We start from the raw sequence: 57,671 nt of genomic DNA on the forward strand, positions 1-57,671 counted from the left end.
CCGGATGAAGGCTACCACTTTGTCAAGTGGAGTGACGGCTTAACCACTGCAACCAGGACGGATGAGAATGTAACAGGTAACATTACAGTAACTGCCGAGTTTGCAATCAACACTTACACAGTAACCTTCAGGAACTGGGACGGAAGTGAACTTAAGACAGAGGCAGTAGAGCATGGCGACTCAGCGACAGCACCGTCAGAACCGGCAAGAGAAGGATATCACTTCACAGGCTGGGATGCTGACTTTAGTAATATAACTTCCGACCTGACGGTGACTGCAATTTTTACGATAAATGAATACACACTGACCTATACAGCAGGAGAACACGGAAGCATTGAAGGAAGTGCAACCCAGACTGTAAGCCATGGAAGTAACGGAACTGCTGTAACTGCCGTGCCGGATGAAGGCTACCACTTTGTCAAGTGGAGTGACGGCTTAACCACCGCTACCAGGACAGATAAGGATGTCACAGGTAACATTACAGTAACAGCTATCTTTGAAATAAACGAATACGAATTTACACCGCCGTCCATAACAGCACAGCCGGTCAGTCAGACAGTAACTGCGGGACAGACAGTCACCTTCACTGTAACAGCGGCAGGAGATGCACCTTTAAGTTACCAATGGAAGAAGAATGGCAATAGTTTGATCGACGAAGGTAATATCAGCGGAGCTGCCACATCCACATTGACCATTAACAGTGCACAAGCTTACGACGCAGGCAGCTATACCTGCTATGTGAGCAATGCGGCAGGCAGCGAGACCAGCGACGCCGCCACCCTGACGGTGAATGCGGCGCCTCCTGTAAATAACCCGCCCACGGCGAAAAGTCCGGTACCGACTCAAAATGTGACCGCAGGCGATACAGCCACATTCACCGCTGCCGAAATTGCGGAGGATGCGGACAGCGATCCGCTGACCATCACGGCCATTGTGACAGGCCCGGACACAGCAAAGGCAACGGCAAGCCTTAATAGCGGCACTGTTACCCTCACCGGCGTGGCGGCGGGCGACACATCGGTTGTGGTCACGGTCTACGACGGGACGGATACAGCAGATGTAACCGTACCGGTTTCGGTAACGGCGGCGCCGCCCACCCTGGTAACCTCCATCACCGTAAGAGGGGCAGGCGACGCGACAACAGTAGTGAACGGCGGTACCCTGCAAATGACAGCGGAAGTATTGCCTTCTGATGCCACGGATAAGAGCGTGACCTGGAGCGTGTATTCCGGAACGGGCACAGCCGGCATAAACGCTTCCACCGGATTGCTCACGGGCACCGGAGAAGGCACGGTGACGGTAAGGGCGACGGCCAACGACGGCTCCGGGGTGTACGGCGAGGCAACCATCACCGTCACGGCGGCGCCGCTGCCGGTCATGGGCGGCAGTGTAACCATCAGCGGCAATGCCAAATACGGCGAAACACTGACAGCGGATACATCAGGCATCACCTATACCCCGGACACCAGCGATGACGTGCCAACCTACCAGTGGAAACGCGGCGGAGCGGATATCCCGGGGGCCACAGCCTCAACCTACACATTGGCGCAGGCCGACATCGGCCAGACCATCACCGTGACTGTCACCGCCGATGGCATCCACGCTACGAGCAGCGTCACCAGTGCTCCGACGGCTGTTGTGGACAAAGCCGACGGGCCGGCGGCCCCGGGAGCACCTTCGCTGGCAAGCAAAACCCACAACAGCGTCACCCTGGAAGCCAACGCAGCCTACGAATTCAGGGTAAACGGAGGCCTGTGGCAGGACAGCAATATATTCACGGGTCTATCACCGGAAACCTCATACACCTTTACCGCCAGGGTCAAAGAAACCGCCACCCACAAGGCATCGTCCGAGAGCGCGGGGCTGACCGTATCGACAGATGCAGCGCCGGCCCAGCCTGACACCACTCCGCCGGCCGTGGCGGACGGAACCATCACTGCCGGCGGCCTCACCCACAACGGAGTCACCTTGAGCTGGAGCAAGGCGACGGACGATGTGAGCCCCCAGGGCGCTCTGCGGTATCGGGTCTATTATTCGGATTCAGACAATATAGCATCAGTAACAGACGCGGTATATAACGGCACAGCAGCAGGAGATTACGCAACAGATATCGGCACAAAAGAAATTACCGGCTTGAATAGCAATACCACCTACTACTTTAACGTCATCGTTATGGACGAAGCCGGGAACAAAACCGCTTACACCATGACATCAGTAACCACCGCGGCCGCGCCGCCCGTGAACACCGCGCCGAAGCGCAAATCCGGCGTACCGGCAACAGCGACGGCCGTCGTGACCGTGAACAACGTCTACACCCTTGATCTGTCAACCATATTCGAGGATGCCGACGGCGACGACCTGACCTACAAGGTATCGGTGAACGGCGCCGCGTATGCTGCTGCAGACGAAAATTACTCCTACACGCCAAATGCTGTAGGCACAACCATCCTTATATTCACAGCCAATGACGGGAAAACGGATTCCACCGTCACCTATACTGTAACCCTGACGGCCAGTGCCGCTGTAACCTGCACCGTTTCCTTTGATTCCCAGGGCGGCAGCTCAGTAGCAAGCATTACCGGCGTTGCGCCGGGCTCCATCATAACCGCGCCGTCCGTGCCGACACGGTCGGGCTATACCTTCGGCGGCTGGTATAAGGAAGCGTCCTGCGTTAACGCCTGGAACTTCGGTACTGACACGGTAACGGCGAATATAACCCTCTATGCCAGATGGACATATAACGGCGGAGGCAGCAGCAGTAGCACCGGCACTCCTGCCACGCCAACATACAAAGCTGAGGTTTCAGGCATCAGCACAACAGAAACCAGCCTGCCCGTCAGTGTCAATACAAATACGGACAGTGCGGCAACAGACCTTGGTACACTGGCCAAAGATATCTTTGCCGGCGCGGGGACGGCAGTCCTCACAGTACCCTCCATTCCCGGCGTGAACTCCTATACCGTAGGAATACCCGCCGCTTCCCTGTCAGGATCACAAGGGGAAGGCGTACTGACCTTCTCCACCGGCGCGGGCAGCGTCACCCTCCCGTCCGGCATGCTGGCGGGAATTCCGGGAACGGAAGAATCGAGCGCAGGTATCACCATCGGCCAGGGTGACAAGTCCGGCCTGCCGGAGGAAGTAAAAGCAGCCGTCGGCGACCGGCCTATTGTCCAGCTCACCCTGACCCTGGACGGCAAGCAGACCGAATGGAACAACCCAAGCGCGCCGGTGACGGTAAGCATCCCCTATACGCCGACGGCGGCGGAGCTGGAAAACCCCGAGCATATCGTGGTCTGGTACATCGACGGCAGCGGCAGCGTGGTTTCGGTGCCCAACGGGCGCTACGACCCGGCCACCGGAACCGTGACCTTAACCACCACCCATTTCGGCTATTACGCCGTAGTCTACAAGCAGGTGAGCTTCAAGGACGTGGCAAAAGGCGCGTGGTACTCAAAAGCGGTTTCCTTCATCTCCGCCAGGGAGATCACCACCGGCACGGGAGGCGGCAATTTCAGCCCGGATGCGAAGCTGACCAGGGGGCAGTTCATCGTCATGCTGCTGAAGGCGTACGGCATCGCCCCCGATGCAAACCCGCAGGACAATTTCGCGGACGCGGGCAATACCTGGTATACCGGCTACCTGGCCGCGGCCAGGAGGCTTAAAATATCCGCGGGCGTGGGCGGCAACGTGTTCGCACCCGAAAAGGAAATCACCCGCCAGGAGATGTTCACTTTGCTGTACAACGCGCTGAAGGTAATAGGACGGCTGCCTGAAGGCGATTCCGGCAAAAGGCTTTCCGATTTCAGTGACACAGGCGAAATCGCCCCCTGGGCGAAAGAGGCTATGAAGCTGCTGGTGGAAACCGGCACCATCGTCGGCAGCGGCGGCAAACTTTTGCCTCAGGACACCACCACCAGGGCGCAGATGGCCCAGGTACTGTATAACTTGCTCTCAAAATAAAAGGACACATGCAGCAAGGAACTAAAGCTTGGCAATATGCAGATCCGGCACTCATATGCCGGATCTGCGGCAAAGGCAAATACTGAGGATAAGGTTAAGGAACGGCCTGAAACAGAGCTTTATCAACATGAGGCCGCGGCAGCCATCCGCAGGCTGGAGGCCGGGAAAAACAGGCATACCCCCATTATCGCCGTCACCGCCGGCGATACCCCTGAGGAAAAGGAAATGAGCCTTGCCGCCGGCATGGACGATTACATAAAAAAGCCCGTCCTGCTGGACGCCCTGTCCGGGACGCTGGTGCGCTGGCTGCCGGGCGCCGTGAAAAACGGGCGGCAGGTTTTGGGGGGCGCTTTCGCCGAAACCGCCGCAAGCCGGGTTATTCTCCCCTCCTTTGTGCCGGAGGGGAAAAAGGCGGAGCTGCTGCAAACGGTGGGCGCGGACCCGGCGCTTTTGTCCCGGGTGCTGGCCGCCTTCCTGCGGGATATGCCGGAAAAGCTTGCCGCGCTGGAAGCCGCCCTGAAGGAAAAAGACGCCCCCCGTGCCCGGCTGCTCTCCCACGGGATGAAATCAAGCGGGCAGTTTGTTGGAGCCGCCTCCTTCGCCGCCCTATGCGGGGAGATGGAGGAAAAGGCCGTCGCCGGCGCCCTCGAGGGGGCCGATGAGCTGGCGGAAAAGATCCGCCGGGAACTTGTAAAAATTCAAAAAGAACTGGCACAGTAGCAGAGGCCAGAATTCAGTAGTCAGAATTCAGAATTTAGGAGTCGGAATTCTATATTCGATATATATCATTAGAAAAACACTCTATTATTCTGCCCTGAAAATAGATCGTCGCCATTTTCCTCCCGCTGCTGGTGCCGCTTTGGCGGCGTGGGGGTCTGACTCCTGACTTCCGACTCCTGATCCCTGTCTCCTGAAAAAATCTACCTTCCCTAAAGGTAAAAAGGGATAGAGCCTAAAGGTTGACCTGCTATAATATTCCGGACGCAAAATGAATTGTTTGAAAAAGGCATTGTGACGATTGCCTTTGCAAATTAAGAAGGGAGGAATAATATATGAATTGCAGACGACACAGGAAAAGAAGGACCAGTTCTTTTCTTGTCCTATTTCTTGTCCTGTTGCTGACGGTGAATCCAGTTATGCCTGCCAAGGCATACGCGCTTCCGTCAGTAGAGGATCTGGTCAACGAAGCTCTTGAACAAACGGGCATGAAGGATTTGGCGGACGATGTGGCCGAGACTCTGGAAGACGCCGTGAACGGCACTTTGCCGGTGTTGGAGAAAGTACCGGAAATGGTCATGGACGACACCAAGGCAAAAGCGGAAGATGCGGCAGCGCAGCTCTCCGTGATCATGCCGGTGCTGCGGGAAATTGCGGAAACCGGAAACGTTGTCACTGAAATTCTGGGCGCCGTACCCATTGACTTCGACATTGATGTTGCCGTGCCCATGCCGGGAGACTTGGGCAGCGACATAGGAGCGAAAGCCTGGGCGAAGAAGCAGGGGGATTACCTTTCACTGTGCATATGGGTGGACGGCCCCGGCCGCAGCCAGGCCATTTTCGGCATCGCCAACGACGACCCTCTGGGCGGGGGGAACGCGCCTCATTTTGAGAACCCCGGGCACATAACCACTGCTTTCTATGACATAACCCCCAATGGGCGTGACTATGTCCATGCCCGGCTTCCTTTAGGGATGGATATGCCCACGGTATATGCGCGCGGCTATATCCCCTGGGGGTCTAGGGATGAGCAGTACATTAAGGTTGAAATCGGCGGCATGACCGACACCCAGGTAAACCTCAACTTTGAAGTAAGCCTAAAGGGGACGGCGGACGCGGAGGTCTCCATCGAGGGCGAGGCCAAAGCCAGCTTCTCGGTGGGCGTATCGCCCCAGGAGGCGCAGAAGGTCGCCAACCGGACCATGATCACCATGAATAAGGCCCTGATCGCCGAGACGGAAAAGGGTGAACTCGGCCCCGAGGCGGCGGCCAGGGTCATCAAGGCGGCCATTGGCCAGTTGAAAGCCTGCTCCGCTGAAAACCCCGGGGCCATCGGTTCGGTTACCCTGGGCGTGGATATCGCCGGGCTGGTGGGGCTGGGAGTGGCGGATTCCGTCTGGCCGGGCATCAGCGCTTCCGGCGGGCTGTATCTGGAATTGCCCCTGGACGCGGCGGCAAACATCGGGCTCGACGCTTTGGAAGGTTTACTGGAAAATGCGGAGCTGATGACCAACGATATCCACCGGATTGCCTCCTGTGTGTTAAGCGGCGATCTCAGCAGCGAAACCCTGAATGAAGTGACCGCGAGGCTCCAGAATTCCTGGGAAAACGGCGCAAAACCGGTATTTGAAAATATAGTCAATGATACTGTAGGGGCCGTTGCCCAAACCAGCGTCGGCATTTCCTTATCCCTTGACCTGGCGGGAGAAGGCAGCACCTCTGGCGGCGGCGACGGCGGCACTGAAAGCTCCTTCAACCTCTTTGCCGCCGATGCTTCAATTCCCGGGGGAGAGGCTTTGGTGGCGGCTGCCAACGGAGAATTCATCAGCGATACTGTCGAAGGCCTGGCCCTTTTCCTGGGCAACATGCTGAGCGGCAATGTGGACCGGGATGTGCCGGACCAGCTTGACAGGCTGGACGAAGTGGTTGACAACCTTGCGGAGGGAACGGTGCTGAGACTCGACATCTGCACGCCCCTCTATGTCCAGCTTACCGCGGAGCTTTCGGCCAAACCGCTGGTCGAGGCGTCCAAAACCAGTATCGAATACCTCAGGGGACTAAGCCGCGCCATGCTTCAAGCCGCCAGGGAAGGCAGCCTGGAACCGTTGCGGAACATCGAAAATTACATCCAAGGCGGCACGGAACACCTGCTTGATTTCATCAAGAGCATCAGCGGGTCCATGTTCGGCCTTGACCTCGGTATTGGCGCCAGCGCCGACCTGGGAGCCGAAGCGATGGTGACGGTGGACGGCGGGGCCTCCGTGTACATGGAAGCCAACCCCGAAATGATCTTCTTCGTGACCTCCCTGGGCGAGCTGCAGTTTGACGACGTGACGGGCCTGGCGCAGGCGGGCATTGACATCTCGGTGGGCGCCAGCGGCGGCGTCAACCTGGGCGAGGGCGTGGAGCTGGGGGTTCAAGGCGGCGCCAGCGTGGATACCAGCCTGCTCAAGCTGCTCCTGGAGGAGCATCACGGTCCCATTGATGATCTCTATACCGTAAAAAGTTCGTCCAACGCCAACCTGGGCGAGCTGACCGTAACAGTCGGCGGGCAGCAGCGCAACCTGATACCGGAGCTGAACGACACTGATACCAGCTACACCGCGTATGTTCCCTACAACACCAATCTTGTCACCGTTGAGGCAAAACCCCAGAACCCAGGCGCAAAAGTGAGATTTTGGAGCCTGGATACGAATCGGTACACGGAAGACCTCAACGGATACAACATGTTGGTACCGATCACCGTATGGGCGGAAGACGGGACGATGAAGGAATACCAACTGTCGGTGCTGCAGGGTCCTTCCATCAAGCTCAGGTCCCTGAGTTCGCCGAACGATTCCGTATACTTTAGGCCTGACCAGTTTAGTCCTGACCAGAACAATTATGTTATCAACGTACCTTTATATCGCACCGATATTGAGTTCGTTCCGGTACTGGACAACATCAAAGCCACCCTCAAAGTGAACGGCGTGCCATGGTCCAGCGGGCAAACTTTCAAAGCCCCCCTCAATGTGGGAGAAAACATCATTACCTTTGAGGTCGGCGACTACATGGACACCAACACCTACACGGTCAAAGTGAACCGGGCTCCGTCCAGCGACGCCACGCTTGCCTATCTGAGCGTTAACCAGGGCACACTGGATCCGGCCTTTGACATATACACGAGATCCTATACCGTGAGTGTCGATGAAGATGTCGCCAGTATTGCTATCTACGCCGATGTTAACGAGCCCCACGCGACGGCGACCCTGTACAAGGTGGACGGAAATCAGCGTGAAGAACTGCAGTCCCAGCTCTACGGCATTCGCAAAACTGTTGATATCCAGCCGGGAGAGAACAGCTTCGAGATTGTCGTCACCGCCCAGGACGGTACAACCAGGGAAACTTATAGCCTCAAGGTCTTCCGGACAAATGTGCCGCTCAAAAGGCTGGCGGTCAGGATAGGCGATGGGGCAGGCGCTCAAAACATGGAACTAACTCCCTCTAGCTTAGGCCATGGTTTAGATTTAAACAATGACTCCAACGTCTATATAACCGCAGAGCCCATAAGCGAGAACGTAAAAGTCTATATAGGAAATACAGTGGTCACCAAAGAAGATGGGTGGACGGCAAATCTTGGGCAAATCCGCGAAGACCAGCAGGTGTCGATTCCCATCACAGTCAGAACATTAGCCGACCTAAAGCGGACCGATTATGTAATCAGATTTAATTCATCAAACTATGAAGATCGCCTGGAGAGTATCAGGTTTGTATACAAAGACCAATCCGGCAACGATCAAACAGTCGTGCCGTCATCCGGCACGGACGGGTTCCATGCGGAGGTGCCTTCCTACGTAGATCGGATTAAGGTATATGCAACGCCCAAATATACAGGTAACAACCCTGCTTACACTTTCGTAAGTCATATGATTGACTATGCCGGTTCGACTGTCTTTGTCGACCACAGTGTTCCGGGCGTAACCGTTTCCCTTGGATTCGGAATGAACACTATTCCAATAACCGTCGTTGCCGCAAACGGCAATACCTCGACATATAATCTTTACGTTACGCGGCCAACACCTCCGGAAATGATTGCCGATCTTACCAGCATTTCTGCTAACTGCGGAAGTTTTGACCGTGCTTTCGATCCGCAAATTACAAGTTATGTCCTCACCATCCCGTATCAGCCGGACGAAGACGCCAATTCAACCACGTACCCGGGGTGGCCGAGTGAGGTTGAAATTAGGCTTGCATGCGCGTCAAATGGTTCGACATTCCAGGTGCCTACACAATATGTCACGAGGAAATACTCGGTTCACGGTGAGGGCGGCTTCGTAAATCCATTATTATATGAGATCCATGTGGAAAACATATATACATTTGACCCTATCCCTGTGCAGTTTTCCGTTACCTCTCCGAACGGACAGGTGAGCAAGGTCTACAACATTACCATCCAGCGCTCCCCTTCTGCGAACGCCTGGTTGGACCCTAACAGCGGACTGCAGGTAAGCATAGACAAGGACAGCATAGGAGGCTTGAATCCAGATTACTACATTTTCAACCTAGCCTACACCGTCAATGTGGGCAGCGAGGTGGATAAAATCTACCTTCGCGCCAAACCCATGTACCCCGGAGCATCTCTGACCATCAACGGGGCTACAGCGGAATATCAATACGATGATGTCAACTATCCATATCCAGTACAGTACTGCGAATGGCGGGAAGTGCCCCTCAGCGCGGGAGCGAATAAAGTTGAGGTTGCAGTCACCGCGCCGAACGGCAAAAACACCAAGACCTATACCGTCACGGTAAACCGCGCGGCGCCGCCCGACACCGTGCCGCCTTCCATCGGAGTTCCGGGGAACATCACGGTTGAGGCGACTTCTTCCGCCGGGGCGGTCGTCAACTTCAATGCCAGGGCCATCGACGCCGTGGACGGCGAAGTGCCTGTGACCTACAGCAAAGAACCGGGGTCCGTATTCCCGCTGGGTGACACCGCCGTAACCGTCACCGCCCAGGACCAGGCGGGCAACACCGCCACAGCCGGCTTTACTGTCAAGGTGCAGGACACCACTCCGCCGTCCTTTGGGCCCGTGGGGGATGTAGAAGTCGACGCGGCCGGTTCCGGCGGCGCGGCGGTTAATTTCTCCGCTACGGCCACAGACCTGGTGGACGGTCCGGTTGAGGTCATGTATTCAAGGACGCCGGGCTCCGTATTCCCGGTGGGAACTACCAGGGTAACCTGTATGGCGGAGGATTCGAGGGGCAACGCGGTTATTAAAACCTTCAATGTGACCGTTATAGGCCAGACAGTAGAAAATGCCGTTATTTCTTCGGATGCTGCGGATTTTGACAAAAATATCGCCAACCAGGCGGATGTGGAAACCACCATCACCTGGAATAGCGCCACAGCCGTTACCGATGTTAAGAAGGCCGGAGCCTCCATTGGAATGGAAAACTATGCTGTAAACGGAAATATCCTGACTATAAAGAAGGAGTACCTGGCAACTCAGCCCACAGGCGGCCTTGTGCTGACGGTGGAATTCGACAGGGGCAATGCGGCGACGCTGGCTATCAATATACTCGATACGACACCGCAAATCATCAGCGCAACCATCAGCCCGACGACAGTGACTTTCGATCTGGATAGCCCCGGCGACGTAAGCACGACCATATCCTGGGGCAGCGCAGCTACCGTCACTGATGTGGTCTATGGCTCAGTTTATTTGACATCGCCTGCGGATTATAACGTTAGCGGGAACATCCTGACCATAAAGGAAACCTACCTCTCCGGACTAAATCTGACCGAAGGGAATTCCATAGACTTTGAAATCTCGTTTGATGCGGGAGACAGCGCAGTACTGACAGTTAACGCTGTCAGCAGCTACGTGCCGTCCGGTGACGCTGCTTTAAGCGATCTGAAAGTGGGCGGAGAAACCGTTGCGGGCTTTGTATACAAACAGTATGAATACACTGTCCAGCTGCCATACGGCACTCAGCCCGGCAGTCCGGCAGCCTTCGTCAGCGCAACGCCGAATGACTCCAGGGCAAACGTGCGCATCACTCAGGCCGCATCCCTGCCCGGAGCAGCTATGGTGGAGGTCACTGCCGAGGACGGCACTGTGCTGACCTACACCATACACTTTACTGTGGCAGAGCCACCGCTATCCTCCAATGCAAGCCTAAGCGGGCTGACATTGAGCGCCGGGAGCTTGAGCTTCGCGCCGGATACGGTAAGCTATACACTAAGCGTAGCCAATGGAGTAACAAGCACAACGGTTACCCCTGTTACAGCGGACGCAAATGCCAGGGTGCAGGTGAACGGAAAGGATGTTGAAAGCGGTCGGCCCTCCGAACCCATAGCACTTAAAGTCGGTAGCAACACGATTGTTATTGTGGTTACGGCACAGGACGGTGTAACCGCCAGGACATATACAGTCACTGTGAACAGGGCGGCAGCGCCAAGTGGAGATAGGGATGATGACAAAGGCAGTGGCGGAACCCCAACCCTTCAACCCCAGCCTGCGCAACCTCCGGCAGCAACTGTTGGCGGGTTGAAGACCGCCGCAAGTGTGGATGCAGCTACGGGTACCGTAAAAACAGAGCTTGATGCCGATACTCTGAATATGGCCCTGGAAGGCGCACTGACAGGTGATGACGGGAAAAAGACATTGGAAGTTGAACTGTCCAAGTCGGCTACGGGAAGCTACAATGTGGAATTTCCGGCATCGGCCCTTTCCAATCCGCATGCTGATATAAACATTGAAATCAAAACTGATGCAGGCACAGTTACACTTCCGGGCAACATGCTTGCTGGTACAGGATTTGAAAATCAGGGTGATGTAGGCTTGACAATTAAAAATGTTGATAAGTCAACTCTCCCGGAGGAGGTTAGAAACGCCGTAGGCGATAAACCGGTGATACAGCTGGGCCTTACAGTTGATGGCGAGCAAAAGGCTTGGAACAACCCGGACGCTCCGGTGACGGTAAGCATTCCCTATACGCCGACGGCGGCGGAGCTGGCCGATCCCGAGCATATTGTGGTCTGGTACATCGACGGCAGCGGCAACGTGGTCTCGGTGCCCAACGGGCGCTACGACCCGGCCACCGGCACCGTGACCTTCACCACCACCCATTTCAGCCACTACGCCGTGGCATACGTGCACAAGACATTCGGCGACTTAGGCGGCGCGGAATGGGCCAGAAAACCCGTTGAGGTTATGGCCTCCAAGGGAATCATCAAAGGAACAGGAAAGGATACCTTCTCCCCCGCTGCCAATATCACCAAGGCCGATTACCTGGTGCTGCTGATCAAGACCCTGGGACTGACGGCGGAATTCGACGGCAACTTTGACGATGTGGAGCCGGGCGCCTACTATTATGAAGCCGTGGGGATCGCTAAAAAGCTTGGCATTGCCGCGGGCAACGGGAACAACCGGTTCAATCCTAAGGAAAGCATCTCCCGTCAGGACATGATGGTGCTGACAGCCAGGGCACTGGAGAAATTCAGGGGATTGAAGGCTGTGGACGCCAACGGTCTGCTGGATAAATACAGCGACAAGGGAGACATCGCCGGCTATGCGGCCAATAGCCTGGCCACACTGGTTAAAGAAGGCCTGATCAAGGGCTCCGGGGACAGGCTGAACCCCCGCGCAAATGCCACAAGGGCGGAAGCAGCCGTGTTCCTGTACCGGATCTACAATAAATACTAAAGATAAGCTTCACCAATGGAAATAAGCTAATACCTTGAGGCCGCGGTAAAAAAGGACTGCGGCCTCAAGCATTATCTCCGCCTTTTTCTAAAAGAAATGCTTTTGTTCCAAGCGGTCCAGGCTCACCTATAAGCTGGAACTTCTTCGTTAACATCAACATAATATCCGTGACAAGGGCAAACCTGCCTAAAGGCCGGGACGCAAAGCCATAGGGTCTAAGGTGCTAAAAAGCGCTATGACAGCCTGGTTGCCGCAAAGACTGTGTAATTAAACCTGCCCTTTTTAGCGGCGGGTTTTTTGTTTGCCAAGGCGGATAATTTTCGGCAAAATACGACACTCATGTGAATCTTGGCACTGTTTAAAAGCATCGGGAGGGCTGACACATGAAAAAATCTATTGAGAGGTTGGAGTAACTGAATTTGCGTGCTATCAAGGCATCTGCAGCGCAAGAATTATCTCCCTCGGTTGGAATATGCACCTTCCAGCCTTATGGCTTTATGTGCGTTCATTAGATTTTTCATTTGGCAGTCCAGCTCATATTGATCGGAAAACCGCAGTCTGCAACTCGCAGATTGCGGTTTTCTTTTTGACAAAAATCTTATATTTTCGACTGAAAACAACAAATAGACGCCTTGCCCAATCGGCAAGGTGCCGCTCCCCTCCGCTTGTTCTTCATTTTCCGGATTAAAAAATCTCGAAATGGAGGACAAGCTCATGGAAGAACAGGAGAGCAAGTATACATTGCTGGTTAACAAAAAGCGCGTCGCCGTGGGCAAAGAGGTATATAAGGCCTACTACCGGCAGAAGGAGCGCGAAGCGTATCTGGACAAGCTCGCCGGCAAGCACAACATATCCTTTGAGGAATGCGAGGAAAAAGGCATTCAGGTGGATTACCTGTTATCCCGCGCGGAAGAATCCATAGAGGAGGGCGTCATCAAGAAGGAAATGCTTAAAAAGCTGGCGCTGTGCCTGGAAACGCTTTCCGAGCAGGAACGGCTGCTGATTTACGCGCTGTTTTTCCAGGGGAAAAGCGAGCGCCAGTTGTCGGCGGAAACGGGGACGCCGCAAAGAACTATCAACGATAGAAAGCGCAGGATTCTCCTGAAGCTGAAAAAACTTTTGGAAAAATAAAAAATAAATCCGCTCAACCCCCTCATTTTTTTCCTTAAAGAAGTGAGGGGGTTTTTTTATTCCCCCATTGCTCTTTGAAAAAAGCTGGCTTTAAGCCGTCCATATCCAGCGGCTCAAATACGTTAGCCGTTCAGCCGGAAACGGAAAGCGACATTGGCAGGCACGCGAAGACTGCCTGCGGATCAGTCAAGGCGATCCGTAAAAACGATGGCATCAAAGGCGACGAGCGAGAAATGCCTGGACATAAAACAGTCTGTGGTGGACTGTATCGCGTTGACCTGAACGGCCTATAATGATACTCCCGCATAGTCGAGGTTAGGTCCCAGAGTGCGGCCCGGAGGCTCTCGGGGAGGTGGAATTCCTGTGATATCCGCTGACCACGGATAGTTTGCGCCGCTGCCATTGGTGCTTGGGGAGCAGTGTCGAATTAAGCACATCGTCTGAAGCCGTTTATTCAGACCTGAAATGAAGAACAAGCGAAAACGCTTTGATCTTAGAAACTATGCGGCGGGACGGCCACGCCCCGCCGCATCCTTGTAGGATCAAACCATATATTAACGGGAGGCATGAAAAATATGGATGAAAAGAAACGAGCATGGCTTTACTGCCGCATCGACGCTCCGGAGGACGAGCATGGCCGCCTCAAAGGGCAGCAGAAAGAACTCGAGGACTACGCCGAGCAGATGGGGTTTGAAGTGGTCGGAGTCTCCCAGGACACCGGCAGCGGCCTGAATTTTGCCAGAAACGGCCTTGCCGAGGTAATCGAGGCTGCGGCTGAAGGCAAGATGGATGTGCTGCTTATTGTAAATCTCTCCCGCCTGGGCAGGGATACCGTAAAAACAATGGATTTCATCCGGGGATTGAACCAGCTTGGAATCGGACTCTATTCCCCGCTGGAGGGTGAAATCAAGCTGACGCGGCTTGAGGAAACGTATGGCGGCCTTGCCGCCATGAGAATGGAATAAGGAGGAAGCTGGTATGAACGAATCTGCCGAAAGAATCAGCGCCAACGCCGACTATATCGGAATTCTCAATGCTTTGAACTGGCTGGTTTCCACCGGTAAGATCACCGCCGAGGACGGCAGAAAAACCGCCTCGCGTATTGCCGAACAATTGGGAGCCTCCATCTTCATTGTTTACCGCTATTGGGTATAGCTATGACGCCGGTTGTGTGGTAGTGTATGTTGTTGACAAGAAAGGAGGCGAAAAGCCGTGAAAACAATCCAAAATACTGTTGGCGGAGCACTGGCGGGAGAACTTCAACCGGAAGCTCCCAGGGTTATTGTAATCAATCCGACCGTTCAGGCCCAAAAAGACAAGCTGCGCATCGCGGCATACGCCCGTGTCAGCAGCGACTCCGACGACCAGCTGAACTCCTTCGCGGCGCAGGTGAGCCATTACACCACGCTGATCCGGGAAAACGAGAATTGGGAACTCGTCGACATTTATGCCGACGAGGGCGTCACAGGACTGCGGATGGATAAGCGGGAGGATTTTCAGCGCCTTCTCCGCGACTGCCGCAAAGGGAAAATCGACCGAATCCTGACCAAATCCATCTCGCGGTTTTCCCGGAACACAAGGGAGTGTCTGGAAACCATCCGGGAACTCAAATCCCTTGGCGTGACCATTTATTTTGAAAAGGAACACATCGATACCGGAGAAATCAGCAACGAGATGCTGCTGACCTTTTTCTCCGGCAACGCCCAGCAGGAGTCCATGTCCATATCGGGAAACATGCGGTGGAGCTATCAGCACCGCATGAAAAACGGCAAATTCATTACCTGCAAAGCGCCCCTCGGATACCGGCTGCAGAGCGGAACCCTGCAAATCCATGAGCAGGAAGCTGAAATCGTTCGCTATGTTTTCAACAGCTATCTGAACGGAAAAAGCAAGGACGAAATCGCAGATGAACTGACTGCGCAGGGCGTCCCCACAAGGGACGGAAAAGACAGGTGGCACTACAGTACGATAGACTATCTCCTGAAAAATGAACGGTATGCAGGCGACGCCCTGCTGCAAAAACGGTACACCACCGCCGTCCTGCCGTTCCAGAAAAAGCGCAACAAAGGCGAGAAGGACAAATACTATGTCAAATACTCGCATCCCGCAATTATCTCCCGCGATATTTTCGAAAGGGCGCAGGAGTTGAACCAAAGCAGGAATATCCCTACCATGTCGAAACGCTCGATGTATCCGCTGAGCAAAAGGATTCGATGCGGAGAGTGCGGGTCGCTTTTCAAAAGGAAAACCTGCAACGGAAAAACCTACTGGGTATGCCACAACCACAATAAAGGCAAATCTAACTGCACTGTAACCCAAATTCCGGAGCCGGAGATCTACGGAGCATTCCTCCGGCTGTACCACAAGCTAAAGCTGAACTATGATAAAATTTTATCCCCCATGTTGGACCAACTGCAGGCGCTCAAGCGACACCGAAACTTAAGCAATCTGCAGGTGGTCGAGCTGAACCGGCAGATCGCGGAACTCACTGAGCGGAATCATGTGCTGAACGGACTGAAGTCCAAAGGCATCATCGATTCCGCTCTTTTTATATCCCAAACCGACGAGCTGAGCAGAAAAATCCGCGCCTTAAAAGCAGAGAAAAACAAGCTGATGGAAAAGGATGAGGACGACAGCGCCATCACCGAAACCAGGAGCCTGATCGAAATCCTGGAGGACGGACCGGAGCATCTGAGCGGTTTTGACGAAACGCTCTTTGACAGCATAGTGGAGCTGGTTACCGCCGAGTCCGGCGAACGGCTGAAATTCAAGCTGATAAACGGTCTGGAGCTTGCCGAACCCATAGAAAGGACGGTGCGGTAGCATGAAAAACCGATACATCCCATTCGGATACCGGCTTTCTGAAGGAGTCATCGTACCTCATGACAGGGAAGCGGAAATGGTGCGGCTGATCTTCCGGCAATACATATCCGGCGAGTCCTACGGCCGGATCGCCGCCATGCTGGAAAAAGCGGGGCAGCCCTATAGCGAAGGCTCCTCCCGCTGGAACAAGAATATGGTGGGACGCATCCTGCAAAACCGGAAATATACCGGACAGGACGGATATCCCAAACTGGTCACGGAGGACGAGTTCAGACAGTCCGCCCTGCTCCAGCAGGCAAAATATACCCGCAAGGATATACATACGGCTCTGGAGATTACAGCCCTGAAAAGGAAAGTATTTTGCAGAGAATGCGGAAGCCCTTATGAAAGGATTCTGGACAACCGGACCGGGGAGAAATGGAAATGCAAAAATACCGGGTGCCGCCGCACGACAAAAATCACCGACACCCTGCTGACCGGGCAGATCATCTCCCTGCTGAACCTTGCCGTTGAAAATCCGCAGCGCATCGAAATCCCGGCCATTGAAAGCCGATGCCATGACCTCGAAATCACAAGGCTGACCAACGAGATCAACCGGGAACTGGACAAGACGGACTGCGACGAGGAATACGCCAGAATCCTGATCATAGCCCGCGCCGCCGCCCAATACGAGAGCTGCCCGGAAGGTCTCCTGCCGCAAAAGGCGCGGGAAATCAAAGCGGCCTTTGAAAGCCGTAAACTCCTGACACAGTTTGATGCGGAGCTGTTCGAATGCGCCGTGGACGCGGTCGTCGTCCAGCCGGACGGAACGGTCTCCCTGAAGTTAAAAAACGGACAGAGCCTTGAAAACAGGCCGGAAAGGAGAGCAATGCCATGCTGATGGCACAAAGCGATTTACAACCGCAAGAAAAGCAAATTATCATCATCCCCGCCAATCCCCTCGTAGCCCAAAACAGGACATTCCCCCGGCAGCTTCGCGCCGCCGCATACTGCAGGGTCTCCACCGACCAGGAGGAACAGCTCACCAGCTACGAGGCGCAGGTGGCTTACTATACCGACAAGATCATGAGCAACCCAGAATGGACGCTGGCAGGCATATTCGCAGACGAAGGCATCACGGGGACATCGGTAAAAAAGCGCACCAACTTTCTGAGAATGATCCGTCTGTGCAGGAAGGGCAAGATTGATATCATACTGACCAAGTCTATCAGCCGGTTTGCGAGAAACACGGTAGACTGCCTGAACTACATCCGGGAACTCAAGGAGCTGGGGATAGCGGTCATTTTTGAAAACGAAAACATCAACACCATGAAAGCGGACACCGAAATTATTATCACCATGCTGGCAGGCTTCGCCCAGGCGCAGAGCGAGTCCATCAGCCAGAACGTCCGCTGGGGCAAGCGCCAGAGCTTCAAAAGCGGAAAGGTATCCTTCCAGTATTCAAGAATCTACGGATACGAAAGGGGCGAGAATGATAAGCCCAGGGTGGTCCCCGAACAGGCGGCTGTAGTGCGGCGGATATTTCAAAGCTATCTTGCCGGAAGCAGCGTGCCTGATATCAAGCGGATGCTGGAAGCGGAAGGCATCGCCGCGGCGGGAGGAAAGCCCCAATGGTCCGTCGGCGCCCTGCAGTACATGCTCCGGAACGAGAAATACTGCGGCGACGCCCTCCTGCAAAAGACCTTCGTGGAAAACTGCATCAGCAAGAAAACGAGGAAAAATAACGGCGAGCTACCCAAATACCTGGTTCAAAACCACCATGAGGCGATCATCGACCGTACGCTTTTTGAGAAAGTGCAAGCGGAAATCGCCCGCCGTGCCGGAAAGCGGAAGGTATCCGACAAGACCAGCAAAACCGGACAGTCCAAATACAGCGGAAGGTACGCCCTGACCGAGCTTCTTATCTGCGGCAACTGCGGTACTCCCTACAAGCGGGTGACCTGGTCAAAGCGGGGCAAGAAAAAGATCGTGTGGCGGTGCATCAGCCGGTTGGACTACGGCACGAAATACTGCAAAAGCTCCCCCACCGTCGATGAAGAAAGGCTTCAGGCAGCGGTGCTGAAAGCCATCAACGCCATGATGAGCAATCGGGAACGGCTCATCGGTATCCTTAAAACCAATCTGAAAATCACGCTTTCTGAAAAAAGCAGCGGCGCGACCAATCCATACGCAATCGAAAACCGCATCCGCGAGCTGCAGGACAGCATGATGGAGTTGGTGGCGGTCGCGGCAAAGGCGGGAAACGCCGAAAGCTACGAGGACAAGTTCAGAGAAATTTCGGAGGAAATCAAATCCCTGCAGAAAACACTGGAGCAATACCAGGCGGAGCAAAACGGTCCGGATGAACTCGCCAGGCAGATGGATGACATCTGCAAGGCGCTGGAAGACGCCCCCTTTGAAATAACGGAATACAGCAACAACATTGTGCGGCAGTTTATCGACACCATCAAGGTGGTGAATGAAGATAAGCTGCTCTTTATTTTCAAAGGCGGCATTACGATGGAACAACCGCTCACAATATAGGATATCCCGATGTGGAGTGAATAACAAAACCATCTTAGCGGAGCAAAGCAGCTCCGTTATTTCCATTGAAATAAGCTGAATATGAATGATACAAGTTTTTCTGCTTTGTTAAGTTGAGTGCTCCGGAACTATTTATGTAGAATAGATTGGATTGTCAATTACTTGTTCAATTTGTCCGAGTATATAATGAAATAGCAAAACGAAGATCCATACCAACCATTTGATGTTTTTATCAATAATATAGTGACATCTTTTTTTACCTAACTTTCCAAAAATAAAATGTCGAAAACTGTCGTGTCATTGTAGAAGAAGATGACGTGGCAGTTTTTGTATTATGGTGAGACAGATATATTCCCTTGTTGTTGAATCAGGTAGTTCAACGACGTGAATAGGATGGGATTTAAAATTGCAGATAGTATAATCTGCAAGATGTATAAACAACTGCCTTGCGTGACATTATTTAACGTTAACAGAATGGAGACCTTTATATGATACAATCGAAGTCAACATTATATAAAAACAACTTCTGGCTGCTTGCTTTGGAAGGCACTTTTGTTATGGCAGCAATAAGCTTCTTTAGCTCAAGCACAATCATACCAGTATTTATTAATACCATGACTAACAGTAAGCAGCTTGTTGGACTTACCATTACATTAGGCTCGTTTTTTATGTATCTGGGTCGTCTGCTTATAGGACCATTTATACCACACATAAAGAACCATGCAAAGTTTTCTACAACCCTAATGTTTATGACTCGTCCTATACTATTGCTGCCCGCACTTTTTATTTTCATTGGGCTAACTAAGGCATCTGTTATCGCATTGATAGCAGCATATGCGATTTTCTGGCTTTGTGATGGCGCAGTAGTCCCCCCTTGGTCTGAGGTGCTTGCCAATACTGTGGATGAGCAAAGGCAAGGGAGGCTCCTGGGCTGGCAGATGTTATTAGGAGGTCTAGCGGGCATAGGAAACGGTGCTCTCATAAATATACTCCTTGCAAATCCTCAGTTTGATATAAAACTTGCGTTCGGTTGGATTTTTCTAATCGGAGGGATATTTTCCGTCCTTTCCTGTGTAACGATGGCTTTTGTAAAAAACGCACCTCATCCTCACAAAACTGGTAAGATTGATATAATTGGTTATTATAAAGGGCTGCCTAAATGCTTAAAAAGTGAAAAGGATTACGCACGCATGATGGGGATACAATTCATGTTTCTAACAGCTGCTATGTGCACTCCGTTCACAATACTATTTGCCAGTGATCAACTTAAAATGCCACAGAACATGATCGCATTGCTCATTCTCGCTCAGACCTTAGGTGCACCGATTGGAGGTTGGATGTGGGGCCAGATATGCGACCGTATAGGGGCGCACAACGGCATCAAACTGGCAGGTGCAAATATACTGCTGATAGCTTTTCTATCCCTGCTTGCTTTTGTTTTAGAAGCTCTAAATCCAATGATTATTATGCTCCCGGTTTTGTTTTTAGCCGGTATAAGTAGTGGTGTATGGTCATGTTATTATATATACACAGTACAGGTAGTCAGTCCTGAATCACGTCCCTCCTGCCTGGTATTATCATGTGTTATTACGCTTCCAGCCTCATTTGCCAGCTACGTTGCCGGTTACATATTAGAAATGTTTGGCTTTGCTGTGCTATTCTTCATATCTATCATATTGACGCTTGTCGGTATGACTCTTGCATGGAGGCTGAGGCCAAGCAAGACGGTGGTGGCTGAAAAAAATGCTCTCGAAATATAAGTAAGCACGTCTTAAATAATCGATTTGCAATAGAGGACTATTTTCCAAGTAAAAGACGTTATCAATGAAGTTGATCAGTGCCCTTATCGATACGTGAAAGTATGACCAAAGAACGAAAAGTATTATGACCAAAGAACAAGAGGGCAAGCTTTGAAGCTTGCCTCTAGTTTGATTATTATTTACCGGTAAGTGTGTAGTCGTTCGATCAGGCCTTCTCTGAGTACCTGAGAAAAGTTGATACCTTGCTGAACCGCACGGTCATTGAGCCAACTCGGTATCGTCACCGTCTTTTTGACTGATCGTTCGAAATGTGTCCGTGCATATTCATCGACATCGACCGAGACAAGGCTTACAAAAGCCTCAACATAATCATCATATTCGGCTGCCGGATCTATATTGTTAAGCTCAGAAGGAGCAGGGACTTCTTCGCCTTCCTTCTTCGCCGTATAGAGGTACCCAGCCAAGCAGTCGATAGCCATTTCCATCGCCTGTTCTAACGTTTCCCCGTCGGTTGCCAAGTGTCCAAGATCGGGAAATATGACCGAGTAGCCACCGGACTTCTCTTTGTAGAAGCAGGCTGGATAAACGGATAACATAGCAACCACCTTTCTTTCTTTACAAGCCTTTCCATAAGGCTCGCCAGATTATAATTGACAGGCAGGGCAAGGGGCTATTACTTCAACCCTGCCTGCTTGAGAACAGAGTTAACAACCGCCGGTTTTATATCGCCGCGATGGTTAGGTATAGTAACCTTACCGGGCTTTGTTGGATGCTTGTAATGAATGTGAGATCCGACACTCGACTTTCGCACCCAGCCGTCGGCTGTTACTATTTTCTCCAATTCTCGAAATGTCATGCACAACACCCCTTGCATTAATATTATATCTTTTGATACGTACAGTGTCAATACGTATTAAATTGGCCCAGGTACATTTTCTTTCTATGACCCATTATATTCCGGAAAGATGCCACAGGTCTTAAAGAGCCTGTAAATTCACTTCGGGGCAAATCAAACTCACTCCTCGTCGGATTAACAGGCTCTACAAGTCTTTCGCACTATTTCGCTCATTATATGGGTCATGTGCAAAAAATGCGCCCCGCCGCAAGGACCTGGTTGTAATATTATTGAAAATACTATATAATTAAATTGGAAATAGAGCATGGAGAGGAAAGCAATCTAATATGGATAAAGAAATGATTGTAGCGAAAATAAAAGATTACTTTAATAGTACGAAAAACATTAGTGCTGTGTATTTATTTGGTTCAGTTGCAAAAAACAAGAACAGAAAAGATAGCGACATTGACATTGCGGTATTATTCTCCGAAGGTATGGATATGGTTGAAAGATTTGATGAAAAATTGAGGATTGCTTCCGAACTTGAAAGTATATTTCATACAAAAGTAGATGTAATAGACTTGGAAAGCGCTGACCTGTTTTTTGTTCATAAAATTATGGAGGAGAAAATATTGATTGTTGACATGGAAGTAAATAGAAGAGTTAAGTTTGAAGTTGCACAGCGAAGGAATTTTTTCGATAGACAATACTTTTATAAGCTCTACCATGAATGTGCCATGAAGAGATTGGAGGAAATGGAGTAATATGGTGGATGTAAACGTAGTTCAGCGACGTTTGGTAGCATTGGAAGAGTACATAAATGATTTATTGGAAGTGAAAAATGAAATAAATTGGGATGTTTTTTCAACCGATAAAGTAATTAGAAGATATGTAGAACGTACGTTACATATGGCAGTGGAGGCCTGTTTAGATATAACAAATCATATAATTTCATATGAAGGTTATAGAGAACCCAGAGATAATAAAGATAGTTTTGAAATTTTAAAAGAACAGGGCATGATTTCAGAAGAATTAAGTGTACAGTTAAAAAAGATGGCTCAATTTAGAAATGTCATTGTACATGATTACCTTAGAATCCAGCCTGAAATTGTATATGCTATATTAAAAAAGAATGTTCCGGATCTCATAAGATTTGCAAAAAGTATAAAGAGCAGATTTATTGATTAATAAAGAAGCAGCCAGCCTTTGATCTTTTCGGAAATCTTTCAATCCTGGAAAATATTGGGCATCATTGACAAACAATAGATAAGGATGTATAATATTCATAAAGTGGTACAAGGCTTATAAATAAGGCAAAACTTATAGAAAAAAGCTGAATCCTCTTTGAAGAAAGAGGTACGGAGGAACCTTATTTGAGGGGTTAATCTGTTCCGGTACATATCGTGGTTTACACGTGGACTTTCAGGAATGGTAGGGTGCCTATTACCGAACCCGTCAGCTAACTCCGGAAGCTTAAATAGGAGGACAAAAACAAAATGTACAAATTAAGCAAGACCAACAAATTTACCAAAGTAAAAATGCCTTTAAGTGTTTTTACAGTCGTTCTACTTTTTATCCTTTATTCTCCCATTATATATGCAGATACCCTGAAAGAAGGAATAGTTAATGTCGAGTACCTTAATGTAAGGCAAAATCCCAGTACATCAGCCACAATTGTAGGTCAGCTTTTAAAAGATACTGAAGTGAAAATCAATGATAATTCTGGTGACTGGTATAATATTACATTTAACAATCTGACAGGGTGGGTATATGGAGATTACGTTACGGTAAAAGAAGCCTCAACGTCATCTTCCGGTGAATCTCCAAAACCTACAGGTTCTACTGGGGAAGAAGATAAGAAAACCGGGGTGGTAACGGCTACTGTCCTTAATGTAAGGGAAGGAGCCGGGACTTCTACAAAGGTAATAGCTCAACTGAACAATGGTATGGAAGTCAAAATCCTAGAAGAAGATAATACCAAAGACGCATTCTGCTGGTATAAGGTAAATTATGGAAACATAAATGGTTGGGTGTCTGGTGAGTACATATCATTTAAAAATGAGCCTATTGATGAAGGGGTCGTCAATGTCAGTGTTGCCAATGTCAGGAGCGGCCCAAGTTTAACCTCCGGTGTTGTTACCCAGCTAAAGAGCGGCAGTAAGGTCAATATTTATTCTTGGTATGGCGAGTGGTATAAGATAAAATTAGAAGATGGAAGTTTTGCCTGGATATTTGGAGAACTGGTAACTACAAGAAAGTCCTTGTTACCGAGAAGCAGTCTTGCCTCCAGAGGTGGAGCAACCGGTGGAGAGAGTTCCAGTTCCCTGGGACAGCAGATTGTAAATTATGCAAAGAAATTCCTCGGTGTTAGGTATGTATGGGGAGGGACAAGCCCTAACGGTTTTGATTGTTCTGGCCTTGTACAGTACGTCTTCAGGCAGTTTGGAATAAGTTTGAATCGTGTTGCTGCAGATCAGGCAAAACAGGGCACTAAAGTTACCAGAGCACAGTTGAAACCTGGGGATTTGGTTTTCTTTAATACTGATTCCGACAGTGTTATTGATCATGTGGGCATATATATAGGCAACAACCAATTCATTCACGCATCTAACGGAAGGGGCAAGGTATTGATAGACCCGCTCAATTCCGGCTATTATAATGGGAGACTTGTGACAGCAAGAAGGATAGTAAATTAGGCGACAAAAGCACTAGAATAAGGAAAATGAAGTAGAAAAGTAAGTATTTAACCATTAACGATAAAAATACCCCGAAAAGGGGTATTTTTTTTATGTTTTTATGGTAGAAAAATATATAATTTTATGATATTATATACATATATTACATAAAATTACAATACACATGCTTTGTGTAGGGGGAATAATGAAAAGATATTTGGTTTTGTTTTCCATAGCTCTTATTATTGGAATTTTATCTGCAGATCTTACCCAATCTCTTAAATTTATCATTATTACTCTGAGCATTCTTTGTATATTAATAAGCGTTTTAATTTATAAGGACAGGGCGCTTCTTTTTCCTTTAACGGGAATATTCGTTTTCTTTGCAATCGGTGCTTTTGAATACCTTTATATGGACAATGTAATTACACGAAAGTTTATAAATTTTAACGAGCAACAGGTTATTGTTCAAGGTGTAATATGTTCAAAACCCGAATATAAAGATGCGAATACCGAATATAAGGATGGGAGGATACGCTGTGAAATGGTTACCTACCAGGTTTCCTTCCTAAATAAAGAAAATGCCGGTGCTTCGCTAAATAAAGGAAATGCCGATACTTCTCAAACTAAAAATAAAGAAAGAATATCTAAGGGAAAAATCCTCTTAACAATATACGGGCAGGACCTATTATTAGAGTACGGCAGCGAAATAGAAGTAACAGGGGTCCTTACCATTCCTAACAAAAGAAGAAATCCCGGGAGTTTAGACTACAGAAGGTATCTGGCAGGTTCCGGAATATCTGCAACAATATATACCAAAAGCAGCAATGTTAAAACCGGTAATACAAGGGATGAAGGCATTTTATTAAGAACAGGCCATATAGTGAGGGAGAGAATTATAAAAGTTATAAACTTAAGCTTGCCCGAAAGACAAGCTCCCCTCCTGAACGCAATGTTGACCGGTTACCGTGGAGAGGTTCCTGATGAACTGCAAGAGAATTTCAGCGACTCAGGTTTAATCCATATTATGGCTGTGTCGGGACTCCACGTCGGATTTATTATGCTTCCCTTTGTGTTTGTTTTCAATAAACTTGGCTTAAAAAAGAAGATTGCCAACCCAATCGTTATACTGGTTCTTTTAATATATGTACTGATAACCGGTCCTCAATCCTCGGTGCTCCGTGCGGTAATAATGGCCGTAACTGTACTTATTGGCCAGATGATATGGAGGGAGCCTGATACACTAACAAGTATTTCTTTTGCTTCCATTTTGATTTTGCTGTGGAGACCTCATATGCTTTTTAATGTCGGTTTCCAATTATCTTTTGCGGCTACTGTATCAATTGTTCTATTCAATAAAAACATAAAAGAATTTCTGAAGTCTAAGTATATTTCTGACAATGTTTCAAGTATCCTGGCAACAACCCTGTCAGCCCAGGCAGGTATTTTACCCATAACAGCGGTGTATTTCAACAAAGTGTCTCTCATTTCTGCCTTTTCCAATCTTTTAGTTGCGCCTATTACAGGGATTATAATCATGCTGGGGATGGCAATGGCTGGATTGGGCCAAATATACATCCTCTTTTCCCGGATAATAGGGTATATTAACACAGTTTTGCTTACATTTGTAATTTTTGTTTCAAAAACTGCAGGAAATCTACCTTTTGCTATGTTAAAAGTTGTTACCCCTTCAATTCTTCTTATAACGGTATATTATATCTTAATATGGTTCTTATTCTGGTTTAAACCCAAGTATAAGGTTAAAATAAAGCCGGAATACTACATCATTGCATTAATGTTCATTATTGCCTTTACTCTAATAGCAAACTTGCTTCCAGGAGAAATGGAGGTTGTTTTTTTGGACGTAGGTGAAGGTGATTCTGCATTCATAAGGACCCCTTCGGGAAAAGCTGTTTTAATAGATGGAGGGGGTAAAAAAGGAGACAATTTCGAAGATGGAACTAATGTGGGTAATAAAGTGGTAATACCCTTTTTACTTGAATTTGGAGTAACAAAACTTGATATGGTAGTGGTGACTCATGCCCATGAAGACCATATTAATGGTATTATGCCGGTACTGGAGGAAATAAAAGTTGAAAATGTGATCATTCCGGATTATATTATCGATGATGAGTTTGATAAATTATTGGATATTTGTAGCCAAAGGAAAATAAAAGTCACCTATGTCAGCAAAGATAATTCCATAAATCTTGGTAAAGATACATATATAAAAATACTCAACCCCCCTAAAGACACAAAAAAAGGAGAACTGTCTTTAAATAATAGCTCTGTTGTGTTAAAATTATATTATAAAGATATGGAAATTCTTTTTTCCGGGGACATTGAGAAAGAAGTGGAAAATAGAATTATAGAGAGCATGCCCGATGATATCAAAGCTGATGTTTTAAAAGTGCCTCACCATGGATCTCTTACTTCTTCAACACAGGAATTTCTTGAGCTTGTGGGACCGAAAGCTGCAGTAATCAGCGTGGGGAAAAACAATTACGGCCATCCTTCAAGTGATGTTTTAGACAGGTTGGCCGGAGTTGGGGCAAAAATTTTCCGGACCGATTTGAATGGAGCGGTAATCTTGAGGTCAAACGGAAAAATCATAAGGATAAAGGTGATGTGTAAAGATGAGTCTTGATGTTTTAAAAACACAAATAAAAAATAAGGATATCAAATCCCTATACTTGTTCTATGGGCCTGAGGAATACCTTAAAAAATACTACATGGGAAGTATAGAGGAAATAATATTAGAAAAAAGCACCAGGGCTTTAAATAAAATTGTGATGGAAGATAAGGTAGAAGTTTCTAAAATTATAGATAATTGTGATACCTATCCCGTTTTTTCTCAAAAAAAGGTGGTTGTAGTTAAAAACTCCGGCCTGTTTAAAGGAAGCGAAGGAAGTAAAGAAGATACCGGGAAACTTATAGATTACATGAAAAACATACCTCCATTTACGTGCCTTATTTTTTATGAAACAGAGGTGGACAAGCGTCTTCGCATTTATAATGCGATTAAAAAAGAAGGCCTAATAGTTGAGTTTCCTTACCAAAAGTCATATGACTTGGCCAAATGGGTGGTAAAGGTAGCAAAAGCAAATAAAAAAGAAATAAGTATGGAAACTGCTTCAATCCTGGTTGAGAAAAGCGGGCAGGAAATGACGGAAATACTGAATGAAATAAATAAACTAATTGTCTATACCGGAGAAAAAAAAGTTATTGAAAGTGAAGATGTAAGGGAAGTGTGTAATACTTCCATAAAAAGCAAAATATTCGATTTGACAGACGCAATTGTGGAAAAGGACATAGCCAAGTCATTGAAGTATCTTGACGACATGATTACTTTGAGGGAGCCGGTGCCTATAATTATATATATGATTGCAAGGCAGTTTAGGCAAATACTGGAGGCAAAAATCCTTGCCGGAAGTGGAGCAGGTTTGAAAGAAATCGCATCAAAGTTGAAAGTTTCGCCATATATTGCAGGCAAGATACAAAAACATGCAGAACAATTTTCTTTTCAGTGGCTTAACAGGAGCATCCAAGATATCTTTGAATGTGATGTTGCAATTAAAACAGGGAAAATGAAAGATAAAACGGCGGTAGAACTGTTAATTGCGAAACTGGTAGGATAGAAAAAAACAAAAATAAATAAAACGTACATTTGTACGTTTTATTTATTTACTGTAGTATTAACTGTGATGTTGGCTGTATTAAAAGCTTTTGTGAGCTTGGATTTATTTCTTGCGGCAGTGTTCTTGTGTATTACATTTTTAGCCGCTGCTTTATCTAATGCTTTTATTGCATTTTTAAGAAACTCTGCAGCCTTAGGGTCGTTATTTTGAATTGCTATCTTGCATTTTTTAACTGCTGTCCTTAATGCGGACTTTCTCATGGCATTTATTAATCTTTTCTTCTCCGCAATTCGTACTCTCTTTATTGCTTTCTTGGTATTAGGCAAGCTGTTTTCACCCCTCCCGATAATTAATGAACGGAGTAAATTCTATCATGAAAAAAAGTAAATTTCAAGAGGAATGCAAAAAATAAATTAAGGAAAAATAAAAAGGAGTAAATTAACTAACCAGCACAATATGTTAAATTAATAAAGAGCGGAAAGAAAGGAATGGTAAGATGGAACAAATAAGAAATGTGGTTACGGATTTGGCAATAGAACTTCGTGAACTGGTAAAGGAACGGAATGCAAAGCAAGTTCCCCCTAAGGAAGAAGAGATACCGGGAGTTGAGGTAACAAATGCCGGTACGGAGGAAATTAAAATATCAAGAGTAAAAATCAACTCTATCCAGGGACAAAATGCCCTTGGGAAACCCATGGGAAACTATATTACAATTGAAGTTCCGGGCATAAAATATAACGATATGGACTTATATGAGAATACATGTAAGGCATTAGCTACAGAACTGGCTGGGATACTTAATCTTAAGGAAAAGTCTACGGTTTTGGTAGTAGGGCTTGGAAATTGGAATGTGACCTCTGATTCTCTCGGTCCAAAAGTTGTTTCAAAATTAATGGTAACAAGGCACCTGGTACAATATGTACCTGAGGAAGTAGAACAGGGAGTAAGGCCGGTGTGCGCAATAGCTCCCGGAGTATTGGGGATTACCGGAATAGAGACAGGAGAAATTATAAGAGGCATAGTTGACAGGATAAGGCCTGATTGTATTATAGCAATTGATTCTCTTGCATCAAGAAGGCTCGATAGGGTAAATACAACAATACAAATTGCAGATACAGGCATATCCCCGGGATCAGGAGTAGGCAATAAAAGGATGGACCTTTCCAGGGATACATTGGGAGTACCCGTTATAGCAATAGGTGTACCTACAGTTGTTGATGCGGCCACAATAGCTAATGATGTTATAGACCTTGTCCTGGACAGTTTTATAAACCAGGCTGAGCAGGGAACCCAATTTTACAATATGCTTAAGAGCATAGACAGAAATGAAAAATACCAACTTATACAGAAAGTATTGGACCCGTATACGGGGAATTTAATTGTTACTCCGAAAGAAATAGACGAGGTTATTGAAAGGATAGCAAAAGTGATTGCCAACGGGATTAATATTGCTGTCCACCAGGGAATTACTCTGGATGATGTTAACAGGTATTTGCATTAAAAACTGTTGACATCAATTTAACAAATGATTTATAATAAAACTAATTTAATAAAGTCGGATGATTGATGGGGGAGAGATATTCCTTAAAGCTTTGGAAGCAGAGGAATACACCGAAGGAGTTGCACTCTCAGGTAAAAAGACCTCGTCAGGACGGACCTCTGGAGAGACCGTTGTCGGCGCCGAAGGGGCAAGGCTTAAAATGGGCCAATCTCTCAGGCAAAAGGACAGAGTGGGTTGCTAAAAGAAAATGCAATATGCATTTTGTCATACTTGGTTTACTACAGAGGTCATGTTCCGTAAGGACTTGACCTTTCAATTTATTATTAAAGCGGTAGGTTTGCACAACTGATTAAACTAAAAAGGGGAGGTTTTGTATTTATGAGGATTATTGTAACAGATAAAATGGCAGAAGACGGAATTGAATATTTAAGGGAGAAAGGGTTTGAAGTTGATACCAGGTTTGGCATTTCCCCTGAAGAGCTGCTCCAGGTAATTGAAAACTATAATGCGATTATTGTAAGAAGTGAAACAAAAGTAACAGAAAAAGTTATCGAAAAGGGAAAGAATCTTAAGGTTGTAGGTCGAGCCGGGAACGGCATAGACAATATAGATGTTAACGCCTGTACAAAAAGAGGCATCCTGGTTGTAAATACGCCTGAAGGGAACATAATGGCGGCAGCCGAGCTAACGATAGGCATGGCATTTGCCCTGTTCAGGAATATACCCCAAGCCTATATGGCAGCTAAAAATAAGGATTTCAGAAGGAATAGGTTTGTAGGAAATGAACTCGATGGTAAAGTTGCAGGCGTTGTGGGACTTGGAAGAATTGGTTCAATTGTAGCTTCAAAACTGAAAGCCCTGAATATGAAAGTTATTGCCTATGACCCTTTTGTTACCGACGAGCGGTTTGAAAAGATGGGAATAGTAAAATGTGAAACCCTTGAAGAGTTAATGAAACAGGCTGATATGATTACCGTCCACATTCCAAAGACGGACAAAAGCCAGGGGCTCATAGGAGAAAAAGAGTTGAAATTATGTAAAAAAGGTGTCAGGATAATAAATGTGGCAAGAGGTGGTGTTATTGATGAAAAAGCGCTGTACAACGCCCTGAAGGAAGGCCGTGTTGCAGGAGCTGCCATAGACGTTTTTGAAAAAGAACCTAATTTCAACAAGAAACCGGAAGAACAGGATTATACCAACCCATTGCTGGAGTTGGACAACGTTATTTATACTCCTCATCTTGGGGCATCAACAGAAGAGGCAAACCATAATGTAAGCCTCGGGGTTGCTAAACTTATTGAAGGTGCATTAAAAGGCGAAGTAGTTGCTGCAGTCAACATGCCCCCAATTAAAGCTGACAATTTGAATGGCATAAAACCCTACGTAGAAATAGCTGAAATACTAGGGAAAATATATTACCAGGCAGAAAAGAATACCGTGCACAAAATAGAGGTTATATACAGCGGGGATCTTGCCCAAAAAGACACAAAACTTATATCTCTTTCAGTTTTGAAAGGTTTTCTTGAACATGCAGGTAAAGATACGGTAAATTATGTAAACGCCGGGTATATTGCAAAAAGCATGGGCATAGAAATGGTAGAAAGCAAAAGCACAAACCTGGACAAATACACCAACCTTATAACTGTTAAGTTTGTTACCAGGGAAAGGGAACTCAGTGTATCGGGTACCGTATTTGCAAAAGAAGAAATAAGGATAGTAGATTTCTTCGGATATAAACTCGACTTTGAACCGACACCCTATGTTATTGCTATCCAAAACATAGACAAACCCGGAATTATAGGAAGAATCGGTACCATCCTCGGCGCAAATAATATTAATATTGCAGCTATGCAGTGGAGCAGGAACAGGAAGAGCGACAACAAGGCGGTAGCTTTTGTAAGCGTAGACTGTGAAGTGCCGGATAACATCTTGCAGCAGTTAAGGCAAATAGACGGTGTATTAAAAGCAACAATGCTCACTTTTTAGTGAAGCTCACTTTTCAGGAAAGCGCAACAGATTGTTGACAATGAATTTTAATGGCGGTTAAAGAATATTTGGCACAAGCGGAAAACAATAAAAAAACGGGAAACAAACAAGAAAGAGGCAGCAATAGTTACTATGGTGACGGCAACTGTTTTTATAATGGGGCTGGTTGTGGGGAGCTTCCTTAACGTATGTATCTACCGCATACCGCGACGTGAATCGGTGGTTGCGGGCGCTTCGCATTGCCCTGATTGCGGCAGAAAAATAAAATGGTATGACATGGTGCCTGTCTTAAGCTATATACTGCTAAAAGGCAGGTGCCGTTTTTGCAAAAACAGGATATCTTTAAGGTATCCTGTTGTCGAATTTTTAAACGGGATAACCTGGCTTACCCTGCACATTATCCTAGGCCTTTCGGTATGGTTTGTGTTAAGCTGTATTGTTGTGTCTTGTATGTATGTCATATTTTTCATGAGGAAGGATAAAACAATGGGAGAGTAAAAATTATGTCTTTTTTTATAATAAAATAGAAAGAGTGATCAAAAAATATTTGTTTACATTTTGCAAGATATGATATAATATAATTGGAGGAATTTAATATAATAGTAGTAAAATAGGTAGGGATTACTATTAAATTTATTTTTTAGGGGAGGTCAAAGCTATGATTAACAAATTCATGAAAGGATTCAAAAAGAACAAGAAAGGTTTCACCCTGGTTGAACTTATGGTAGTAGTTGCAATCATCGGTATACTTACGGCGATAGCCGTGCCCATCTACACAAATTCACAGCAAAAGGCCAGGGAAGCTGCGGACGCAGCAAATGAAAGGATCTTGAAGGGTGCTGCAGCCATGTACCTAGCGGATGAAGGCTTGCCGACCAGCGACGAAGTATGGGACGGTACCGCTGGTCAGAATTGGGAAGATTACCTGGAATCCTGGCCCGAGTGCCAAGTAGATACTACCAAGAATTTCAAAGTAACTATTGGTACTGATGGCTCAATAACTGTTGAGCAAGTAACTCCATAAGAACAATACGATTAATTTTTCTTACTAATTCCAGGTATGACATATATATTGAAAGCATGACTTATTTAAGCTTTATATGCCTTGCGTTACTTTATCATGAGAAGACATGCATATTACAAAGGGAGTAAATGATTACTCCCTTTGTAAACATGGAGAGCAAGGAAATGTTGTTTTCTCATATTTGTGTTACATTTTTTATGTTATATTCTTGTTGTTTATGGCAAAAGCTTAGTGCCATATTTATTTAATATTTGATTTTTTGATTTGATAATAGTGTAATTTATAAATAATGTTATTGTATAAAAAATATTAATTAAATTAAAAAATATAAAAATATATTGATTATAAAGGTTGATTATAAAGGGGAAAGAACATGCCTGCCGATTGGGATGGGAACAATATTCCTAGTGGTTTTAAAAGCAAAATTGTCCAATTTTTTAATAAAAATAAACTTCTTGTATATGCCTTACCGCTATTAATTATCCTTATCGTCGTATTAATAATTTTGTACTCGAATAGAGGTATCGGAGGTAATATCAAAGACCGCCCTGCTGGCGGGGAAGCTTTAGATACGGGGCAGATTGGCAATTTAATTGAAGAGATAGAAGATAAGGTCGAAGTACTCCCAAACGTAGTCCGTCCGGTTGACCAGCAACAGCAAACTGCTGCACAGGCAGCTGAAAAATCCGACGATGCGGTATTGTATAACCCGTTTGAACAGCCAATGGTGCTTTCTGGGATATTGTATGCTGAAAACGGAAACAGTGTTGCTATTATAGAAACAAGTGAAAAGTCATATATTGTAAGAAAAGGTGATAGTGTAGGTACAAGCTGGAAAGTGGAAGAAATAACCGACAACACGGTGGTTTTAAAAGCTGGAGAAAAGGAGACCACGTTAAGCATATTGAAAAATGAACATATTGAAAAATGAAATACAATACAATAAAATAAAATAAAATTAGTAAAAAAGCAATAAAAAATACAGAAACAAAAGATAAGGTGACACATTCAATGCAATCGATGCAACCTAAGACACATTGGTTGAGGTGGAAAGTTGTTAAGATGAGAAAAACGAGGAAATCAACGTTCAAAGCTAGAAAAAGGAAGAAAATACTCAATACGATAGGAATAATCATCCGTATTTTCCTTTGTATTGTTTATATAACCTATTTTATGACAGCAGTAACAGCAGAAACCGTTATAAAGCCTCTTATTTGGAATAACACGTCATCGGAAACAGCATCGACTGTTTCGAAGATAAATAATGCAAGTACTGTGGCTAGTAGAATTGATACTTCAGGTATTTCTAATAAATCTTCTTTAGAAACGATCAGCAAGACAGCATCCGATAAAATTTCTCTCAATGTGGAAAATGCCGATATAAGGGATGTACTCTCAGCAATTGCGCTCGGACTGGACTTAAACATAATTTTTATGGAACAATCACAAAGGGTATCTTTCCGGATAAATAATGTGACATACCTTACGGCTCTCGAATATTTATTGAAGAGCAACGGCTTGGACTACCTGGTAAATGACAATATTATTATTGTAGGCAAGAGCGAAACGCTGCAAAATGACTTTTTTAACAAGCCACTTCTTGCAAGGTTTGATTTGAATTAGTATAGTAACCTTACCGGGCTTTGTTGGATGCTTGTAATGAATGTGAGATCCGACACTCGACTTTCGCACCCAGCCGTCGGCTGTTACTATTTTCTCCAATTCTCGAAATGTCATGCACAACACCCCTTGCATTAATATTATATCTTTTGATACGTACAGTGTCAATACGTATTAAATTGGCCCAGGTACATTTTCTTTCTATGACCCATTATATTCCGGAAAGATGCCACAGGTCTTAAAGAGCCTGTAAATTCACTTCGGGGCAAATCAAACTCACTCCTCGTCGGATTAACAGGCTCTACAAGTCTTTCGCACTATTTCGCTCATTATATGGGTCATGTGCAAAAAATGCGCCCCGCCGCAAGGACCTGGTTGTAATATTATTGAAAATACTATATAATTAAATTGGAAATAGAGCATGGAGAGGAAAGCAATCTAATATGGATAAAGAAATGATTGTAGCGAAAATAAAAGATTACTTTAATAGTACGAAAAACATTAGTGCTGTGTATTTATTTGGTTCAGTTGCAAAAAACAAGAACAGAAAAGATAGCGACATTGACATTGCGGTATTATTCTCCGAAGGTATGGATATGGTTGAAAGATTTGATGAAAAATTGAGGATTGCTTCCGAACTTGAAAGTATATTTCATACAAAAGTAGATGTAATAGACTTGGAAAGCGCTGACCTGTTTTTTGTTCATAAAATTATGGAGGAGAAAATATTGATTGTTGACATGGAAGTAAATAGAAGAGTTAAGTTTGAAGTTGCACAGCGAAGGAATTTTTTCGATAGACAATACTTTTATAAGCTCTACCATGAATGTGCCATGAAGAGATTGGAGGAAATGGAGTAATATGGTGGATGTAAACGTAGTTCAGCGACGTTTGGTAGCATTGGAAGAGTACATAAATGATTTATTGGAAGTGAAAAATGAAATAAATTGGGATGTTTTTTCAACCGATAAAGTAATTAGAAGATATGTAGAACGTACGTTACATATGGCAGTGGAGGCCTGTTTAGATATAACAAATCATATAATTTCATATGAAGGTTATAGAGAACCCAGAGATAATAAAGATAGTTTTGAAATTTTAAAAGAACAGGGCATGATTTCAGAAGAATTAAGTGTACAGTTAAAAAAGATGGCTCAATTTAGAAATGTCATTGTACATGATTACCTTAGAATCCAGCCTGAAATTGTATATGCTATATTAAAAAAGAATGTTCCGGATCTCATAAGATTTGCAAAAAGTATAAAGAGCAGATTTATTGATTAATAAAGAAGCAGCCAGCCTTTGATCTTTTCGGAAATCTTTCAATCCTGGAAAATATTGGGCATCATTGACAAACAATAGATAAGGATGTATAATATTCATAAAGTGGTACAAGGCTTATAAATAAGGCAAAACTTATAGAAAAAAGCTGAATCCTCTTTGAAGAAAGAGGTACGGAGGAACCTTATTTGAGGGGTTAATCTGTTCCGGTACATATCGTGGTTTACACGTGGACTTTCAGGAATGGTAGGGTGCCTATTACCGAACCCGTCAGCTAACTCCGGAAGCTTAAATAGGAGGACAAAAACAAAATGTACAAATTAAGCAAGACCAACAAATTTACCAAAGTAAAAATGCCTTTAAGTGTTTTTACAGTCGTTCTACTTTTTATCCTTTATTCTCCCATTATATATGCAGATACCCTGAAAGAAGGAATAGTTAATGTCGAGTACCTTAATGTAAGGCAAAATCCCAGTACATCAGCCACAATTGTAGGTCAGCTTTTAAAAGATACTGAAGTGAAAATCAATGATAATTCTGGTGACTGGTATAATATTACATTTAACAATCTGACAGGGTGGGTATATGGAGATTACGTTACGGTAAAAGAAGCCTCAACGTCATCTTCCGGTGAATCTCCAAAACCTACAGGTTCTACTGGGGAAGAAGATAAGAAAACCGGGGTGGTAACGGCTACTGTCCTTAATGTAAGGGAAGGAGCCGGGACTTCTACAAAGGTAATAGCTCAACTGAACAATGGTATGGAAGTCAAAATCCTAGAAGAAGATAATACCAAAGACGCATTCTGCTGGTATAAGGTAAATTATGGAAACATAAATGGTTGGGTGTCTGGTGAGTACATATCATTTAAAAATGAGCCTATTGATGAAGGGGTCGTCAATGTCAGTGTTGCCAATGTCAGGAGCGGCCCAAGTTTAACCTCCGGTGTTGTTACCCAGCTAAAGAGCGGCAGTAAGGTCAATATTTATTCTTGGTATGGCGAGTGGTATAAGATAAAATTAGAAGATGGAAGTTTTGCCTGGATATTTGGAGAACTGGTAACTACAAGAAAGTCCTTGTTACCGAGAAGCAGTCTTGCCTCCAGAGGTGGAGCAACCGGTGGAGAGAGTTCCAGTTCCCTGGGACAGCAGATTGTAAATTATGCAAAGAAATTCCTCGGTGTTAGGTATGTATGGGGAGGGACAAGCCCTAACGGTTTTGATTGTTCTGGCCTTGTACAGTACGTCTTCAGGCAGTTTGGAATAAGTTTGAATCGTGTTGCTGCAGATCAGGCAAAACAGGGCACTAAAGTTACCAGAGCACAGTTGAAACCTGGGGATTTGGTTTTCTTTAATACTGATTCCGACAGTGTTATTGATCATGTGGGCATATATATAGGCAACAACCAATTCATTCACGCATCTAACGGAAGGGGCAAGGTATTGATAGACCCGCTCAATTCCGGCTATTATAATGGGAGACTTGTGACAGCAAGAAGGATAGTAAATTAGGCGACAAAAGCACTAGAATAAGGAAAATGAAGTAGAAAAGTAAGTATTTAACCATTAACGATAAAAATACCCCGAAAAGGGGTATTTTTTTTATGTTTTTATGGTAGAAAAATATATAATTTTATGATATTATATACATATATTACATAAAATTACAATACACATGCTTTGTGTAGGGGGAATAATGAAAAGATATTTGGTTTTGTTTTCCATAGCTCTTATTATTGGAATTTTATCTGCAGATCTTACCCAATCTCTTAAATTTATCATTATTACTCTGAGCATTCTTTGTATATTAATAAGCGTTTTAATTTATAAGGACAGGGCGCTTCTTTTTCCTTTAACGGGAATATTCGTTTTCTTTGCAATCGGTGCTTTTGAATACCTTTATATGGACAATGTAATTACACGAAAGTTTATAAATTTTAACGAGCAACAGGTTATTGTTCAAGGTGTAATATGTTCAAAACCCGAATATAAAGATGCGAATACCGAATATAAGGATGGGAGGATACGCTGTGAAATGGTTACCTACCAGGTTTCCTTCCTAAATAAAGAAAATGCCGGTGCTTCGCTAAATAAAGGAAATGCCGATACTTCTCAAACTAAAAATAAAGAAAGAATATCTAAGGGAAAAATCCTCTTAACAATATACGGGCAGGACCTATTATTAGAGTACGGCAGCGAAATAGAAGTAACAGGGGTCCTTACCATTCCTAACAAAAGAAGAAATCCCGGGAGTTTAGACTACAGAAGGTATCTGGCAGGTTCCGGAATATCTGCAACAATATATACCAAAAGCAGCAATGTTAAAACCGGTAATACAAGGGATGAAGGCATTTTATTAAGAACAGGCCATATAGTGAGGGAGAGAATTATAAAAGTTATAAACTTAAGCTTGCCCGAAAGACAAGCTCCCCTCCTGAACGCAATGTTGACCGGTTACCGTGGAGAGGTTCCTGATGAACTGCAAGAGAATTTCAGCGACTCAGGTTTAATCCATATTATGGCTGTGTCGGGACTCCACGTCGGATTTATTATGCTTCCCTTTGTGTTTGTTTTCAATAAACTTGGCTTAAAAAAGAAGATTGCCAACCCAATCGTTATACTGGTTCTTTTAATATATGTACTGATAACCGGTCCTCAATCCTCGGTGCTCCGTGCGGTAATAATGGCCGTAACTGTACTTATTGGCCAGATGATATGGAGGGAGCCTGATACACTAACAAGTATTTCTTTTGCTTCCATTTTGATTTTGCTGTGGAGACCTCATATGCTTTTTAATGTCGGTTTCCAATTATCTTTTGCGGCTACTGTATCAATTGTTCTATTCAATAAAAACATAAAAGAATTTCTGAAGTCTAAGTATATTTCTGACAATGTTTCAAGTATCCTGGCAACAACCCTGTCAGCCCAGGCAGGTATTTTACCCATAACAGCGGTGTATTTCAACAAAGTGTCTCTCATTTCTGCCTTTTCCAATCTTTTAGTTGCGCCTATTACAGGGATTATAATCATGCTGGGGATGGCAATGGCTGGATTGGGCCAAATATACATCCTCTTTTCCCGGATAATAGGGTATATTAACACAGTTTTGCTTACATTTGTAATTTTTGTTTCAAAAACTGCAGGAAATCTACCTTTTGCTATGTTAAAAGTTGTTACCCCTTCAATTCTTCTTATAACGGTATATTATATCTTAATATGGTTCTTATTCTGGTTTAAACCCAAGTATAAGGTTAAAATAAAGCCGGAATACTACATCATTGCATTAATGTTCATTATTGCCTTTACTCTAATAGCAAACTTGCTTCCAGGAGAAATGGAGGTTGTTTTTTTGGACGTAGGTGAAGGTGATTCTGCATTCATAAGGACCCCTTCGGGAAAAGCTGTTTTAATAGATGGAGGGGGTAAAAAAGGAGACAATTTCGAAGATGGAACTAATGTGGGTAATAAAGTGGTAATACCCTTTTTACTTGAATTTGGAGTAACAAAACTTGATATGGTAGTGGTGACTCATGCCCATGAAGACCATATTAATGGTATTATGCCGGTACTGGAGGAAATAAAAGTTGAAAATGTGATCATTCCGGATTATATTATCGATGATGAGTTTGATAAATTATTGGATATTTGTAGCCAAAGGAAAATAAAAGTCACCTATGTCAGCAAAGATAATTCCATAAATCTTGGTAAAGATACATATATAAAAATACTCAACCCCCCTAAAGACACAAAAAAAGGAGAACTGTCTTTAAATAATAGCTCTGTTGTGTTAAAATTATATTATAAAGATATGGAAATTCTTTTTTCCGGGGACATTGAGAAAGAAGTGGAAAATAGAATTATAGAGAGCATGCCCGATGATATCAAAGCTGATGTTTTAAAAGTGCCTCACCATGGATCTCTTACTTCTTCAACACAGGAATTTCTTGAGCTTGTGGGACCGAAAGCTGCAGTAATCAGCGTGGGGAAAAACAATTACGGCCATCCTTCAAGTGATGTTTTAGACAGGTTGGCCGGAGTTGGGGCAAAAATTTTCCGGACCGATTTGAATGGAGCGGTAATCTTGAGGTCAAACGGAAAAATCATAAGGATAAAGGTGATGTGTAAAGATGAGTCTTGATGTTTTAAAAACACAAATAAAAAATAAGGATATCAAATCCCTATACTTGTTCTATGGGCCTGAGGAATACCTTAAAAAATACTACATGGGAAGTATAGAGGAAATAATATTAGAAAAAAGCACCAGGGCTTTAAATAAAATTGTGATGGAAGATAAGGTAGAAGTTTCTAAAATTATAGATAATTGTGATACCTATCCCGTTTTTTCTCAAAAAAAGGTGGTTGTAGTTAAAAACTCCGGCCTGTTTAAAGGAAGCGAAGGAAGTAAAGAAGATACCGGGAAACTTATAGATTACATGAAAAACATACCTCCATTTACGTGCCTTATTTTTTATGAAACAGAGGTGGACAAGCGTCTTCGCATTTATAATGCGATTAAAAAAGAAGGCCTAATAGTTGAGTTTCCTTACCAAAAGTCATATGACTTGGCCAAATGGGTGGTAAAGGTAGCAAAAGCAAATAAAAAAGAAATAAGTATGGAAACTGCTTCAATCCTGGTTGAGAAAAGCGGGCAGGAAATGACGGAAATACTGAATGAAATAAATAAACTAATTGTCTATACCGGAGAAAAAAAAGTTATTGAAAGTGAAGATGTAAGGGAAGTGTGTAATACTTCCATAAAAAGCAAAATATTCGATTTGACAGACGCAATTGTGGAAAAGGACATAGCCAAGTCATTGAAGTATCTTGACGACATGATTACTTTGAGGGAGCCGGTGCCTATAATTATATATATGATTGCAAGGCAGTTTAGGCAAATACTGGAGGCAAAAATCCTTGCCGGAAGTGGAGCAGGTTTGAAAGAAATCGCATCAAAGTTGAAAGTTTCGCCATATATTGCAGGCAAGATACAAAAACATGCAGAACAATTTTCTTTTCAGTGGCTTAACAGGAGCATCCAAGATATCTTTGAATGTGATGTTGCAATTAAAACAGGGAAAATGAAAGATAAAACGGCGGTAGAACTGTTAATTGCGAAACTGGTAGGATAGAAAAAAACAAAAATAAATAAAACGTACATTTGTACGTTTTATTTATTTACTGTAGTATTAACTGTGATGTTGGCTGTATTAAAAGCTTTTGTGAGCTTGGATTTATTTCTTGCGGCAGTGTTCTTGTGTATTACATTTTTAGCCGCTGCTTTATCTAATGCTTTTATTGCATTTTTAAGAAACTCTGCAGCCTTAGGGTCGTTATTTTGAATTGCTATCTTGCATTTTTTAACTGCTGTCCTTAATGCGGACTTTCTCATGGCATTTATTAATCTTTTCTTCTCCGCAATTCGTACTCTCTTTATTGCTTTCTTGGTATTAGGCAAGCTGTTTTCACCCCTCCCGATAATTAATGAACGGAGTAAATTCTATCATGAAAAAAAGTAAATTTCAAGAGGAATGCAAAAAATAAATTAAGGAAAAATAAAAAGGAGTAAATTAACTAACCAGCACAATATGTTAAATTAATAAAGAGCGGAAAGAAAGGAATGGTAAGATGGAACAAATAAGAAATGTGGTTACGGATTTGGCAATAGAACTTCGTGAACTGGTAAAGGAACGGAATGCAAAGCAAGTTCCCCCTAAGGAAGAAGAGATACCGGGAGTTGAGGTAACAAATGCCGGTACGGAGGAAATTAAAATATCAAGAGTAAAAATCAACTCTATCCAGGGACAAAATGCCCTTGGGAAACCCATGGGAAACTATATTACAATTGAAGTTCCGGGCATAAAATATAACGATATGGACTTATATGAGAATACATGTAAGGCATTAGCTACAGAACTGGCTGGGATACTTAATCTTAAGGAAAAGTCTACGGTTTTGGTAGTAGGGCTTGGAAATTGGAATGTGACCTCTGATTCTCTCGGTCCAAAAGTTGTTTCAAAATTAATGGTAACAAGGCACCTGGTACAATATGTACCTGAGGAAGTAGAACAGGGAGTAAGGCCGGTGTGCGCAATAGCTCCCGGAGTATTGGGGATTACCGGAATAGAGACAGGAGAAATTATAAGAGGCATAGTTGACAGGATAAGGCCTGATTGTATTATAGCAATTGATTCTCTTGCATCAAGAAGGCTCGATAGGGTAAATACAACAATACAAATTGCAGATACAGGCATATCCCCGGGATCAGGAGTAGGCAATAAAAGGATGGACCTTTCCAGGGATACATTGGGAGTACCCGTTATAGCAATAGGTGTACCTACAGTTGTTGATGCGGCCACAATAGCTAATGATGTTATAGACCTTGTCCTGGACAGTTTTATAAACCAGGCTGAGCAGGGAACCCAATTTTACAATATGCTTAAGAGCATAGACAGAAATGAAAAATACCAACTTATACAGAAAGTATTGGACCCGTATACGGGGAATTTAATTGTTACTCCGAAAGAAATAGACGAGGTTATTGAAAGGATAGCAAAAGTGATTGCCAACGGGATTAATATTGCTGTCCACCAGGGAATTACTCTGGATGATGTTAACAGGTATTTGCATTAAAAACTGTTGACATCAATTTAACAAATGATTTATAATAAAACTAATTTAATAAAGTCGGATGATTGATGGGGGAGAGATATTCCTTAAAGCTTTGGAAGCAGAGGAATACACCGAAGGAGTTGCACTCTCAGGTAAAAAGACCTCGTCAGGACGGACCTCTGGAGAGACCGTTGTCGGCGCCGAAGGGGCAAGGCTTAAAATGGGCCAATCTCTCAGGCAAAAGGACAGAGTGGGTTGCTAAAAGAAAATGCAATATGCATTTTGTCATACTTGGTTTACTACAGAGGTCATGTTCCGTAAGGACTTGACCTTTCAATTTATTATTAAAGCGGTAGGTTTGCACAACTGATTAAACTAAAAAGGGGAGGTTTTGTATTTATGAGGATTATTGTAACAGATAAAATGGCAGAAGACGGAATTGAATATTTAAGGGAGAAAGGGTTTGAAGTTGATACCAGGTTTGGCATTTCCCCTGAAGAGCTGCTCCAGGTAATTGAAAACTATAATGCGATTATTGTAAGAAGTGAAACAAAAGTAACAGAAAAAGTTATCGAAAAGGGAAAGAATCTTAAGGTTGTAGGTCGAGCCGGGAACGGCATAGACAATATAGATGTTAACGCCTGTACAAAAAGAGGCATCCTGGTTGTAAATACGCCTGAAGGGAACATAATGGCGGCAGCCGAGCTAACGATAGGCATGGCATTTGCCCTGTTCAGGAATATACCCCAAGCCTATATGGCAGCTAAAAATAAGGATTTCAGAAGGAATAGGTTTGTAGGAAATGAACTCGATGGTAAAGTTGCAGGCGTTGTGGGACTTGGAAGAATTGGTTCAATTGTAGCTTCAAAACTGAAAGCCCTGAATATGAAAGTTATTGCCTATGACCCTTTTGTTACCGACGAGCGGTTTGAAAAGATGGGAATAGTAAAATGTGAAACCCTTGAAGAGTTAATGAAACAGGCTGATATGATTACCGTCCACATTCCAAAGACGGACAAAAGCCAGGGGCTCATAGGAGAAAAAGAGTTGAAATTATGTAAAAAAGGTGTCAGGATAATAAATGTGGCAAGAGGTGGTGTTATTGATGAAAAAGCGCTGTACAACGCCCTGAAGGAAGGCCGTGTTGCAGGAGCTGCCATAGACGTTTTTGAAAAAGAACCTAATTTCAACAAGAAACCGGAAGAACAGGATTATACCAACCCATTGCTGGAGTTGGACAACGTTATTTATACTCCTCATCTTGGGGCATCAACAGAAGAGGCAAACCATAATGTAAGCCTCGGGGTTGCTAAACTTATTGAAGGTGCATTAAAAGGCGAAGTAGTTGCTGCAGTCAACATGCCCCCAATTAAAGCTGACAATTTGAATGGCATAAAACCCTACGTAGAAATAGCTGAAATACTAGGGAAAATATATTACCAGGCAGAAAAGAATACCGTGCACAAAATAGAGGTTATATACAGCGGGGATCTTGCCCAAAAAGACACAAAACTTATATCTCTTTCAGTTTTGAAAGGTTTTCTTGAACATGCAGGTAAAGATACGGTAAATTATGTAAACGCCGGGTATATTGCAAAAAGCATGGGCATAGAAATGGTAGAAAGCAAAAGCACAAACCTGGACAAATACACCAACCTTATAACTGTTAAGTTTGTTACCAGGGAAAGGGAACTCAGTGTATCGGGTACCGTATTTGCAAAAGAAGAAATAAGGATAGTAGATTTCTTCGGATATAAACTCGACTTTGAACCGACACCCTATGTTATTGCTATCCAAAACATAGACAAACCCGGAATTATAGGAAGAATCGGTACCATCCTCGGCGCAAATAATATTAATATTGCAGCTATGCAGTGGAGCAGGAACAGGAAGAGCGACAACAAGGCGGTAGCTTTTGTAAGCGTAGACTGTGAAGTGCCGGATAACATCTTGCAGCAGTTAAGGCAAATAGACGGTGTATTAAAAGCAACAATGCTCACTTTTTAGTGAAGCTCACTTTTCAGGAAAGCGCAACAGATTGTTGACAATGAATTTTAATGGCGGTTAAAGAATATTTGGCACAAGCGGAAAACAATAAAAAAACGGGAAACAAACAAGAAAGAGGCAGCAATAGTTACTATGGTGACGGCAACTGTTTTTATAATGGGGCTGGTTGTGGGGAGCTTCCTTAACGTATGTATCTACCGCATACCGCGACGTGAATCGGTGGTTGCGGGCGCTTCGCATTGCCCTGATTGCGGCAGAAAAATAAAATGGTATGACATGGTGCCTGTCTTAAGCTATATACTGCTAAAAGGCAGGTGCCGTTTTTGCAAAAACAGGATATCTTTAAGGTATCCTGTTGTCGAATTTTTAAACGGGATAACCTGGCTTACCCTGCACATTATCCTAGGCCTTTCGGTATGGTTTGTGTTAAGCTGTATTGTTGTGTCTTGTATGTATGTCATATTTTTCATGAGGAAGGATAAAACAATGGGAGAGTAAAAATTATGTCTTTTTTTATAATAAAATAGAAAGAGTGATCAAAAAATATTTGTTTACATTTTGCAAGATATGATATAATATAATTGGAGGAATTTAATATAATAGTAGTAAAATAGGTAGGGATTACTATTAAATTTATTTTTTAGGGGAGGTCAAAGCTATGATTAACAAATTCATGAAAGGATTCAAAAAGAACAAGAAAGGTTTCACCCTGGTTGAACTTATGGTAGTAGTTGCAATCATCGGTATACTTACGGCGATAGCCGTGCCCATCTACACAAATTCACAGCAAAAGGCCAGGGAAGCTGCGGACGCAGCAAATGAAAGGATCTTGAAGGGTGCTGCAGCCATGTACCTAGCGGATGAAGGCTTGCCGACCAGCGACGAAGTATGGGACGGTACCGCTGGTCAGAATTGGGAAGATTACCTGGAATCCTGGCCCGAGTGCCAAGTAGATACTACCAAGAATTTCAAAGTAACTATTGGTACTGATGGCTCAATAACTGTTGAGCAAGTAACTCCATAAGAACAATACGATTAATTTTTCTTACTAATTCCAGGTATGACATATATATTGAAAGCATGACTTATTTAAGCTTTATATGCCTTGCGTTACTTTATCATGAGAAGACATGCATATTACAAAGGGAGTAAATGATTACTCCCTTTGTAAACATGGAGAGCAAGGAAATGTTGTTTTCTCATATTTGTGTTACATTTTTTATGTTATATTCTTGTTGTTTATGGCAAAAGCTTAGTGCCATATTTATTTAATATTTGATTTTTTGATTTGATAATAGTGTAATTTATAAATAATGTTATTGTATAAAAAATATTAATTAAATTAAAAAATATAAAAATATATTGATTATAAAGGTTGATTATAAAGGGGAAAGAACATGCCTGCCGATTGGGATGGGAACAATATTCCTAGTGGTTTTAAAAGCAAAATTGTCCAATTTTTTAATAAAAATAAACTTCTTGTATATGCCTTACCGCTATTAATTATCCTTATCGTCGTATTAATAATTTTGTACTCGAATAGAGGTATCGGAGGTAATATCAAAGACCGCCCTGCTGGCGGGGAAGCTTTAGATACGGGGCAGATTGGCAATTTAATTGAAGAGATAGAAGATAAGGTCGAAGTACTCCCAAACGTAGTCCGTCCGGTTGACCAGCAACAGCAAACTGCTGCACAGGCAGCTGAAAAATCCGACGATGCGGTATTGTATAACCCGTTTGAACAGCCAATGGTGCTTTCTGGGATATTGTATGCTGAAAACGGAAACAGTGTTGCTATTATAGAAACAAGTGAAAAGTCATATATTGTAAGAAAAGGTGATAGTGTAGGTACAAGCTGGAAAGTGGAAGAAATAACCGACAACACGGTGGTTTTAAAAGCTGGAGAAAAGGAGACCACGTTAAGCATATTGAAAAATGAACATATTGAAAAATGAAATACAATACAATAAAATAAAATAAAATTAGTAAAAAAGCAATAAAAAATACAGAAACAAAAGATAAGGTGACACATTCAATGCAATCGATGCAACCTAAGACACATTGGTTGAGGTGGAAAGTTGTTAAGATGAGAAAAACGAGGAAATCAACGTTCAAAGCTAGAAAAAGGAAGAAAATACTCAATACGATAGGAATAATCATCCGTATTTTCCTTTGTATTGTTTATATAACCTATTTTATGACAGCAGTAACAGCAGAAACCGTTATAAAGCCTCTTATTTGGAATAACACGTCATCGGAAACAGCATCGACTGTTTCGAAGATAAATAATGCAAGTACTGTGGCTAGTAGAATTGATACTTCAGGTATTTCTAATAAATCTTCTTTAGAAACGATCAGCAAGACAGCATCCGATAAAATTTCTCTCAATGTGGAAAATGCCGATATAAGGGATGTACTCTCAGCAATTGCGCTCGGACTGGACTTAAACATAATTTTTATGGAACAATCACAAAGGGTATCTTTCCGGATAAATAATGTGACATACCTTACGGCTCTCGAATATTTATTGAAGAGCAACGGCTTGGACTACCTGGTAAATGACAATATTATTATTGTAGGCAAGAGCGAAACGCTGCAAAATGACTTTTTTAACAAGCCACTTCTTGCAAGGTTTGATTTGAATTACATTACGGCTAAACAATTAAGCAGTCAGATAGATGCCCTGGAAATTTCAGTAAAAAAGATAATTTTTGATGAAAATGAAAAGTCAATTTGGGTACAGGGTACTTCACAATACATTTCGAAAGTTAAAGAATTAATCTCAATGGTTGATATACCAGAGAACGCAATAAAAGAAGCAGGCTTAGTACAAGGAATTGTTAAACTTCTTCCTTATGAATTGAAACACATTGATGCTGCGACCTTTGAAAACTTTATAAAGCAGTTGGGCATGGATATTAAGACAATTACCATTGACACTAATCCAAAAAAGATATGGGTTAGTGCTAAGGAAGAGGAAATTGCCGAATTAGAAGAACTTATAAAAACAATTGATGTTGAAGAAAACAAATTGGTGGCGAAAGAAGATATACCTCTCAAACTAATTCCTTACGAGTTGGAATTTGTTTCTTCCGACAGGATTAATAGTATTATTACCCAAATGGGTATCGATGTTAAGGTTTTATGCCTTTCATCAAACCCATATAAAATATGGCTAGATTCAAGAAGCAAGGACATCGCGGATTTCGAGGAACTGATTGATAAAATTGATATAATGGAAAACGGAAAGTGGTTTTTAGAGGTAACCACTTTGAAGTTGAAATATTTAACCGCCGACAGGTTTAAAGCTATAATAAACCAGCTCGATATCCCGGTACAAGTGATAACGCTTGACTCAAATGCTTATACCGTATGGGTTTCAGGTACTCCAAGGGATATCATTGATATTAAATTATTACTAAGAGATATTGATACTGATAATATAAGGGAAGATTCAGCGTTTTATATACATAAGCTGTCAAACATAAGCCCGCAGGAAGCTGTTACAAGGTTCGAGTATTTGCAGATTACCGACGCAAAGGTGTTTACTCTTAATTTCCCTTTATTTTCAAAAGAAATTTTGGTTGTATGCAAGCCGGATAGAAAAGAAGAAATTGCAAAGGCTATAGACGGAATTGATGTAAAGGGTGAAAAAATAAAAGTACCTGTGGATTATTCCACCGATGCAGCAGGCCAGTCCAGGCTTGCCTCCAGGAGAGATTTGCTCGTCAGCCTTACGGGGATACCTGCAACCAGTTTCTTTATTTCAAACAATGTATCCAGGGATTCAACACCACGCTATATAATGTGGGTTGAAGAAACCCCTGAGAATATCCGTAAGATTTTAGATATGATTACTACTATTGATAGTTTTTAAGCGCTTAAATATTTATAAAAATCTTTTAATAAGATACTTGAATAAAGGAGAAGATTAACAAAATGCTTAGTTCGCAGCTTGATTCAACATATCCGTTAAGCATTAACCAGCTTTTAGAAATAACAGTAAATAGAAACGCTTCCGACTTGCACCTTGTTGTAGGTTATCCTCCTGCCATAAGAGTTGCAGGGGACATAAATGTACTTGATTATCCTGCTATTAAACCAAGGGATATGGAAGGTCTGTTGTTACCGATCCTTGAGGAGTGGCAGCTTAAACGCCTAAAAGAAAACCTTGAACTCGACTTCTCATATGCAATTGAAGGATTAGCGCGGTTCAGGGGTAACATTATGCTTCAAAGAGGGACTTACGCCGCAGCCTTCAGGGCAGTTCCGTTTGTAGTTCCCAAGTTCGATGATCTGGGGCTTTTACCCGAAATAAAGGAACTGTGTAACCTTTCAAGGGGGCTGGTTCTTGTTACAGGCCCCACGGGGAGCGGTAAATCAACTACCCTAGCGGCATTAATAGACATTATAAATAATACCAGGAGATTAAACATAGTTACTATAGAAGACCCGATTGAGTTTTTACACAGGCATAATAAGTCTACGGTAAGGCAAAGGGAAATCGGTTTGGATACTCACTCTTTTGTAAACGCATTAAGGCACGTGTTAAGACATGACCCTGATGTTATAATGATAGGGGAAATGAGGGATTTAGAGAGCATATCAATTGCTCTTACAGCAGCAGAAACAGGTCACCTTGTATTTTCTACCCTTCATACCCAGACTGCGCCACTTACTATATCAAGAATTGTTGATATATTTACACACGAAAAACGTGAACAGGTAAGGCAGCAACTTGCAAATTCCTTGCAGGCAATTATATCTCAGCAATTGGTACCTTTAATTGACAGGAGCGGCAGAGTGGTAGCAGTGGAGTATATGGTAAGTACACCTGCCGTAAGAAATTTAATTAGGGAAGGAAGGGAACACCAGCTTTATAGTACCATACAGACAGGACATTCGTATGGTATGCAGACAATGGACCAGGCTTTGGTTAAGCTTTACAATAAGGGCAAAATTTCAAGAGAAAGTGTACTTGAATATTGTATTGATAAGCAGGAAGTTGAAAGATTAATGCGCCAGGCGGGGGTGTGATATGCCGAATTACAATTATGAATGCATTAACAGGCAGGGGGAAACAGTGAGGGGACAGATTATGGCAGATAATTATGCTTCTGCCGTGGAAAAACTAAAAAAAATGGGTTTGGCGATAATCGAATTACGGGAGTTTGTAACAACTGCCAAAAACAAGGGATTTTTTTGGAATAAAAAGAAGGTCCCGATTAGCGAATTGAGTATGTTCAGCAACCAGATGGCAGCTATGATCAGTGCGGGTATACCGGTAACAAGAGCACTGTATACATTAGGACAACAGACAACAAATATGGTTTTTAAAGATGCATTGCTGAATATTGCACATAATGTAGAAGGCGGGATGGGTTTAACAGATGCTTTTAGTATGTACCCAGCTATATTCTCAGACCTTTATATTGCTATGATCCATTCGGGGGAAGTAGGGGGTATGCTTGAAGAGGTTTTAAGACGATTGGCTGAACAGCTGCAAAAAGAAAAACTGTTAAGAGATAGCATTAAGGCAGCAACCTTTTACCCTAGAATGGTTGCGGGATTTGCGATCTTATTGTTTGTCGGTATCCTTACATTGATGGTCCCTATTTTTAAGGGATTTATACCTTCAAACATAGCGCTTCCCTGGATAACAAAGGCAGTATTCGCACTTTCTGATTCACTAAGAAACAGCTGGTATATCTGGTTTATATCAATAGTTATAATAATAGTGGCAGCATTTATTTTTGTTAAAAGCTCTTCGGGAAAGAGGACCTGGGACAGGATAAAATTTAATATTCCTGCTTTTGGACCTATAATACACAAGTCGGTAATGGCAAGATTTGCCCGAACCCTATCTACACTTCTTGAAGGTGGAATACCTGTTATACAGGCACTGGAGACTGCTGCACCAACATCAGGAAGCATAATTGTAACTGAAGCGATTAATGTGGCTATACGAAAAATTGAGGAAGGAAAGACTATTGCGGGGCCGCTCAAGGAGAGCAATTTATTTCCTCCCATGATGATACAAATGATTTCTGTTGGGGAAGATTCAGGTTCTCTTTCAAGTTTACTCGAAAAAATAGCAAGTTTTTACGAGGAAGAAGTAAGCTTGTTGACAAAGGGATTATCGGCCATCATTGAACCGGTGATGCTTACCGTGGTAGGTTTAATAGTTGGCATAATGCTGATCGCAATGTACTTGCCTATATTTACTGCTATAGTACAGTCAGGGATTAATTATTGAGTGGAAGAAATAGAGATGCAAGACAAGGCAATGGGGTGAGTTTTACGTGAACATTCTAAAAAAAAGAGTTGTGGGGCTTGAAATAAACGATACATGTATGCATGCTGTTGAATTATCAGGTTCATACCAGAATCCTGAGATTATAAATTATGGCAAAAAATTGCTTGCTCCCGGGGTGGTAAAAGAAGGGAAGATAATTGATGCAGAAAGTGTAAAAACAGCCATTGAAGAAATGTGGAGAGAAATTAGAATAAAGTCGAGGGAAATCATACTAGGAGCAAATAATGAAGATGTTATAATAAGATTTCTGAAGCTGCCTAGGATTGAAAGGGAAAAAATAGGCAACTTTATTAGATTTCAGGCATCGGATTATATTCCTTTCAATATTGAAGAATTTGAACTTGACTATATGGTGACAGGTGAACAAAAGACCAATGAAGGTGATTTTTACAGTGTTTTGCTTGTTGCAGCACGAAAAAACATGCTTTACGAATATTTGAAAACGTTTGAGTCAACCCGGCTGTTAATCAGAGATATAAAAAGCTCAACTCTTGTGCTTGACATATTTTTACCGCAAGAATATAAAAACCAGGCGTGTGTAATTGTTAATCTTTCATTCGGTGTTTGTAATATTTTAATAATGGACAAGAATGTTCCTGTTTTTGCGAGGACAGTCATGATGGGCAGAAAAGATAATACGGAGGATATTGCAAGCATTGCTGCAGGAGAAATAAGGTCGTCGGTTTTTTATTTTCAGTCTCAAAACAGATCCGCAGTGGTGAGAAAAGTTTTTTTACTTGGGGGCGAAGTGACAAAAAGCGGGATTAAAGAAAGTATTAGAAACATAATAAATATTGACACTGAAGTCTTGATGCCTTTTGAATATCTTTACAGGAAAACAGCCGAACAAGACCAGAAAGAGCTTCATGCAACTGAATACGCAGTAGCTTTCAGCCTTGCTCTACACGGCCTTAAAGGGGTGAATTGATTGAGTGAAATAAGTTTAATGCCGCCAAGTTACAGGGGCTATATCGAAAAAAGAAAAAAGTTCAGTAAGTATATTTTAACCGGAATTGTCCTGGTTACAGCCACACTTTTAGTTTATGGGTTGCTTTCCCTGATTCATGCTATTTATGAAAATGAACTTGGAACTTTAAGAGTTGAAAGGAAACAACTAGAGAACCGGATTGGAACGCTTGGTGAATATGAAAAAACATTACGTTCGGTAAGTGATTATGAGAAACTTGTTAAAGAAGCAGAGATACCTATACCTGTATGGGAGGAAATTATATCGGATATTTCGGCTGTATTACCGTATGGAATTTGGTTTGACAGCATTAGTTTAAAATATGAAAATAATAAGGGAAAATGTGAAATAACAGGGCGTGCGGTAAAAAAAGATATAATTGCTGTCTGGTTAAAAGATATTGAGGGATATCCGTACTTCAAAAATGTAAATTTAAAATATATTACCGAGAACGAAGAAGAGGGCAAGAAAATAACCAGGTATATTATAGAAATGGATGTTATTGTAACAAGCTGAAAATAAAAACAAAGGATAAAAGGATGATGACATAAGATGATGAAAAACAGGGATTATGCCATATTAATGTTGGTGGTACTGCTAGTATTACTGGCTGCCTTTTTCTTGGCATTCAGGATAAAAAGTTTACAAGCCACTTTAAGTGAGATAGAAAATGAAAAAGCTGCTATTGAAAAATTATATGAAAAAGCATTATACTTTCAGGATATAAAGAGCAGAGAGGCTGAGCTTTTAAGTACGGTTGAAATGTATAAAAGGATGGTGCCGGGCGAACCTGATAAGAACGGGATAACTATAACGATGTACCAACTAGCTGAAAATAATGGCATTAATTTAAATAAAATACAATTCGGGCAGGAAATCAAGGGACAAAGGTTGATTAAAGTCCCTGTTACTATAAATTTAGATGGAAATTATGTTGATATTATAAATTTTCTTAAAGGTATAAGGCAACTTGAAAGGATATATAGACTTATAAACATTAATTTGAGTAGGGCTGAGCAGTCAAGTGACAGGATTTACGCAGATATTTTGTTAAATGCTTATTATAAAAGATAAAAGAGAATTGTGAAATTATAGATATGTAAATATAGGTATAGACCATATTAATATTAATGAAAAACGTCAAGTTTTTTATATAAATACTTTATGGAAGGAGAAAACCGAAAATGGAAAATGTATCCGGGAGGAGCCTTATAGGGGAAAAGCTGGTTGAAACAGGAATAATAACCAGGGAACAGTTAAATGAGGCCTTGATGAAGCATGAGATAAAAAAACTAAGGGGAGAAAAGGGGTTAATAGGGCAGACACTTGTAGAACTTGGGTATTGTACTGAAGAAGACATAGCTAAAGTTGTGGCAAAACAAACAGGCATAAAGTTCCTGGAAATAAGCAACTATAATATTGATATGTCGGCAGCCAACCTTATATCTCCTGAAGTTGCCTTAAAGTATAGTGCAATCCCTATTGGCTTTGAAAAAGGAAAACTCCTGGTGGCGATGAAAAATCCCGGTGACATTATAGCGATAGATGATTTACGAATAATAACAGGGTATAACATTGAACCTGTTATAATCAGTGACAGAGAACTTGATACGGTTATAAAAAGGTTTGCCAATATAAGCACAAATGTAGAAACAGACGTTGAAGAAGAATCTGAAGAAGATACAACCGGGAATATGGAAAATAACGAGCAACCTGCAGTCCAGCTTGCAAACCAAATTATTAACCAGGCCGTAAAAGCAGGCGCCAGCGATGTACACATTGAACCCCAGGAAAAGCGTATGAGAGTAAGGTTCAGGATAGACGGGGTCTTACATGAAATGCTACAACAGCCCCTTAGCATACATCCTTCCCTTGCTTCAAGGATAAAGATTATGGCTAACATGGACATTGCAGAACGGCGTATTCCCCAGGATGGGCGTATATCTTTAAAGGTCGAGGGAGATATAATTGATGTGCGTGTAGCATCAATGCCGTCCGCTTACGGAGAAAAGATAACAATGAGGCTTTTAAACCGCAATGACAGGTTTATTACTTTAAAGGAGCTTGGATTTTCGGAAAAGCAGTTAAAAAGATTTATGGAGGTGCTGGAACTTCCGTACGGCTTTATACTGATAACTGGACCTACAGGAAGCGGAAAAAGTACCACCATGTATGCGGCTTTAGCCAAACTTAACCGTCAGGATAAAAATATAATAACATTGGAAGACCCTGTTGAAAGAAGATTGGATGGGTTAACGCAGGTACAAGTAAATGTTAAAGCAGGGATGACTTTTGCGAGCGGGCTTCGCTCAATAGTCAGAAATGATCCGGATATTATAATGGTTGGAGAGATAAGGGACCACGAGACGGCGCGAATTGCAGTTGAATCGGCTTTAACTGGGCATCTTGTACTTTCTACCATGCATACAAATGATGCTGCCGGTGCCGTGACACGACTTGCCGATATGGGAATTGAGCCGTACCTTACTGCATCGTCCTTAATTGGTGTTGTTGGGCAGAGATTAGCGCGTTTGCTTTGTAAAGAATGCAAGCAGCCCTATAAAGTAACCAGGGAAGAACTGGTTAATTCGGTGCCTGATTTTCCTTTTGAAGGGAACGAGCGGGAAATAGAGCTTTATAAGGCAAAAGGATGTGTATACTGTAACGGAACAGGTTACAAAGGTCGCACAGGAGTATATGAATTTTTAAGAATTACCGAAAACATACAAAAGTTGATTTTAATGAAAGCTTCTTCAGCTGAGATACGACAGAACGGAGTACGGGAAGGCATGTTGACAATGAGGCAGGACGGGCTTTTAAAAGTAAAAGCGGGTATAACAACTGTAGAAGAGCTACTCCGTGTAGTGGTTTAAAATTAAGATTTTAAAGGGTAATTGAGGGTAATTATGAATGAAAAGGAAAAATGTTCCATGACTGTCCAGGATGAAAAGGGGTTTACCTTAGTTGAAACAATAATTGCAATAGCAATAATAACGATAATTGCGGCAATGTTTTCTAACTTTCTTGCTGTTGCGCTTAAAGCCAGGACTTTAAGCAGGGAAAGGCTTCAGCTTCTTGCATATGCCACAAGCAAACTTGACGAAATTACGGCTATACAAAATTATTGGCAGAATATTGAAGGATTACAGGGATGGCTTATTAACGACGGGTTTAGTGATGCAGGAAACGGCGTTTTTATAAAAGAACAAACTGATATAAACAATATAAATTATAATTTTGAGATTTCTATTGATGAAAATACAGGTATAGATGGAATTTTTCAATTGAATTTTTCTATAGAATCAGGTAGCGGCAACCGCCTTTTTTTTGTACTGCGCCTCAGGGAGGTGGAATAGCATATGTTTAAAAACATTAAAATATTAGCTGGAAACAGGGGTATAACCCTGGTTGAATTGATAATTGTTGTGGCCCTGGTCGGGTTAGTAGTTTCTATTTCATTTCCTTTAATAAACATGGTAAGGGGGATAACGTCTTCGCAGTTTAACGAAGCAGGCCAGAGGACAGCCGTTAGAGAAGCTTCGACATACCTGGCAAATGATATCAGGTATTCTAAAAGCGTAACCATTGACCCAGGTAATCCATCACGGATGGATATTATCGACAAGGATGATAACCAGGTGGCCTATTTCCTTGAAACTGGCCCTGGAGGTGAAAATTACCTGGTCAGGCAGAAAAACGGTGAGTCTGATGCACTTGATTTTAAAGAGATAAAAGGAGCCCAATTTGTCCTGGAAACCGAAAGATTGGTTTTTGCGAGGCTAATAATTGACGTCGTTAACAATAAATATTATGATTTCAAGATTGCAAGGCTGGAGTATGCTTTACATGGCGGAGAAAGTGAAGACAATTTTTATACATTTTTAGTAGAAAACACCTGTTTTATCTATGGCAGCAGAATATATTTCAATGGCAATGAGATTATTTCGCCTGACGGTACCGTTATCCTGTTTAGCAACCTTAATACAACTGACCTAAACCGTGGTTGCCATATAAATGTCAAAAACATTTACATAGATGGTAACATTAATCTTGAAGGGGGCAGTGCCAGTTTGGGTTTAAGCGATAATACCGGAAACATATATGTAAACGGGAATATGGTATTGGGGAACGGAAGGCGCGATATATACGGTACTGTCTACGTAAACGGCAACCTTGTTCTAAAGGATGCAATAATACATGGGACAGTATATGTTAATGGTAATCTTACTTTACAGTGGACACCCACAATATATGGAAGCATTCAGTACACGGGCACATTTACTTATCCTACCAATATGGGTTCCCACATTACGTCAAAATGTACCAAGGTAGACAGTGTACCGGGGTTTGATATGCCGGATTACGGAATGCCCCCTTTGAAGCCTGACAACTGGTATTTTGAGAATGGTTACGTATCGGGTGGTCCATTAACAGATGGAAAAAAGATTTTTTCTTCAACTAATTATACCAACACAAATTGGCAGGATTGTGAAAACGTGATAATAGTAAGCAAGAGAGATATTACTTTGGGTGGTTGGAGGACGGTTACCGGCCTCCTTTTTGCACCAAATGGCAAGGTGACATTCACGGGAGCCCGTTTTGAAGGTATTGTAATTGCAAGAGACGGTTTTTATGTTACAAGCGGCGGTACTACAGTAGTGTCAAGGAATATAGAAGAGTTTATTCCCAATATTGAGGATTTACCGTTTGAGGTGGGAGAATGAGAATAAAAAAAATGCAATCCGAAAAGGGTAATGTGCTGGTTATGGTTCTTATACTTTCCGCAATAATGATTGCGCTTGGCTCAGCATTGTTGTTTGTACTCATTTCGGAAGTGAAAACAAATAGAGTGATGGAGGAAAGAGAAATAGCAACATACCTTGCTTATTCAGGTATAGAGCATGGGATAAAAACTATTGAGAATACACCTGAAGGTGAGGACCCTATAATGCCTGCAGGGGCTATAGTTGTGTATAACAACAGCAATAAGCAGTATGAATACCAGGTAATAGAAATAAGCATTAATTATGTCAAATCAGCGGGAAGGATAGTAGAAAACGGAGAGGTCATAAGAGAAATTACAATGTCGGCAAGTATTGATGACAACGGCAATGTAAGGCTTATTAAGCAATAATTTTCAGGCAGTAACCGTCTATTCTATTATTTAATCTAAACGGCGTTTGCCGCCATTATCTTTATATAATCAGGATCTGAAGCATAATTCAGCATATCGTCAAAGAGTATTTTCTTTTCTTTGTAAAGTTCAAGAAGTGAATTATCCATGGTTTTCATGCCAAACTTTGCACCTGTTTGAATTGCATTAAAAATCTGGGGCGTTTTATTTTCTCTTATCATATTACGTATAGCTGGAGTCGAAATCATAACCTCAACTGCCAGAACTCTTGAATTACCGTCTGTTGAAGATATCAGCTGTTGTGATATCACACCCTGCAAAACAAGAGAAAGCTGGGTCCTTATTTGATACTGTTGGTATGGCGGGAAAACATCAATTATTCTGTCTATGGTTTTTGCTGCTCCTATTGTATGGAGTGTGCTCAGTACCAAATGTCCTGTTTCAGCAGCAGTAAGGGCAATACTTATGGTTTCCAAATCCCTCATTTCTCCTATCAAAATAACGTCCGGGTCTTGTCTTAAAGCTGCTCTGAGCGCATTTTTAAAGCTCAGGGAATCTGTTCCGATTTCACGCTGGTTTATTATGCTTTTTTTATGGTTGTGTATATACTCGATGGGTTCTTCCAGGGTTAATATGTGGCAATCCCTATTAGTATTTATCCAGTCAATCATTGCAGCCAGAGTTGTTGATTTTCCAGAGCCCGTAGGACCGGTAACCAGTATCAGTCCCTTTGTTAATTTGCATAAATCTGCTATTACAGGAGGAAGACCCAAAGAATCAAAATCCGGTATTACATGGTTTACAAGTCTTACAGACATCCCGAAATTATTTTTCTGGCGGAATGCGTTTATACGAAAACGCGTAGTATTGCCGAATATAATAGACGCGTCTACTTCTCCTTTCTTAGTAAGTATACTAAGCTGTTTCTCGGTAAGTATTGTTTTTACAAAGTTTTCGGCATCTTCTCTCAAAACGGGGACATCTCCTAACGGTTTAAGTTTCCCGTTTACCCTGCACATGGGAGGGATGCCTACAGCAATATGCAGATCGGAAGCTCTTAAAGCAACGGCCCTATCTAATAAATTATGAATATCTTTTATCATAGCTTTCACCTTTCCAGTTATCCTTCCCATTATTTACAATTTTTATTACTGTACTTGCATAAAAAGTTTAACAAATTCAGTACTTTTAAAGATGGAAAAATGTAAAATTTTTTACTTGACATACGTTATTCCGTACGGTATAATTGACTTAAGGGGTGATTATTTTGAAAACAATAAATGTTACTAATGCAAGGGATAATTTATATACTTTGATTGATGAAACCGAAATAAACCACGAACCAATACAAATAACGGGTAAACGTAACAATGCAATTCTTATATCAGAAAGCGATTGGAACGCTATACAGGAAACATTATACTTGTTAAGCATTCCAAACATGAGGGAATCTATAATCGAAGGAATAAATACT

48 protein-coding genes and 3 riboswitches (1 of these 51 running past the window's edge) are annotated in these 57,671 nt (G+C 43.1%); of the genes, 41 read left to right on the forward strand and 7 right to left on the reverse strand.

Annotation, left to right across the window (positions count from 1 at the left end; genetic code table 11):
* From HPY74_01195 to HPY74_01240, 10 genes are all read left to right on the forward strand, one after another.
* Nucleotides 1–3,960: InlB B-repeat-containing protein (locus tag HPY74_01195; GenBank protein ID NSW89292.1), on the forward strand; the 3,960-nt coding region annotated here is incomplete at its 5' end.
* 36 nt (nt 3,961–3,996) lie between these two features.
* Nucleotides 3,997–4,680 carry a response regulator gene (locus HPY74_01200; GenBank protein ID NSW89293.1) on the forward strand — a complete coding sequence of 228 codons (684 nt, stop codon included), beginning with the start codon at nt 3,997–3,999 and terminating at the stop codon, nt 4,678–4,680.
* Nucleotides 4,681–5,012: 332 nt separating this feature from the next.
* Entirely contained in the window at nt 5,013–12,368 is a 7,356-nt protein-coding gene (locus HPY74_01205) for a cadherin-like beta sandwich domain-containing protein (protein ID NSW89294.1), read from the forward strand.
* A 165-nt stretch (nt 12,369–12,533) separates the two neighbouring features.
* Nucleotides 12,534–12,623, forward strand: a riboswitch (cyclic di-GMP riboswitch).
* A 459-nt stretch (nt 12,624–13,082) separates the two neighbouring features.
* The gene (locus HPY74_01210) at nt 13,083–13,499 is read left to right on the forward strand and encodes a sigma-70 family RNA polymerase sigma factor (protein ID NSW89295.1); all 417 of its coding nucleotides are present in this window, start codon (nt 13,083–13,085) and stop codon (nt 13,497–13,499) included.
* Nucleotides 13,500–14,074: 575 nt separating this feature from the next.
* Complete coding sequence (locus HPY74_01215; protein ID NSW89296.1) at nt 14,075–14,464, forward strand: recombinase family protein; 390 nt, start codon at nt 14,075–14,077, stop codon at nt 14,462–14,464.
* A 13-nt stretch (nt 14,465–14,477) separates the two neighbouring features.
* Nucleotides 14,478–14,654, forward strand: coding sequence for a hypothetical protein (locus HPY74_01220; GenBank protein NSW89297.1), 177 nt, complete (start codon nt 14,478–14,480; stop codon nt 14,652–14,654).
* A gap of 57 nt (nt 14,655–14,711) precedes the next feature.
* Nucleotides 14,712–16,322 (forward strand): recombinase family protein, encoded by a 1,611-nt coding sequence (locus HPY74_01225; protein ID NSW89298.1) that lies wholly within the window; start codon nt 14,712–14,714, stop codon nt 16,320–16,322.
* A 1-nt stretch (nt 16,323) separates the two neighbouring features.
* The gene (locus HPY74_01230; GenBank protein ID NSW89299.1) at nt 16,324–17,202 is read left to right on the forward strand and encodes a recombinase family protein; all 879 of its coding nucleotides are present in this window, start codon (nt 16,324–16,326) and stop codon (nt 17,200–17,202) included.
* A complete protein-coding gene (locus HPY74_01235) occupies nt 17,196–18,845 on the forward strand; it encodes a recombinase family protein (GenBank protein NSW89300.1) in 1,650 nt (549 codons plus the stop codon). The genes HPY74_01230 and HPY74_01235 overlap by 7 nt, the downstream gene beginning before the upstream one ends.
* Nucleotides 18,846–19,333: 488 nt before the next feature.
* Nucleotides 19,334–20,605: an MFS transporter gene (locus tag HPY74_01240; protein NSW89301.1), complete on the forward strand. Its 1,272-nt coding sequence runs from the start codon at nt 19,334–19,336 to the stop codon at nt 20,603–20,605.
* Nucleotides 20,606–20,784: 179 nt separating this feature from the next.
* On the opposite strand, the gene HPY74_01245 is transcribed toward HPY74_01240, so the two are convergent.
* Together HPY74_01245 and HPY74_01250 are read right to left on the reverse strand one after the other, a co-directional pair.
* The gene (locus HPY74_01245; GenBank protein NSW89302.1) at nt 20,785–21,201 is read right to left on the reverse strand and encodes a type II toxin-antitoxin system HicB family antitoxin; all 417 of its coding nucleotides are present in this window, start codon (nt 21,199–21,201) and stop codon (nt 20,785–20,787) included.
* 77 nt (nt 21,202–21,278) lie between these two features.
* Nucleotides 21,279–21,461, reverse strand: coding sequence for a type II toxin-antitoxin system HicA family toxin (locus tag HPY74_01250; protein NSW89303.1), 183 nt, complete (start codon nt 21,459–21,461; stop codon nt 21,279–21,281).
* 326 nt (nt 21,462–21,787) lie between these two features.
* On the opposite strand from HPY74_01250, the gene HPY74_01255 reads away from it, so the two are divergent.
* The 5 genes from HPY74_01255 (at nt 21,788) to holA (HPY74_01275) (ending at nt 27,753) form a co-directional block, all read left to right on the forward strand.
* On the forward strand, nt 21,788–22,204 hold the full coding sequence (locus HPY74_01255) for a nucleotidyltransferase domain-containing protein (GenBank protein ID NSW89304.1): 417 nt from the start codon (nt 21,788–21,790) through the stop codon (nt 22,202–22,204).
* A 1-nt stretch (nt 22,205) separates the two neighbouring features.
* A complete protein-coding gene (locus tag HPY74_01260) occupies nt 22,206–22,628 on the forward strand; it encodes a DUF86 domain-containing protein (GenBank protein ID NSW89305.1) in 423 nt (140 codons plus the stop codon).
* Nucleotides 22,629–22,936: 308 nt separating this feature from the next.
* The gene (locus HPY74_01265; GenBank protein ID NSW89306.1) at nt 22,937–24,136 is read left to right on the forward strand and encodes an SH3 domain-containing protein; all 1,200 of its coding nucleotides are present in this window, start codon (nt 22,937–22,939) and stop codon (nt 24,134–24,136) included.
* 184 nt (nt 24,137–24,320) lie between these two features.
* Complete coding sequence (locus tag HPY74_01270; protein ID NSW89307.1) at nt 24,321–26,762, forward strand: DNA internalization-related competence protein ComEC/Rec2; 2,442 nt, start codon at nt 24,321–24,323, stop codon at nt 26,760–26,762.
* Nucleotides 26,752–27,753 carry a DNA polymerase III subunit delta gene (holA, locus tag HPY74_01275; GenBank protein NSW89308.1) on the forward strand — a complete coding sequence of 334 codons (1,002 nt, stop codon included), beginning with the start codon at nt 26,752–26,754 and terminating at the stop codon, nt 27,751–27,753. Before HPY74_01270 ends, holA (HPY74_01275) begins: the two co-directional genes overlap by 11 nt.
* A gap of 38 nt (nt 27,754–27,791) precedes the next feature.
* Here the strand turns inward: holA (HPY74_01275) and rpsT (HPY74_01280) are convergent, their stop codons facing one another.
* Nucleotides 27,792–28,079, reverse strand: a complete 288-nt coding sequence (gene rpsT / locus HPY74_01280) for a 30S ribosomal protein S20 (GenBank protein NSW89309.1) — start codon at nt 28,077–28,079, stop codon at nt 27,792–27,794.
* A 170-nt stretch (nt 28,080–28,249) separates the two neighbouring features.
* Here rpsT (HPY74_01280) and HPY74_01285 point away from each other — a divergent pair, with 170 nt between their 5' ends.
* The 5 genes from HPY74_01285 (at nt 28,250) to HPY74_01305 (ending at nt 33,195) form a co-directional block, all read left to right on the forward strand.
* Nucleotides 28,250–29,254, forward strand: a complete 1,005-nt coding sequence (locus HPY74_01285; GenBank protein ID NSW89310.1) for a GPR endopeptidase — start codon at nt 28,250–28,252, stop codon at nt 29,252–29,254.
* Between the two features lie 148 nt (nt 29,255–29,402).
* A riboswitch (glycine riboswitch) is annotated at nt 29,403–29,492 on the forward strand.
* A 140-nt stretch (nt 29,493–29,632) separates the two neighbouring features.
* Nucleotides 29,633–31,240, forward strand: a complete 1,608-nt coding sequence (locus HPY74_01290; protein NSW89311.1) for a phosphoglycerate dehydrogenase — start codon at nt 29,633–29,635, stop codon at nt 31,238–31,240.
* A gap of 132 nt (nt 31,241–31,372) precedes the next feature.
* On the forward strand, nt 31,373–31,738 hold the full coding sequence (locus HPY74_01295) for a prepilin peptidase (protein NSW89312.1): 366 nt from the start codon (nt 31,373–31,375) through the stop codon (nt 31,736–31,738).
* Between the two features lie 175 nt (nt 31,739–31,913).
* Nucleotides 31,914–32,264 (forward strand): prepilin-type N-terminal cleavage/methylation domain-containing protein, encoded by a 351-nt coding sequence (locus HPY74_01300; GenBank protein ID NSW89313.1) that lies wholly within the window; start codon nt 31,914–31,916, stop codon nt 32,262–32,264.
* A gap of 373 nt (nt 32,265–32,637) precedes the next feature.
* Nucleotides 32,638–33,195, forward strand: a complete 558-nt coding sequence (locus HPY74_01305) for a hypothetical protein (GenBank protein NSW89314.1) — start codon at nt 32,638–32,640, stop codon at nt 33,193–33,195.
* Nucleotides 33,196–33,430: 235 nt separating this feature from the next.
* Here the strand turns inward: HPY74_01305 and HPY74_01310 are convergent, their stop codons facing one another.
* On the reverse strand, nt 33,431–33,778 hold the full coding sequence (locus tag HPY74_01310; protein ID NSW89315.1) for a hypothetical protein: 348 nt from the start codon (nt 33,776–33,778) through the stop codon (nt 33,431–33,433).
* On the reverse strand, nt 33,765–34,001 hold the full coding sequence (locus HPY74_01315) for a type II toxin-antitoxin system HicA family toxin (protein NSW89316.1): 237 nt from the start codon (nt 33,999–34,001) through the stop codon (nt 33,765–33,767). Before HPY74_01315 ends, HPY74_01310 begins: the two co-directional genes overlap by 14 nt.
* Nucleotides 34,002–34,327: 326 nt before the next feature.
* On the opposite strand from HPY74_01315, the gene HPY74_01320 reads away from it, so the two are divergent.
* From HPY74_01320 to holA (HPY74_01340), 5 genes are all read left to right on the forward strand, one after another.
* Nucleotides 34,328–34,744: a nucleotidyltransferase domain-containing protein gene (locus HPY74_01320; GenBank protein NSW89317.1), complete on the forward strand. Its 417-nt coding sequence runs from the start codon at nt 34,328–34,330 to the stop codon at nt 34,742–34,744.
* Between the two features lies 1 nt (nt 34,745).
* The gene (locus HPY74_01325) at nt 34,746–35,168 is read left to right on the forward strand and encodes a DUF86 domain-containing protein (GenBank protein NSW89318.1); all 423 of its coding nucleotides are present in this window, start codon (nt 34,746–34,748) and stop codon (nt 35,166–35,168) included.
* A 308-nt stretch (nt 35,169–35,476) separates the two neighbouring features.
* Nucleotides 35,477–36,676, forward strand: coding sequence for an SH3 domain-containing protein (locus HPY74_01330; GenBank protein ID NSW89319.1), 1,200 nt, complete (start codon nt 35,477–35,479; stop codon nt 36,674–36,676).
* A 184-nt stretch (nt 36,677–36,860) separates the two neighbouring features.
* Nucleotides 36,861–39,302: a DNA internalization-related competence protein ComEC/Rec2 gene (locus tag HPY74_01335; protein ID NSW89320.1), complete on the forward strand. Its 2,442-nt coding sequence runs from the start codon at nt 36,861–36,863 to the stop codon at nt 39,300–39,302.
* Nucleotides 39,292–40,293, forward strand: coding sequence for a DNA polymerase III subunit delta (gene holA / locus HPY74_01340; GenBank protein ID NSW89321.1), 1,002 nt, complete (start codon nt 39,292–39,294; stop codon nt 40,291–40,293). The genes HPY74_01335 and holA (HPY74_01340) overlap by 11 nt, the downstream gene beginning before the upstream one ends.
* Nucleotides 40,294–40,331: 38 nt before the next feature.
* Here the strand turns inward: holA (HPY74_01340) and rpsT (HPY74_01345) are convergent, their stop codons facing one another.
* Nucleotides 40,332–40,619: a 30S ribosomal protein S20 gene (gene rpsT / locus HPY74_01345; GenBank protein ID NSW89322.1), complete on the reverse strand. Its 288-nt coding sequence runs from the start codon at nt 40,617–40,619 to the stop codon at nt 40,332–40,334.
* A gap of 170 nt (nt 40,620–40,789) precedes the next feature.
* Between rpsT (HPY74_01345) and HPY74_01350 the strand changes: the two genes are divergently transcribed.
* The 15 genes from HPY74_01350 to HPY74_01420 all read left to right on the forward strand — a co-directional run bounded on the left by HPY74_01350 (nt 40,790) and on the right by HPY74_01420 (nt 56,197).
* On the forward strand, nt 40,790–41,794 hold the full coding sequence (locus HPY74_01350) for a GPR endopeptidase (GenBank protein NSW89323.1): 1,005 nt from the start codon (nt 40,790–40,792) through the stop codon (nt 41,792–41,794).
* A 148-nt stretch (nt 41,795–41,942) separates the two neighbouring features.
* A riboswitch (glycine riboswitch) is annotated at nt 41,943–42,032 on the forward strand.
* Nucleotides 42,033–42,172: 140 nt separating this feature from the next.
* Entirely contained in the window at nt 42,173–43,780 is a 1,608-nt protein-coding gene (locus HPY74_01355) for a phosphoglycerate dehydrogenase (protein ID NSW89324.1), read from the forward strand.
* 132 nt (nt 43,781–43,912) lie between these two features.
* On the forward strand, nt 43,913–44,278 hold the full coding sequence (locus HPY74_01360) for a prepilin peptidase (GenBank protein NSW89325.1): 366 nt from the start codon (nt 43,913–43,915) through the stop codon (nt 44,276–44,278).
* Between the two features lie 175 nt (nt 44,279–44,453).
* Entirely contained in the window at nt 44,454–44,804 is a 351-nt protein-coding gene (locus HPY74_01365) for a prepilin-type N-terminal cleavage/methylation domain-containing protein (protein ID NSW89326.1), read from the forward strand.
* Nucleotides 44,805–45,177: 373 nt separating this feature from the next.
* On the forward strand, nt 45,178–45,735 hold the full coding sequence (locus HPY74_01370) for a hypothetical protein (protein NSW89327.1): 558 nt from the start codon (nt 45,178–45,180) through the stop codon (nt 45,733–45,735).
* 131 nt (nt 45,736–45,866) lie between these two features.
* On the forward strand, nt 45,867–47,657 hold the full coding sequence (locus HPY74_01375; protein ID NSW89328.1) for a hypothetical protein: 1,791 nt from the start codon (nt 45,867–45,869) through the stop codon (nt 47,655–47,657).
* 62 nt (nt 47,658–47,719) lie between these two features.
* Nucleotides 47,720–48,817, forward strand: coding sequence for a type IV pilus twitching motility protein PilT (locus HPY74_01380; protein ID NSW89329.1), 1,098 nt, complete (start codon nt 47,720–47,722; stop codon nt 48,815–48,817).
* 1 nt (nt 48,818) lies between these two features.
* Nucleotides 48,819–50,036, forward strand: a complete 1,218-nt coding sequence (locus tag HPY74_01385) for a type II secretion system F family protein (GenBank protein NSW89330.1) — start codon at nt 48,819–48,821, stop codon at nt 50,034–50,036.
* Between the two features lie 46 nt (nt 50,037–50,082).
* A complete protein-coding gene (pilM, locus tag HPY74_01390) occupies nt 50,083–51,024 on the forward strand; it encodes a pilus assembly protein PilM (protein ID NSW89331.1) in 942 nt (313 codons plus the stop codon).
* Nucleotides 51,025–51,579 carry a PilN domain-containing protein gene (locus tag HPY74_01395; protein NSW89332.1) on the forward strand — a complete coding sequence of 185 codons (555 nt, stop codon included), beginning with the start codon at nt 51,025–51,027 and terminating at the stop codon, nt 51,577–51,579.
* Nucleotides 51,580–51,615: 36 nt separating this feature from the next.
* Entirely contained in the window at nt 51,616–52,137 is a 522-nt protein-coding gene (gene pilO / locus HPY74_01400; protein NSW89333.1) for a type 4a pilus biogenesis protein PilO, read from the forward strand.
* A 110-nt stretch (nt 52,138–52,247) separates the two neighbouring features.
* Nucleotides 52,248–53,936, forward strand: coding sequence for a Flp pilus assembly complex ATPase component TadA (tadA, locus tag HPY74_01405; protein NSW89334.1), 1,689 nt, complete (start codon nt 52,248–52,250; stop codon nt 53,934–53,936).
* A 33-nt stretch (nt 53,937–53,969) separates the two neighbouring features.
* Nucleotides 53,970–54,419, forward strand: coding sequence for a prepilin-type N-terminal cleavage/methylation domain-containing protein (locus tag HPY74_01410; GenBank protein NSW89335.1), 450 nt, complete (start codon nt 53,970–53,972; stop codon nt 54,417–54,419).
* Nucleotides 54,420–54,422: 3 nt separating this feature from the next.
* Nucleotides 54,423–55,787 carry a hypothetical protein gene (locus tag HPY74_01415; protein ID NSW89336.1) on the forward strand — a complete coding sequence of 455 codons (1,365 nt, stop codon included), beginning with the start codon at nt 54,423–54,425 and terminating at the stop codon, nt 55,785–55,787.
* Complete coding sequence (locus tag HPY74_01420; GenBank protein ID NSW89337.1) at nt 55,784–56,197, forward strand: hypothetical protein; 414 nt, start codon at nt 55,784–55,786, stop codon at nt 56,195–56,197. The genes HPY74_01415 and HPY74_01420 overlap by 4 nt, the downstream gene beginning before the upstream one ends.
* Before the next feature lie 35 nt (nt 56,198–56,232).
* Here the strand turns inward: HPY74_01420 and HPY74_01425 are convergent, their stop codons facing one another.
* Entirely contained in the window at nt 56,233–57,300 is a 1,068-nt protein-coding gene (locus tag HPY74_01425) for a type IV pilus twitching motility protein PilT (GenBank protein ID NSW89338.1), read from the reverse strand.
* A 164-nt stretch (nt 57,301–57,464) separates the two neighbouring features.
* On the opposite strand from HPY74_01425, the gene HPY74_01430 reads away from it, so the two are divergent.
* Nucleotides 57,465–57,671, forward strand: the 5' portion of a protein-coding gene (locus HPY74_01430) for a type II toxin-antitoxin system Phd/YefM family antitoxin (protein NSW89339.1). Its footprint extends 36 nt past the window's final position; only the first 207 of its 243 coding nucleotides appear in the window; the start codon lies at nt 57,465–57,467; the stop codon falls past the right edge of the window.

The organism is Bacillota bacterium (genome assembly GCA_013314855.1).
GTDB lineage: Bacteria > Bacillota > Clostridia > Acetivibrionales > DUMC01 > Ch48.

Bases quoted from the DNA above. Each gene is read 5' to 3' on its own strand.
- HPY74_01200 (NSW89293.1), top strand. From the start codon at position 3,997: ATGCAGATCCGGCACTCATATGCCGGATCTGCGGCAAAGGCAAATACT.
- HPY74_01205 (NSW89294.1), top strand. From the start codon at position 5,013: ATGAATTGCAGACGACACAGGAAAAGAAGGACCAGTTCTTTTCTTGTC.
- HPY74_01210 (NSW89295.1), top strand. From the start codon at position 13,083: ATGGAAGAACAGGAGAGCAAGTATACATTGCTGGTTAACAAAAAGCGC.
- HPY74_01215 (NSW89296.1), top strand. From the start codon at position 14,075: ATGGATGAAAAGAAACGAGCATGGCTTTACTGCCGCATCGACGCTCCG.
- HPY74_01220 (NSW89297.1), top strand. From the start codon at position 14,478: ATGAACGAATCTGCCGAAAGAATCAGCGCCAACGCCGACTATATCGGA.
- HPY74_01230 (NSW89299.1), top strand. From the start codon at position 16,324: ATGAAAAACCGATACATCCCATTCGGATACCGGCTTTCTGAAGGAGTC.
- HPY74_01235 (NSW89300.1), top strand. From the start codon at position 17,196: ATGCTGATGGCACAAAGCGATTTACAACCGCAAGAAAAGCAAATTATC.
- HPY74_01240 (NSW89301.1), top strand. From the start codon at position 19,334: ATGATACAATCGAAGTCAACATTATATAAAAACAACTTCTGGCTGCTT.
- HPY74_01245 (NSW89302.1), bottom strand. From the start codon at position 21,201: ATGTTATCCGTTTATCCAGCCTGCTTCTACAAAGAGAAGTCCGGTGGC.
- HPY74_01250 (NSW89303.1), bottom strand. From the start codon at position 21,461: ATGACATTTCGAGAATTGGAGAAAATAGTAACAGCCGACGGCTGGGTG.
- HPY74_01255 (NSW89304.1), top strand. From the start codon at position 21,788: ATGGATAAAGAAATGATTGTAGCGAAAATAAAAGATTACTTTAATAGT.
- HPY74_01260 (NSW89305.1), top strand. From the start codon at position 22,206: ATGGTGGATGTAAACGTAGTTCAGCGACGTTTGGTAGCATTGGAAGAG.
- HPY74_01265 (NSW89306.1), top strand. From the start codon at position 22,937: ATGTACAAATTAAGCAAGACCAACAAATTTACCAAAGTAAAAATGCCT.
- HPY74_01270 (NSW89307.1), top strand. From the start codon at position 24,321: ATGAAAAGATATTTGGTTTTGTTTTCCATAGCTCTTATTATTGGAATT.
- holA (NSW89308.1), top strand. From the start codon at position 26,752: ATGAGTCTTGATGTTTTAAAAACACAAATAAAAAATAAGGATATCAAA.
- HPY74_01285 (NSW89310.1), top strand. From the start codon at position 28,250: ATGGAACAAATAAGAAATGTGGTTACGGATTTGGCAATAGAACTTCGT.
- HPY74_01290 (NSW89311.1), top strand. From the start codon at position 29,633: ATGAGGATTATTGTAACAGATAAAATGGCAGAAGACGGAATTGAATAT.
- HPY74_01295 (NSW89312.1), top strand. From the start codon at position 31,373: ATGGTGACGGCAACTGTTTTTATAATGGGGCTGGTTGTGGGGAGCTTC.
- HPY74_01300 (NSW89313.1), top strand. From the start codon at position 31,914: ATGAAAGGATTCAAAAAGAACAAGAAAGGTTTCACCCTGGTTGAACTT.
- HPY74_01305 (NSW89314.1), top strand. From the start codon at position 32,638: ATGCCTGCCGATTGGGATGGGAACAATATTCCTAGTGGTTTTAAAAGC.
- HPY74_01315 (NSW89316.1), bottom strand. From the start codon at position 34,001: ATGACATTTCGAGAATTGGAGAAAATAGTAACAGCCGACGGCTGGGTG.
- HPY74_01320 (NSW89317.1), top strand. From the start codon at position 34,328: ATGGATAAAGAAATGATTGTAGCGAAAATAAAAGATTACTTTAATAGT.
- HPY74_01325 (NSW89318.1), top strand. From the start codon at position 34,746: ATGGTGGATGTAAACGTAGTTCAGCGACGTTTGGTAGCATTGGAAGAG.
- HPY74_01330 (NSW89319.1), top strand. From the start codon at position 35,477: ATGTACAAATTAAGCAAGACCAACAAATTTACCAAAGTAAAAATGCCT.
- HPY74_01335 (NSW89320.1), top strand. From the start codon at position 36,861: ATGAAAAGATATTTGGTTTTGTTTTCCATAGCTCTTATTATTGGAATT.
- holA (NSW89321.1), top strand. From the start codon at position 39,292: ATGAGTCTTGATGTTTTAAAAACACAAATAAAAAATAAGGATATCAAA.
- HPY74_01350 (NSW89323.1), top strand. From the start codon at position 40,790: ATGGAACAAATAAGAAATGTGGTTACGGATTTGGCAATAGAACTTCGT.
- HPY74_01355 (NSW89324.1), top strand. From the start codon at position 42,173: ATGAGGATTATTGTAACAGATAAAATGGCAGAAGACGGAATTGAATAT.
- HPY74_01360 (NSW89325.1), top strand. From the start codon at position 43,913: ATGGTGACGGCAACTGTTTTTATAATGGGGCTGGTTGTGGGGAGCTTC.
- HPY74_01365 (NSW89326.1), top strand. From the start codon at position 44,454: ATGAAAGGATTCAAAAAGAACAAGAAAGGTTTCACCCTGGTTGAACTT.
- HPY74_01370 (NSW89327.1), top strand. From the start codon at position 45,178: ATGCCTGCCGATTGGGATGGGAACAATATTCCTAGTGGTTTTAAAAGC.
- HPY74_01375 (NSW89328.1), top strand. From the start codon at position 45,867: ATGAGAAAAACGAGGAAATCAACGTTCAAAGCTAGAAAAAGGAAGAAA.
- HPY74_01380 (NSW89329.1), top strand. From the start codon at position 47,720: ATGCTTAGTTCGCAGCTTGATTCAACATATCCGTTAAGCATTAACCAG.
- HPY74_01385 (NSW89330.1), top strand. From the start codon at position 48,819: ATGCCGAATTACAATTATGAATGCATTAACAGGCAGGGGGAAACAGTG.
- pilO (NSW89333.1), top strand. From the start codon at position 51,616: ATGATGAAAAACAGGGATTATGCCATATTAATGTTGGTGGTACTGCTA.
- tadA (NSW89334.1), top strand. From the start codon at position 52,248: ATGGAAAATGTATCCGGGAGGAGCCTTATAGGGGAAAAGCTGGTTGAA.
- HPY74_01410 (NSW89335.1), top strand. From the start codon at position 53,970: ATGAATGAAAAGGAAAAATGTTCCATGACTGTCCAGGATGAAAAGGGG.
- HPY74_01415 (NSW89336.1), top strand. From the start codon at position 54,423: ATGTTTAAAAACATTAAAATATTAGCTGGAAACAGGGGTATAACCCTG.
- HPY74_01420 (NSW89337.1), top strand. From the start codon at position 55,784: ATGAGAATAAAAAAAATGCAATCCGAAAAGGGTAATGTGCTGGTTATG.
- HPY74_01425 (NSW89338.1), bottom strand. From the start codon at position 57,300: ATGATAAAAGATATTCATAATTTATTAGATAGGGCCGTTGCTTTAAGA.